This is a genomic window from uncultured Methanobrevibacter sp., assembly GCF_902788255.1.
Lineage (GTDB): Archaea > Methanobacteriota > Methanobacteria > Methanobacteriales > Methanobacteriaceae > Methanocatella.
In genome coordinates this window covers 57,672-108,532 of the sequence record NZ_CADAJR010000002.1, presented here as the reverse complement: position 1 = coordinate 108,532, position 50,861 = coordinate 57,672, and the positions used below count along the sequence as shown (strand labels likewise).

Annotated in this window: 46 protein-coding genes (1 of these 46 only partly in view); 18 read left to right on the top strand and 28 right to left on the bottom strand. The window is 36.0% G+C overall.

Annotated elements, in window-relative coordinates; translation table 11 throughout:
• Together QZV03_RS01095 and QZV03_RS01090 are read right to left on the bottom strand one after the other, a co-directional pair.
• Positions 1-589: hypothetical protein (locus QZV03_RS01095; protein ID WP_296873862.1), on the bottom strand; the 589-nt coding region annotated here is incomplete at its 3' end.
• 214 nt (positions 590-803) lie between these two features.
• Positions 804-1,754, bottom strand: coding sequence for a hypothetical protein (locus QZV03_RS01090; protein ID WP_296873861.1), 951 nt, complete (start codon positions 1,752-1,754; stop codon positions 804-806).
• A 374-nt stretch (positions 1,755-2,128) separates the two neighbouring features.
• Here QZV03_RS01090 and QZV03_RS01085 point away from each other — a divergent pair, with 374 nt between their 5' ends.
• The 5 genes from QZV03_RS01085 (at position 2,129) to QZV03_RS01065 (ending at position 9,457) form a co-directional block, all read left to right on the top strand.
• A complete protein-coding gene (locus QZV03_RS01085) occupies positions 2,129-4,174 on the top strand; it encodes a hypothetical protein (RefSeq protein WP_296873860.1) in 2,046 nt (681 codons plus the stop codon).
• A gap of 272 nt (positions 4,175-4,446) precedes the next feature.
• Complete coding sequence (locus QZV03_RS01080) at positions 4,447-6,276, top strand: hypothetical protein (RefSeq protein WP_296873859.1); 1,830 nt, start codon at positions 4,447-4,449, stop codon at positions 6,274-6,276.
• A 67-nt stretch (positions 6,277-6,343) separates the two neighbouring features.
• Entirely contained in the window at positions 6,344-8,581 is a 2,238-nt protein-coding gene (locus tag QZV03_RS01075; protein ID WP_296873858.1) for a hypothetical protein, read from the top strand.
• A gap of 110 nt (positions 8,582-8,691) precedes the next feature.
• Positions 8,692-8,931: a hypothetical protein gene (locus tag QZV03_RS01070; RefSeq protein WP_295600114.1), complete on the top strand. Its 240-nt coding sequence runs from the start codon at positions 8,692-8,694 to the stop codon at positions 8,929-8,931.
• Positions 8,932-9,109: 178 nt separating this feature from the next.
• Entirely contained in the window at positions 9,110-9,457 is a 348-nt protein-coding gene (locus QZV03_RS01065; RefSeq protein WP_296873857.1) for a hypothetical protein, read from the top strand.
• A gap of 470 nt (positions 9,458-9,927) precedes the next feature.
• Here the strand turns inward: QZV03_RS01065 and QZV03_RS01060 are convergent, their stop codons facing one another.
• From QZV03_RS01060 to QZV03_RS01010, 11 genes are all read right to left on the bottom strand, one after another.
• Positions 9,928-10,887 (bottom strand): hypothetical protein, encoded by a 960-nt coding sequence (locus tag QZV03_RS01060; RefSeq protein WP_296873856.1) that lies wholly within the window; start codon positions 10,885-10,887, stop codon positions 9,928-9,930.
• 63 nt (positions 10,888-10,950) lie between these two features.
• Positions 10,951-12,252, bottom strand: coding sequence for a hypothetical protein (locus tag QZV03_RS01055; RefSeq protein WP_296873855.1), 1,302 nt, complete (start codon positions 12,250-12,252; stop codon positions 10,951-10,953).
• 336 nt (positions 12,253-12,588) lie between these two features.
• The gene (locus QZV03_RS01050) at positions 12,589-12,909 is read right to left on the bottom strand and encodes a hypothetical protein (RefSeq protein ID WP_296873854.1); all 321 of its coding nucleotides are present in this window, start codon (positions 12,907-12,909) and stop codon (positions 12,589-12,591) included.
• Between the two features lie 212 nt (positions 12,910-13,121).
• Positions 13,122-13,793: a phosphate signaling complex protein PhoU gene (phoU, locus tag QZV03_RS01045; protein WP_295600128.1), complete on the bottom strand. Its 672-nt coding sequence runs from the start codon at positions 13,791-13,793 to the stop codon at positions 13,122-13,124.
• Between the two features lie 25 nt (positions 13,794-13,818).
• Positions 13,819-14,571 carry a phosphate ABC transporter ATP-binding protein PstB gene (gene pstB / locus QZV03_RS01040; protein WP_294005164.1) on the bottom strand — a complete coding sequence of 251 codons (753 nt, stop codon included), beginning with the start codon at positions 14,569-14,571 and terminating at the stop codon, positions 13,819-13,821.
• 21 nt (positions 14,572-14,592) lie between these two features.
• Positions 14,593-15,444 (bottom strand): phosphate ABC transporter permease PstA, encoded by an 852-nt coding sequence (gene pstA, locus QZV03_RS01035; protein ID WP_296873853.1) that lies wholly within the window; start codon positions 15,442-15,444, stop codon positions 14,593-14,595.
• Positions 15,445-15,465: 21 nt separating this feature from the next.
• The gene (pstC, locus tag QZV03_RS01030) at positions 15,466-16,341 is read right to left on the bottom strand and encodes a phosphate ABC transporter permease subunit PstC (protein ID WP_295600136.1); all 876 of its coding nucleotides are present in this window, start codon (positions 16,339-16,341) and stop codon (positions 15,466-15,468) included.
• Positions 16,342-16,436: 95 nt separating this feature from the next.
• The gene (locus QZV03_RS01025; RefSeq protein ID WP_296873852.1) at positions 16,437-17,252 is read right to left on the bottom strand and encodes a phosphate ABC transporter substrate-binding protein; all 816 of its coding nucleotides are present in this window, start codon (positions 17,250-17,252) and stop codon (positions 16,437-16,439) included.
• 477 nt (positions 17,253-17,729) lie between these two features.
• Positions 17,730-18,047: a hypothetical protein gene (locus tag QZV03_RS01020; RefSeq protein WP_295600142.1), complete on the bottom strand. Its 318-nt coding sequence runs from the start codon at positions 18,045-18,047 to the stop codon at positions 17,730-17,732.
• Positions 18,048-18,055: 8 nt separating this feature from the next.
• A complete protein-coding gene (locus QZV03_RS01015) occupies positions 18,056-18,193 on the bottom strand; it encodes a hypothetical protein (protein ID WP_295600144.1) in 138 nt (45 codons plus the stop codon).
• Positions 18,194-18,946: a DUF3100 domain-containing protein gene (locus QZV03_RS01010; RefSeq protein WP_296873851.1), complete on the bottom strand. Its 753-nt coding sequence runs from the start codon at positions 18,944-18,946 to the stop codon at positions 18,194-18,196.
• Positions 18,947-19,523: 577 nt separating this feature from the next.
• On the opposite strand from QZV03_RS01010, the gene QZV03_RS01005 reads away from it, so the two are divergent.
• From QZV03_RS01005 to QZV03_RS00995, 3 genes are all read left to right on the top strand, one after another.
• Positions 19,524-20,411 (top strand): phosphate uptake regulator PhoU, encoded by an 888-nt coding sequence (locus QZV03_RS01005; RefSeq protein WP_295600153.1) that lies wholly within the window; start codon positions 19,524-19,526, stop codon positions 20,409-20,411.
• Positions 20,412-20,976: 565 nt separating this feature from the next.
• Positions 20,977-21,264 (top strand): hypothetical protein, encoded by a 288-nt coding sequence (locus QZV03_RS01000; RefSeq protein ID WP_296873850.1) that lies wholly within the window; start codon positions 20,977-20,979, stop codon positions 21,262-21,264.
• A 1-nt stretch (position 21,265) separates the two neighbouring features.
• Positions 21,266-21,535: a hypothetical protein gene (locus QZV03_RS00995; protein WP_296873849.1), complete on the top strand. Its 270-nt coding sequence runs from the start codon at positions 21,266-21,268 to the stop codon at positions 21,533-21,535.
• 23 nt (positions 21,536-21,558) lie between these two features.
• On the opposite strand, the gene QZV03_RS00990 is transcribed toward QZV03_RS00995, so the two are convergent.
• Positions 21,559-21,954 carry a nuclear transport factor 2 family protein gene (locus QZV03_RS00990; RefSeq protein ID WP_296873848.1) on the bottom strand — a complete coding sequence of 132 codons (396 nt, stop codon included), beginning with the start codon at positions 21,952-21,954 and terminating at the stop codon, positions 21,559-21,561.
• A gap of 69 nt (positions 21,955-22,023) precedes the next feature.
• On the opposite strand from QZV03_RS00990, the gene QZV03_RS00985 reads away from it, so the two are divergent.
• The gene (locus tag QZV03_RS00985) at positions 22,024-22,812 is read left to right on the top strand and encodes an NAD+ synthase (RefSeq protein ID WP_296873865.1); all 789 of its coding nucleotides are present in this window, start codon (positions 22,024-22,026) and stop codon (positions 22,810-22,812) included.
• Between the two features lie 11 nt (positions 22,813-22,823).
• Positions 22,824-25,679: a leucine--tRNA ligase gene (gene leuS / locus QZV03_RS00980; RefSeq protein WP_296873847.1), complete on the top strand. Its 2,856-nt coding sequence runs from the start codon at positions 22,824-22,826 to the stop codon at positions 25,677-25,679.
• A gap of 214 nt (positions 25,680-25,893) precedes the next feature.
• On the opposite strand, the gene QZV03_RS00975 is transcribed toward leuS, so the two are convergent.
• A complete protein-coding gene (locus QZV03_RS00975) occupies positions 25,894-26,625 on the bottom strand; it encodes a tRNA (adenine-N1)-methyltransferase (RefSeq protein ID WP_296873846.1) in 732 nt (243 codons plus the stop codon).
• Positions 26,622-27,581, bottom strand: a complete 960-nt coding sequence (locus QZV03_RS00970) for a zinc metalloprotease HtpX (protein ID WP_296873845.1) — start codon at positions 27,579-27,581, stop codon at positions 26,622-26,624. Before QZV03_RS00970 ends, QZV03_RS00975 begins: the two co-directional genes overlap by 4 nt.
• Positions 27,582-27,728: 147 nt before the next feature.
• Between QZV03_RS00970 and QZV03_RS00965 the strand changes: the two genes are divergently transcribed.
• Positions 27,729-28,676: a replication factor C small subunit gene (locus QZV03_RS00965; RefSeq protein WP_296873844.1), complete on the top strand. Its 948-nt coding sequence runs from the start codon at positions 27,729-27,731 to the stop codon at positions 28,674-28,676.
• Between the two features lie 9 nt (positions 28,677-28,685).
• Positions 28,686-30,206, top strand: coding sequence for a replication factor C large subunit (locus QZV03_RS00960; RefSeq protein ID WP_296873843.1), 1,521 nt, complete (start codon positions 28,686-28,688; stop codon positions 30,204-30,206).
• A 72-nt stretch (positions 30,207-30,278) separates the two neighbouring features.
• Here the strand turns inward: QZV03_RS00960 and QZV03_RS00955 are convergent, their stop codons facing one another.
• On the bottom strand, positions 30,279-30,968 hold the full coding sequence (locus tag QZV03_RS00955) for an ATPase (RefSeq protein ID WP_296873842.1): 690 nt from the start codon (positions 30,966-30,968) through the stop codon (positions 30,279-30,281).
• Positions 30,969-30,975: 7 nt separating this feature from the next.
• A complete protein-coding gene (gene aroE, locus QZV03_RS00950; RefSeq protein WP_296873841.1) occupies positions 30,976-31,821 on the bottom strand; it encodes a shikimate dehydrogenase in 846 nt (281 codons plus the stop codon).
• A 748-nt stretch (positions 31,822-32,569) separates the two neighbouring features.
• Here aroE and hisS point away from each other — a divergent pair.
• The 4 genes from hisS to QZV03_RS00930 are packed head-to-tail and all read left to right on the top strand — an operon-like array spanning position 32,570 to position 36,875.
• Positions 32,570-33,865 (top strand): histidine--tRNA ligase, encoded by a 1,296-nt coding sequence (hisS, locus tag QZV03_RS00945; protein WP_296873840.1) that lies wholly within the window; start codon positions 32,570-32,572, stop codon positions 33,863-33,865.
• Positions 33,866-33,867: 2 nt separating this feature from the next.
• A complete protein-coding gene (gene hisI / locus QZV03_RS00940) occupies positions 33,868-34,275 on the top strand; it encodes a phosphoribosyl-AMP cyclohydrolase (RefSeq protein WP_296873864.1) in 408 nt (135 codons plus the stop codon).
• A gap of 1 nt (position 34,276) precedes the next feature.
• Positions 34,277-36,121 carry a PINc/VapC family ATPase gene (locus tag QZV03_RS00935; protein WP_296873839.1) on the top strand — a complete coding sequence of 615 codons (1,845 nt, stop codon included), beginning with the start codon at positions 34,277-34,279 and terminating at the stop codon, positions 36,119-36,121.
• Positions 36,122-36,125: 4 nt separating this feature from the next.
• Positions 36,126-36,875, top strand: coding sequence for a sugar phosphate isomerase/epimerase (locus tag QZV03_RS00930; protein WP_296873838.1), 750 nt, complete (start codon positions 36,126-36,128; stop codon positions 36,873-36,875).
• Here QZV03_RS00930 and QZV03_RS00925 read toward each other — a convergent pair.
• The 8 genes from QZV03_RS00925 to QZV03_RS00890 all read right to left on the bottom strand — a co-directional run bounded on the left by QZV03_RS00925 (position 36,872) and on the right by QZV03_RS00890 (position 48,166).
• Positions 36,872-39,190 carry a DEAD/DEAH box helicase gene (locus QZV03_RS00925; protein ID WP_296873837.1) on the bottom strand — a complete coding sequence of 773 codons (2,319 nt, stop codon included), beginning with the start codon at positions 39,188-39,190 and terminating at the stop codon, positions 36,872-36,874. The two genes, QZV03_RS00930 and QZV03_RS00925, sit on opposite strands and share 4 nt — an antisense overlap.
• A 228-nt stretch (positions 39,191-39,418) precedes the next feature.
• Complete coding sequence (locus QZV03_RS00920) at positions 39,419-40,927, bottom strand: Mur ligase family protein (protein ID WP_296873836.1); 1,509 nt, start codon at positions 40,925-40,927, stop codon at positions 39,419-39,421.
• Positions 40,920-42,305 (bottom strand): Mur ligase family protein, encoded by a 1,386-nt coding sequence (locus tag QZV03_RS00915; RefSeq protein WP_296873835.1) that lies wholly within the window; start codon positions 42,303-42,305, stop codon positions 40,920-40,922. The genes QZV03_RS00920 and QZV03_RS00915 overlap by 8 nt, the downstream gene beginning before the upstream one ends.
• A gap of 109 nt (positions 42,306-42,414) precedes the next feature.
• Positions 42,415-43,602, bottom strand: a complete 1,188-nt coding sequence (locus QZV03_RS00910; RefSeq protein WP_296873834.1) for an aconitase X catalytic domain-containing protein — start codon at positions 43,600-43,602, stop codon at positions 42,415-42,417.
• Position 43,603: 1 nt separating this feature from the next.
• Positions 43,604-44,938: a DHH family phosphoesterase gene (locus QZV03_RS00905; protein WP_296873833.1), complete on the bottom strand. Its 1,335-nt coding sequence runs from the start codon at positions 44,936-44,938 to the stop codon at positions 43,604-43,606.
• Entirely contained in the window at positions 44,928-45,326 is a 399-nt protein-coding gene (locus QZV03_RS00900; RefSeq protein WP_296873832.1) for a 30S ribosomal protein S15, read from the bottom strand. The genes QZV03_RS00905 and QZV03_RS00900 overlap by 11 nt, the downstream gene beginning before the upstream one ends.
• Before the next feature lie 60 nt (positions 45,327-45,386).
• Positions 45,387-45,938, bottom strand: a complete 552-nt coding sequence (locus QZV03_RS00895) for an XTP/dITP diphosphatase (RefSeq protein WP_296873831.1) — start codon at positions 45,936-45,938, stop codon at positions 45,387-45,389.
• Positions 45,939-46,567: 629 nt separating this feature from the next.
• Positions 46,568-48,166, bottom strand: a complete 1,599-nt coding sequence (locus QZV03_RS00890; RefSeq protein WP_296873830.1) for a bifunctional N(6)-L-threonylcarbamoyladenine synthase/serine/threonine protein kinase — start codon at positions 48,164-48,166, stop codon at positions 46,568-46,570.
• A 103-nt stretch (positions 48,167-48,269) separates the two neighbouring features.
• Between QZV03_RS00890 and QZV03_RS00885 the strand changes: the two genes are divergently transcribed.
• Positions 48,270-48,743 (top strand): hypothetical protein, encoded by a 474-nt coding sequence (locus QZV03_RS00885; RefSeq protein ID WP_296873829.1) that lies wholly within the window; start codon positions 48,270-48,272, stop codon positions 48,741-48,743.
• Entirely contained in the window at positions 48,736-49,800 is a 1,065-nt protein-coding gene (gene cobT, locus QZV03_RS00880; protein ID WP_296873828.1) for a nicotinate mononucleotide-dependent phosphoribosyltransferase CobT, read from the top strand. Before QZV03_RS00885 ends, cobT begins: the two co-directional genes overlap by 8 nt.
• A gap of 107 nt (positions 49,801-49,907) precedes the next feature.
• Here cobT and QZV03_RS00875 read toward each other — a convergent pair whose 3' ends face one another.
• Entirely contained in the window at positions 49,908-50,741 is an 834-nt protein-coding gene (locus QZV03_RS00875) for an undecaprenyl-diphosphate phosphatase (protein ID WP_296873827.1), read from the bottom strand.
• Between the two features lie 8 nt (positions 50,742-50,749).
• On the bottom strand, positions 50,750-50,861 hold the 3' end of the coding sequence (locus tag QZV03_RS00870; RefSeq protein WP_296873826.1) for a branched-chain amino acid transaminase. It continues 812 nt past the right edge of the window; the window shows 112 of its 924 coding nt (coding positions 813-924); the start codon falls outside the window, past its right edge — the gene reads right to left on this strand; it ends in the stop codon at positions 50,750-50,752.

The following is a 50,861-nucleotide window of genomic DNA, read 5'->3' as shown; positions in this document are numbered from 1 at the left end:
GATATGTTGCATTATCATTAACATCAACACAACCGGTAATTCTTTTAAATCTTGCTATAACAACACGATTGTTTGATAATGATTGGCTTGAAGCAACTGTTGTGAATAATGATGTTGGAGAGCTACCATCAAGGCTTGGAACGAATTTAGCTCTTAAAAATCTACCGTTATCTGTTGAGTCATTGTTGATACTTAAACCTGAGTAGTTCATGAAAAAGTTTGAGTATGTATCAGAGTTTGCATCAAACATTAACACTTCACTTCCAGTTGTTAAAGTGCTTGAGAATGTTGTTGATGTATCATAAACTTCAATGATCAACTTTGTTGTTTGTGAAATCTTACCAACAGGAATTCTTGAAAGCATTGCTGCAGCTTGAGATCCATAACTGGGCAAGTAAAGTAATGGACATGAAGTTCCATCTTTTGTTCTGATCTTCAGGTTTTTCAAATCACTTCTGAATAAACTGGCATAAGAACTGTTAGCTAGTGAATCCAAGTATATATAATCATAGTTGGATGAATAGCTACTGCTCCTTTGGTTGTAATTACTCATTGTGATATTAATCTGCAATTCTTTTATCAATGTCATAAATATATTTTATTACTTTATTTATATAAATAATATAATAAAAAAAGTAATATTAACATTAATGATTCAATATTTGAAATTTACTTTTTGTAAAACAAAGATAAAAACATGTGAGTTGTAATTATACACATTAACAACAAATAGGCCACTCTTAAATCCACCCAAAATTACAACTATGAAATTTTTCATTTACAAAATACAACATTAACCTGTATCAGTCAATTAAACCTAATATTTTTAAGGTTGAAAAACTTGAAACAACCATATAATAAATTACATATATTGATAAACTGACTAAAAATATCAAAGCTATTGCGTAAATATTTATAAAAATAAAATCTATTATGGTTAATCTAAATATATTCGTTAAATTAATCACGTGACTCATCAATGAAAAAATATAAATAACTATTAATGAAATCATCGATAGAATTGTTGAAATAAAAAAACCTTCACCATTCTTTTTCATTTTACAATAATTCTTATTATCATTATTTTTAATTGTACTGCAATATGTGAAAGATAAAGCAGATAATGTAGCACATAAAACAACAAATGCAATTGCAATATTAGTTAATGTTCCCATTTCTGATAAGTTTAAATTAAGTGTATTTGTTAGAGAGATGATTATTTGAGGAGATGCTAAAATGAAAATAGACATTAATATCCCTATAAGAAGTAATGATTGCAATATTTTTTCATTGATATTATTTGGATATTTAATTAGTAATCTATATTTTAATTGAGTATTACATACCAACGAAGCAAAAAATGAATATGAAATTAAAATCACAAAATAATAAAAAGTTAAATCCGGATTAAAGTTATTAAATGTATGAAAACCTAATAATAATGGCAAACATATCATTGATGAATATCCTATTATAAAATAAATTATCGAGAATTTTTTTTTGAATTCCTCATCACTATTTTGAAAGAAGTAATCATATATCACTTGTAAAAAGAAACAAGTATAGGGCAATACAACAAATATTAATGGATAGATATAGGAATTTAAATATAATCCTTTAGGATATAATGATGAAACGATAAATCCAATATTAACTAAAATATAAACTAAAGGAAGATAATATCTACGTTTTGTTAATATTATTTTGATAGTTTTGTGAGAAAAATGTTTTTTTACTCTCTGTTTAATTTCCATATATACTATTTAATTTATTAGTAGATGTCAAATTATCTGATACTTACACAATCTTTGAAACTTTTTTCATATTAGATTTATTTTAGATGTTAGTAATTAATCTTTTGGTACTTTTACTCTTTGGCATTCTGTTTTTTGGAATATGTGTAGTGTTTGATGAGAATGGTGTGATTGGAGTTTATGTATTTGACTAATTTATCAATCTTTAAAAAAATAAGTTTTATTTTATTAGTAACATTTATTAGTCATATAAACTCTAATATAATATTAATAAAGTGGATTGGACACACATGTCATAAGTTTCACTTTATTGAATTTAGTATATTCGTAGAATATACAAAATTTTTGAATTTAGAATAGGAATGGGATTTAAATTGAAAATTAATAGATTACTGTTATTGTTTTCAATATTTTTAGTTTTATTATGTTGTGTTAGTCTTGTTTCTGCCTCAGATAATAGTCAAATTGATTTAATTAATTCGGACAATACAACAGAAACAACTCTTGAAAGTGTTGAAGATGATACTGATGAACCCTATTCTTCTTCTAATATCGATACCGAAGAATTAAGATCAACAGATAACATTATTGTCAATCAAAGAAATTTTAAAATGTATTTTGATGATGATGGTGTGTTGAAAAAAGAGTATGGTGGAAAAACATTAACCTTTGACGGTTCATTTAAAGATAAAGGCACAATCACCATTGACTCACCAAACACTATAATAACTGGTAGAAATGCAGTATTTTATGATACCGTATTTGGCCTTAAAGCTGACGGAGTTATTTTGTCAAATCTAAACTTCGTTTTAAAAAAGACATATCCAACTAACGAATATTCGGGAATATTCATCAAAGCAGACAACGTAACTGTTAGCAATGTGCATATAGACTACAAAGTTCCAACTCAAGGTACGGGATTTGCAATAACCTGCAATAATGACTATGATGACATCACTGATGTTAAATTAATTAACAATACCATTAATTTCGTTGGAAATTACGGTTCAACTGGATATAATTATGGGGTTGTTTTATTTCATGTGGAAAATGCTAAAGTTTCCGGAAATAAAATTAACTGCCAATTACCTTTAAGGGATGTTGATTGGAGTGGTGAAATATTTATTGGAAGTAGTATGGATTCTGTTGCAGGGTTCGTAGCAGATAACTGCCCATATTTATTATTGTCCAATAATGATATTAATATTGTTGCAAATAAAAGAACTGGTTCACTTCCTACTTTAGATGGTTGCTTAATCTATAAATGTGACAATGCTATCATTGAATATAATAATATTTATGAAGAGGATAAAGTCACACCAAAAGGATCTGCAAGCTATTTGTATGGTATGGATTTGTACTTGTCTGAAGAGGTAGTTGTTTATAAAAACAATATCTCTCTTTACAGCACAGGAGGTAATGACGGTAATGGTGCCGCTTATCCAATACAAGTGTCTGGAACATCAAATGTGCAAATAGCCTTCAATAGGATAACTAGTTATAGTAACGGTCCTAATCTTGGAATATATTCCAATAATTTCTATGGTCCTACAAGAATTGATATAATGAGCAATTTCATTAATATTACTGGTTATGCTTCATCAAATTCATGGGCTTTAGTTGCCGGAATTGAAGTGCAGGACTCAGATGACAAGATAATGAACAATACCATAATCGTCAATACCGTAAATAAATTTAAAAAAGGAGATAATGTTTATGGTATTAGCTATTCACAAAAAACAGGCGGGACACATAAATATAACATTCAATACAATAATGTGACTACCAATGGTCAGCATGCGGTGGCTCTTAAAGGTGGGAATACTAAAGTTTCAGATTCCATTATTGCGAATAATATCTTAAAAACCGCATATTCTGGCGGAGATAAAGCCGCAATTATCATGACAGACAAAGGTAAAGGAAACATTATTGTTAATAATACTGATGGTTCGACTTTACCTAAGCAGATGAGTGATGATGAGTATAATGGATTGTTGAGGAATTATTTGACTCCACCAAGTAAAGGTGAAGGACAAGGATTTAGTGGTGAAGGACAATCATTCATTGGAACTGGTGAAGGAACTGGTCTGAATGGATTGAATAAAGGAAATGGAATAAAAAATAATGGTTTCAATGGCTTCAATCCAAATCCTAGCAAATCACAAGCACACAATGGGGATGTTAACTCTACCAGGTATACTTATGGTTCTTCAGGTGTTGATATTGCAAGTGCTTCTTCATCTTCTGGTGCTGGAGGAAGACAGTCACAGCAATCAGATAATCCAAAAGCCTATGAAGTAACCAAACAGATTGAAGAACTTGATGAAATGGCCAATATCCAAACAATTGTCCTTATATTATTGGCAATCGGTTTATTAATTGTTGGTTATAGGCAAAAACGTGAACAAGAAGAATACTAAATTTAATTATTTAAATGAAAAATGGTTATTTTAAACTATTTTTCAAACTCTATTTTTTTAAAATAATTATATTTATATAATGTATTTTACATATTTTAATTTGAGTAAAATTAAGTTTATTAAATTAATAATATACTTTATTCAAGTATTTAAATTATTTAATAAGATATATTTTATTCATGGTTTAGAAAATTTATAAAATTAAACTTCAAAATTGAAGTATAATAGTATATTCTACAAATATACTAAATTTTTTTGCAAAAAAATTTAAAATGGAGGAAATAAATTTGAAACTAAGTAAAAAAATAATGATTTTATCATTATTTTTAGTTATAGTATGTTGTATTGGTTCTGCTAGTGCAACAGAAGACTTATCTGATAATATTGAAATATCAGATGATGATGTTAGTCTTGAAGAAGTCAATTCTGAAGAAATTGATGTTGAGGAAAATTTAAATGAAGATACAAATGATAACTTGGGAGCCTCTGATAATGAAAAATTGGGAGATTCTGAAGTTTATGTAAATCCTGGAGACGACATTGGAACTGCGATTACTAATGTTGATGAAAATGGTATAATTCATGTTGCTGAAGGTACTTATAGTATTGGAAGAGGTACATTAAGACAATGCGATAAGAATATGACAATTATTGGAGATAATTCTAATGTAATTTTTCAATCTGAAAAAAATGTAAATATTTATGGAAAATTTAATGAAAAAGTTTCATATGTTACATTTAAAAATATTGTTTTCAAGTTTAATATTAATAAAATTGCAACATTCTATGATAATATAAATTTTGAAAATTGTACTTTTGAAAGTTTAACTTTTGAGACATCAACTGGTTTATCACAATGGGATCCTCTTCCTAATAGAATAGCTTATTTGAACTTTAATAATTGTATTTTTAACAATTATGATGTTCAAGAATCTTGTTTTAAAATTACTGATTTTTTCCAATGTAATATAAATAATTGTAACTTCACTAATATTATTTCAGATTCTATTGTATTGTCTAGTTGTTCAGCCGGAAATGGCGGAATAAATATTTCTAATTCTAAATTTTCTAATGTAACTACTAATGGAGTAATTGATGTTGAAAAAGAAAATTGTTCAACATTTGAAAATAACATTGGTGATGTTAATCCATACAGAGTACTTCCAGAAAATTCAAAAATTACCATTACAGCTAATCGAGACTCTTTAACTCTTATTTTAGAAGATCATGAAGGAAATATAATTAAAAATGCACCAATTATTATAACTGCACCTTCACATGACCCAAACTTCAAAAGAATTGTCAATACAAATGATGAGGGTATTGCTGTGTATGATTTAGCAGGTTCAGATTGGAATGTATGGTGTGCAGAATATGAAGGTTTAAAATCTCGTGCTCAATCTTATGGTGTTGCTGAAGCTAGTGTAAATTTAAGAACATTAGCCAAAACTCTTAATGTTCAATTTACTAATGTTACTGATGTAACTGGCAAAACCATGCTTGTTGTTACTGTCAAAAATAATTTAAGTGAGGCTGTAGCGAACACTAACTTTACTTTCACTTTAAATGGTAAAGATTATAATGCAACTACTGATGCTAATGGTCAGTTTATTGCTTCTGGTTTAACTGGTGATGTATCTGTTGGAGTAAAATACAACGGTACTGAATATGATGCATTAGATGCAAATAGTAACTTTACTTTCCCAAAAACTGAAAGTGAAGACAATACTCCTAGTGGAAACACTACTCCAACCAATACTACTCCAAGTGATGATAAAAAACCAAGCCAACCAAATACTCCTGCTAAAAAAGTAACTCCGGTTGCTACTAAAATTACAGCTAAAAAAGCAACATTCAAAGCTAAGAAAAAAGCTAAAAAATACTCAATTACTTTAAAAGCAGGTAAAAAAGCAGTTGCTAAAGTTAAAGTTACCCTTAAAGTAGGTAAAAAAACCTACAAAGCAACAACTAATAAAAAAGGTAAAGCTATATTTAACCTTAAAAAGTTAACCAAAAAAGGCAAATACACAGCAGTAATCAAATTCAAAGGTAACAAAAACTATAAAGCAACCAGTAAAAAAGTTAAAATTGTTGTTAAATAAGTGAACTTCTTTTTTCACTTATTTTTCATTTCTATTTTTTTTAAATTTACTTAGGAGGTGATGAATATTGAAGTTTAACAATAAATTATTTTTCATTTCCATTTTTCTAATATTCTTATGCTGCATCATGTCTGTTAGCGCTAATGAAAATGTTTTTGATGATGCACAAAATGTAACTTTAGAAAATGATGAAAATAATGAAGTTATCAGTGTTTCACAAGATTCCACACTCGAAGATACAAATCGTGGCATGGATAAAATCTATGTTAATGCTAGTTCGGATAATGATGATTTTTCATCCGCCAGTCAAGGTTGGGAATATGCAGTTAATAGATTGGATCAATCCATTATGCAAATTAGTAACAATGGAGTGATTTATGTTGCAGATGGCAACTATACCAATTTTATCGGAGCTGATGTTTCTAAAAATTTTAAAGTGTTAGGCTGTGGAGACAATGTTGTTGTTCAACCTCAATGGTTTTTCCAGTTAGGTTCCCACCAAGGGGAGTCCTCAATCACTTTTGAAAACATTATTTTTAAACCTCATCCTGATGGTACTAAAGCCCAATTCAGCAGTAATTTTAATTTTATTAATTGTACTTTTATTAATCTTCCTTTGGAAACCCAAACTCTAATTGTTGACAACCAATGGTGCATACCTAGCAGAGGTTATTTTGAAGATAATTTTTTTAATTGCACATTCAGAGATTATCATCAGGACAATACATGTATCAATGCTTTAATTGCTTCTAAATTAACTTTTAACAATTGTATTTTTGAAAATATTACTGCAGATTCCATTGTAACCATTGATTTATCTAAATGGTCTGGTGGAGCAGATATCAGGAATTCTGTTTTCAGTGATGTTTTTATTAATGGAGTATTCGACACATCAAAGAAAGGATTTTGTAGTTTTGTAAATAATACTGGCGACGTCACAGTGTTTAGACAAGACCCTCCTAAAACCAATATTGTTTTAGAGATTATTGATAGGTATAGTTTTAGGTCTGTTTTGACTGATGAATCTGGAAGACCCATCAAAGGTGCTGAGATTATCTGGTCATTTTGGGGAAGCCTAGTAGATAGATTAATCACGGATGATGAGGGTGTAACAGTTTTAACCCATAATGACACCCATGAAAATATTCACGTTGAAGCCAAATATGAGGGAATCAAATCTCTTAATTTGAATTATGAAGGGGATGTTGACAGTATTGATGTGGATTATCCTCAATTTGAGAAAGATACAATATTTATATATGTAACCGATGAAAGCTCAGTGACATTTACTTTAAAAAACAAACTAAACACAGTTATTGGTAATTCCAATGTTACTTATATTGTTGATGGTGTTGAAGGTACTGCAGTCACTGACGGTAATGGTTCATTTATTTTAAGCAATCTCATTGGCGAAGTTGATGTTTATGTAAGCTATAACGGAAGCGACAATTACTCTGCATCAAGTGATTTCTTTTATTTGGACTTTCCAAAAATCAAAACACAAATCATATCAGATAACATTACTGTAGGCTATAAAAAAGGAAAACTGTCATTGATATTGAAAGGCAATGGAAATCCACTTTCAAATCAAACTTTATATGTAGTTTTAAACGGTAAAGAATATTTCCCTATAACTAATAGTAATGGAGAAGCAACTATTGATTTGTCTTTAACCCCAAATGTTTATATTGCTCAAATTTATTATGCAGAGGATGCCAAGCACAATGCAAGTGAAGTAAAATCACTCATAACTGTTGTTGATGATAGAATCAAAACAAGTTTAACTGCCAAAGACATTACAATTGCTTATGGCTCCGATAACAAGTTAATCATTAGTTTAAAAGCGAATGGCAAACCTCTCAGTAATGTTAAGGTCAATGTCAATGGTCAAAATAAGTTAACTGATAAAAATGGTCAAATTATAATGGTTTTATCATCATTAACTCCAAAAAGTTATAATTTCAAGTTTTCATTTGAAGGCAATGATATGTATGCTCCTTCATCTGGAAGTGCTAAAGTCACAGTTAACAAAGCGCCTTCAAAAATAACTGCAAAGAAAGCTACCTTTAAAAAAGCTAAAAAATACAGTATTACTTTGAAAGCTGGTAAAAAGGCGGTGAATAAAGTTAAGGTTACCATTAAAGTAGGTAAAAAGACTTATACTGCTAAAACCAATGCCAAAGGTAAAGCAACTTTCAACCTTAAAAAGTTAACCAAAAAAGGCAAGTATACAGCAGTTATTAAATTCAAAGGAAATAAACTTTACAAGGCATCAAGTAAAAAAGTAAAAATTGTTGTTAAATAAGTGATTTAATATCACTTTATTCTTTTTTTTATCGATTAGGTATAATCTTTTCTTGTCATTAACATTTTAGAAAAAAATGTTTTTTTGAAATTGATGAGGGGAGATTATTAATGTATAGTGAGGATTTAGAAATTATTGCTGATTTTCATAAGTTGGCAGGTCATTCAAAAGGTTCAATCAAGTCATACAACACTGCTTTTAGCAAGTACAGGAATTTCCATAATATGAGTTTAAATCAGCTCCTGAATGAAGCAATTGATGAACAGGAAAATCATGTTCCATTAACTCAACTTAAATTATTTGATAGGTTAAATTCATTTAAGCAACACCTAGTTGAAAATCATATCTGAAACACAATCGCATCTACATTAACCAAAATAAAAACTTTCTATAAATACAATCGGGTGGATGTTCCGTTCATACCTCCAGTAAACACTAAAATCATTAGCCAAAATGATTGCATATGCTATGAAGATTTGCTGAGAAAAGAAGAAATCAGAAAAAGCTTTTAATCTTGCTGATGATGATTTGAAAGCATGGATTCTTGTCATGGCCAGTAGTGGGGCTTCAAGATGTGAAGCAAAATCAATGACTAATGAAATGTTATACAATGGCACATATTCTTATCATAATAAAAGCACTGTTGAGGATGCTTTCAAGTTTTTGGCAAATGCTGACAATGTGGTCTGTACATGCAAACTCAAAAGAAAAAAGACAAACAAGCCATATTGCACTTTTCTAAATCCGGAAACAGTTCAGTATATTGCCAAGTTAAAAATCAAACAAGGAGATTTCAATCCCAATAGTTCGTTTCTAAAATATGATGTTAACTATATAATTAATAGTCATTATAATATTTTTCACATCATGTTATAAGCGAACCAATTCGCCAGGCCGGAACCACGCCGACCAGCGGGAGGCGTGTGTGTAGGCCTGGTGTAAAGAATTGGTGAGCATATACTATAGTGAGGAACCGGCCCTCGCCGGCCGGTTCCGTATATAGGGAGTGTATTAAAAATAAGCTGTCCATCTCTGATGGACAGGTTGCGACGAATGAAATGAGTCGCAATAGGTATATGAAGGAATAATTAATTTTGTCAGATTTAAGAACCGACCCTTTAGCGGTCGGTTCGAGGTTAAGTTTTGATAAACTTGATTTTATTTTGCATTGGCATTCTTGGGTAATTATATGGGGGGCTTGTCCCCCATTAATTAGGCATTAAGGGTTACAATGCAAATAGGGGATGGGAAGTGAAACACCATAAACACTTCCCGCCTTATTTCAATAACGAGCGTTCAATGAAAAAATCTAGCTCCGGTGGAAAAAGCATAAAACACCATAATAGCTATATTCTAGTTCTATTGAAACCCATATCCTTTAAGATTTTATTATATTCCTCACGAGTGGTAAATGAAGGAGCGTTTTCATCATCGCTTCGGCCAGTTGATCCGGTTTCACCGGTTTCACCAGAGTTTCCGGGATTTCTACCACCGGGAGTGGAACCGTCATTAGCTGCTTCAATTTTTATTCTTCTTTCAGCAAGTTTTTCCATCAGTTCCATATCAACGTCACCGGACAATAGCTTATCTATAATTTCTTTATCCTGAGCATTCTCATTATAGTTGAAGTTGTATTTAGCTTCGTACTCTTTAATTTTTCTTTCATTTTCAGCTTTTCTAAGTTCAGATAATTCTTTCAGGATATCATCTTTACTGTCGATGAATTCCTTATTCTCTTCAATAGCTTTTTTAATCTCATCGTACTTTTTGGATTCTTCTTTTAGATTATTTATTTCATCCTGAAGCTTTCCGATTTCAGCATCCTTTCCTTGCAGTTTTTCCAATAATAAAGAAGTGGCTACATTTGTATCTTTAGATGGTGCTGGTTGTGGCTGTGGTGCAGGAGGTTCCGGATTTCCACTAGCTCCAGTTTCACCTGTTATTTCAGAATTCAACAATCTAATTTTTCTAGGGTTTTTAGTAACTCCAACGTCTATTAAACTCATAGTATCAATTCCAAATGAATCTCCGTTATCTTTTAATAAGACATCAACTTTAGGAGACAACCCTTTTCCTTCCATGTCCAGTTCATCAGGAATTTCAAGGAATAGCTTTCCTTCCTCGTATTCAATATTGTTTCCGATGCCGACATAGATATTGTCATGTTCAGAAGTTAAAGGAATTCCTCCACGGTAGTTTTCAGCTATTAGTTTAAGATCATCTTCTGTCCACTCAACTGGTTTGTCGAGTCTTTCATCCAAGTCCGAATAGTCGTATGATCCAACTTCAAAAAGTTCATGCCTCATGGTTATCACATTTTATTATATTAATTATTATATATTTTATTACTTATTTTATATAAATCTTTATTATATTTCTACACCACTATCTGTTAAAATCCTTTCACCTACAGGCTGTTCCTCTTCAAAGTTACTTAGATAATTCTTATAGATTTCATCACCTTCAGCTGAAAGTTCCATAATGTATCTTAACACGTCATCTCTTGAATAACTGAAGTAAACATCTAAAGTTTCACTAATGCCCATCAATTCCAATTGCCTATTTAATAATTCATTGCAGTACTTTAACACCCACTTCTGGTCATTAGCCACATTAACGATAAATCCTGTAATAGCTGAATCGTTAATGTATTCAGCAACGTTCTGGTTGGATTTTTCATTACCTGCCTGAGACTGGGGAGTAACGAAAGTCCTTAAAATATTATTTCTAAAGATTTCAGTCTGTCTTGTATAATCGGATTGGTAGTTGTTACCACCTAATATTTTAGATTCAATTCCCGGAGGTACAATGGCCACGTTTGAATCAGCAGTTGTTCCATAATCAGCGTAAAGATTTTCTTTTGCAGTAGCTGAAAGTTCTGTAACAATAGGCTGACCGTTACTATCCAAAGAAGGTTTTACTTCAATAATATTATCTTTATTAATTCTTTCCACCTGATTACGTTCTAAATTGCACTTGTGATATATATCATCAAGGCAATTCAGGATAATGCTTTGAGCTTCACAGTATATTTCATTGTACATAAAGTTAATGACCTCATCAGGTTCATACTTTACCGTTAATGTTCCCTCTTCAACACTAACATAATTATCGAACTCTTCTGGAGATCCGTTAACAATATCTTTAGGCATCTCATGCAAGTATAGCTGCACTTCATTATCATCATTGAACTCTTTTTTTAATCCATAGCCGTGAGCACCAATTTCTAAAAATACTGGTTTAATGTATTTACCTATGGATTTGTCCCAACGCTGAACTGGTTTTATTAAACCTTCACCATCAACCATTCCACCTTGCAGAATATTTTTAGCAACCTGGCTGATGTCAATTTTCCTTGCCCATAAGATTAAAGTAAATTTCTGTTCTGCAGATAGTTTGTTTTCCTTATCCACAAGAACAATATTAACATTAGCTTTATCAATTCTGTTTTTCAAAACACCTGAAGTGTAACCGTCAAGTTTAACAGCATATCTGGCATTAGCTATTGTCTTATTGATTACTGGTGGAAGTGCATCAACAAGATCAAGACCTGTATTTATTCCGTCAGTTCTAGGCTGTCTTTCATCCTCGCCCCAATAGCTGCGTTTAGTGTTATATTGCTCCACACGATTATTCAATAATCTAGTTTTAATAAAATCAGTAACACCCATATTATCATTTCCATAAATAATATTTATTATATTTTTTATTATATTATTTATATAAATTAAATAATAAAAGTTACGAGTGCCATCCAAAAATTTTATAATTACTAAAAAATAAATTTTTTATTAGAATTTTTGTTTTGTCATAAGTATGACAACTTTATCATATGTTTTATACGAATTGTTTTAAAGTTCGTAACCTCTTGCCTGCATAATACTCGATGTTAATGTTGAGAAATTCAATAGCTACTTTTTTTGTTTTCATTTCCTTAGATGATATTGACTTAACGGCAGTGATTTTGGAAATCAAATATGATTTTGGACTGAGATATATGAAGCGTTTCAGAATGTGAGTTTTGAATAGCTAATGGCATCTGTCTTTCTTTTTGCAGTTTTTGTTATTTCTTCATGATAGAAATAATTTACAACAATTGGAAGTTCATCAAAAGGTTGTATGATAGAGTCATTATCCCTAAGATACAGCAATCCTTGATTTTCGCAGTATTCCTTAATTTCATTATTCAGGCTCTTCCAATAGCTCCTATCTTTTTTATTATATGTCAAATCATATAATGGAAATAAATCAGGGTACTTTTCTTTAATATAATTTAAGATGGTTGATTTATACTCGCCCTTCAAGTTTAAATTTTCAAGCCAAATCAAATTGCAATAATCTTTTGTCTTGTTAATAATGGATGGAACATTGGTAATTTCGGGAATCGCAATAATTTTAATATTTATATCAAACTTATATGCATTCCTAATTGGAATCTTGATTATAACTGTTGGCAGTTTTGAAATTTTAGTAATGAAATATAAAAAAAATTTAAGTGAATGAAAGATTTATACTCACTAGAAATAAAATTATTCAAAATTCAATCATCAATACTTGGTCTTCTCAATGTTAACATGAATATTGTTCTAGATCCTATGCTAACTGATTTATCTGCAATTCTCTCAAAGTATCTGGCCAGAAAAATAACATCAACAAAATAGGGAATCAACTCATTATTTTTAATCATATTTTCGGTAACTTCATTTAAAATTGAGTCATACATCTCATCGATTCTATCATCATCAATAGGTAATTCTTTTGCTTTATCCAAATCCTGATTTGAAAATACAAAGAACGATTTTTTTAATATAATCAAGGTATAATCTCCCATACACTCCAATTCTTTAAGAATTTTTTCAGGAATGTCTGCACATTGAATGTTTTTAATTAATTTAGCAATTTTTAAACATAAATGAGAAATTCTTTTAAAATGGCTTATTACCCGAAGTGTTGATTCGATAAACATCAAATCCTTAGCTAAAGGCTGTTCTGTAGCCATGAATTTAATACATTCTCTTTCTAAATCAATTGTTTTAATATCTATTGTAGTAGAACATTCTTCAATATTTTCAAAATCTGTTTCATCATAGTTTTCAAGCAATCTGACAACAGTTCCAGTTAATTTAATGGTTAAATTTCCTAATTCTTCATAACCTTCTTTAATATTGTTAATTCTATTTTGAAATGTGATGCTTGGAGATTTTTCATTCATTATTATACCTCCTTAATTTAATTTATTATCCGAACCTTCCGGTTATATATTCTTCTGTTTTTTGTTCTTTTGGACTTACAAATATCTGTTCTGTCCTTCCACTTTCAATAATCTCTCCATTTAAGAAAAAGGAAGTGTAATCTGAAACTCTTGATGCCTGTTGCATATTATGCGTTACAATAATGATTGTATAACCTTTTTTAAGTTCATGAATCAAATCCTCAATTTTTAATGTTGAAATTGGATCTAGAGCAGAACAGGGTTCATCCATTAAAATAACTTCAGGATTATTGGCTATCGTCCTTGCAATACATAATCTTTGTTGTTGACCTCCAGATAATCCCATTGCGGATTTATCAAGTTTATCTTTAACTTCATCCCAAATTGCTGCTGATTTTAAACTTTCCTCAACTCTTTGTTTTATAAAATCTTCATCTTCTTCTCCATGAATTCTTAAACCATAAGCTACATTTTCAAAAATGGATTTTGGAAAAGGATTGGGTTTTTGAAAAACCATTCCTACTTTTCTTCTCAAATCCACAACATCCATTTCAGGAGCATAAACATCTTCATCATCAAGAAGGAGAGTTCCATCACATTTAAATGCTGGTATTAAATCATTCATCCTATTAATTGACCTTAAAAAAGTTGATTTGCCACAACCTGATGGACCGATTAATGCAGTGACTGTGTTTTCAGCTACTTTAAAATTTATGTCTTTAAGAATATGAGCATCTCCGAAATAAGTATTTAAATGCTCAACAGTAATTTTTTCCATAATTAAATCTCCTTACTTTATTTATTTTCCCATCATTTTATTTTGATATCTTTCTGTGAAATAATTAGTTAAAAATGTAATAATCAATACAATAATCACTAGAACGGCTGCAGTTCCAAAGGCATTAGGTAAAGAAATGCCTTCAGTTGCCAAAATATACAAATGAAGCGGCAATGGCCTACCCGGATCGAGTATTGAAATTGGCATGGTAATGGATGAGCCTACAGCATACATTACAGCGGCTGCTTCAGAAATTGCTCTTGTCATTCCCAATATTATTCCAGTGACAATTCCGGAAAGTGCTGCAGGCAGGACAACTTTATAAATGGTCTGCCATTTTGTAGCGCCCAATCCATAACTTCCTTCTACATATATGCTTGGCACTGAGCGTATAGATACTTCTGAAACTTGAAATATTGTTGGAATCCCCATAATAGCTAAAACTAAACTGGCTGAAAATATGGACCATCCCAAATTTAAAAATATGACAAAAAAAGATAATCCAAACAAACCATACACTATTGAAGGAATTGAAGCTAATATTTCGGCTCCAAAACGTATTATCCTAGTTAATTTTCCATCATTTGCATATTCCGCCATATAAATAGCAGCACCTACTCCCAATGGAGTGGATATTAAAACTGAAAGCAAAGTTACATATAAACTTGATACGATTATTGGAAATATCCCGCCTGATGCACCCTGATTTTCAACTTGACCGAAAATAAATTCTAAATTTATTACCGGAAGGCCCTTAATTAAAATATATGCTAAAATAATTACCAGAATTGTTAAGGTAATAATTCCTGAAAGTAGAAATATTGAATTCATTATTTTTTGAGAAATTTTTGCAGATATAAAATTAAAATTCATTTTTCATACCTCCTTTTGTATTCATAATGTTCCTCCACCAATATCCATACTGTATTTCCTTTGAATATGATTTGCAATAATTAACAATGAAATAATTACTATAAACAGCACGACTGCAGTAGCAAATAAAGCATTATAATGAATGCCGATTGCATAATTCATTTCCAATGCGATATTTGAGGTCAAAGTTCTAGCAGGACTTAAAATCGATGCTGGTATTTTTGCAACATTGCCTATGACCATTAGTACAGCCAATGTTTCACCCACAGCCCTGCCCATTCCTAAAATAATTGAGGTAATAATGCCCGGCAGTGCTGATGGAAAAACAACTCTACGAATTGTTTGCCAGTTTGTTGCTCCTAAACCTAAAGATGCTTCTTTGTAATCCTGCGGAACTGCTCTTAATGAATCATAAGAAACCGAAATTATAGTCGGCAAAATCATGATGGACAATATGATTGCTGCAGTAAGTATGCCGAAGCCAGTTCCCCCAAATTGAGATCTTATAAATGGGACTAATAAAATTAGACCAAAAAATCCAAAAACAACAGAAGGGATTCCAGATAATGTTTGAATAACGGGTTTTAAAAACTTTCTAACTTTACTGCTTGCAACTTCTGCCATAAATATTGCACATGAAAGAGATAAAGGAACTGACATTAAAAGTGCAATGAATGTAACATATAATGATCCAATTATCATTGCAAATACACCAAATTGCCCTTCATTTGGCGCCCAGATATTTCCAAATAAAAATTGGGCGATTCCATATTCCTGTATTGCAGGGAAAGCCTCGATAAATATAAAACTTATTATAAGTAAAATCACCAAACAAGAGAATAATGCAATAATAAACAATGATTTCTCCATTATTGTTTCAGATGTAAGTTTAGACATGTTAAATCCCTCCAGTATAAAAAAATTAAGAATAAAAAATATAATGAAAACATTAGTTATCATATTTATTTTTTAAATTCCTGTTGTCGGGTTATTTATTTTGATTTGATAATTTTTTCTCCTTTTAAAACATTATCTGCTTCAGTGCTATTTATCCAGTCGATAAAGTCTTTTAGATCACCTGATGGTTCTCCTTTAACAAGGAATAAAAATGGTCTTTTTAATTCATAAGAACCGTCTGCGATACTTTCAGTGCTTGGAGCTACTCCTTCGATACTTAAAGATTTCACATCATCAGACATGTGTGCGAATGAAACAAAACCAATAGCGTTTTCATCTTGTTTGACAGATTGTTTTACAGCTTCAGTTGAACTTTGAACAATGGCATCACTTTTGATTTTTGTATTTCCCATTACAATACTTTTAAATGCATCTAAAGTACCTGATCCCTCTTCACGGACTATAACATGGATTTTACTATCATTTCCACCAACTTCTTTCCAGTTGGTGATTTTTCCGGAAAATATGTCTTTTAATTGGGTACTAGTTAAATCTGATACATCATTATTTCTGTTAACAGCTAATACAATTCCATCCTGACCAAGTTCATATTCTTTTAATCCTTCTTTTTCATTATCGTCCAATTCTTTTGAACTTGTACCAATTTCTGCGCTTCCTTCATGGACACTTTTAATGCCTACGCTAGATCCTCCACCTTGAACATTAATGTTTGCATTGGGGTGAGTAATTTTATATTCTTCTACTAGTTTTTCAGCTACTGGTTGTACAGATGTGGAACCTACTATATCAATTCTTTCGGAGCTTCCAAATCCTGAAAATAGTAAAATTCCACTCATAATGATTAACACGGTTGCAATAACAATAACTGCAATTCTATGGTTCTTTTTCATTTATTTTGCCTCTTTGTAATTGATTAAATGTAGGATCTGATTTTCTCCTACAATTTGAAAGTCTTTTTTTACATTATTTAAGTGTTACTATTTAGTGAAATAAAATTCCTATAATGTGAATAATAAATGATGGGGCATTTAATAAAAAAATAAAAAAATACCTAAAAAATGAACAGATTTTTTGCTGAAGAAAAAATAAGCATCATTTGAAAAGTAACTTCGCGGTAATTTTCTTTTTTCCAAAATTAACATGATTTGTAATTTATCAATTGTATACTCAACATGAATGTGAACATTAAATTTCCCAGGTATTCTGCGATATTAATTAACCTGAACAATTTCAGCTTATGATGGATGACTCCTCAATGCTAACAGCAAAATGGATGATGATACCAAACATCACAATCCAAAGCCAATTGAGTTTTAGAGTTGTTTTCATATATTAAAAATGAATGCCAGACTGAAACACACCGCTCACTAAACTAACATATCTACCATTGCATATCCCATATAAGAAGATAAAATAACTAATATTGTAAATATAATCACGCGCAATCTGTCTTCTTTAAACTCAGTTTCATTTCCGATCAGGCCAATTCCAACATACCCTATAAAAACTGTACCTATTGATAAAATTTCAATTTGAGACACATAATATAAAACAAAATGTGAAGTAGGCATTGCGGGAAATGCTACAATAATGCCTATTATAATAATAAAGATAATTGATGGAATTTTAATTGGTAATTTTCGTTCTAAAAAAACGCTTAAAAGGACAATAGATGATAAAATCACTATTCCACCTAAAGAATCTGATATGGATGTTTATAACCCGCACAATTACCAATTACTGTGATAATTGAAAATATGGTTAAAAGCAAAATCCAATTTAAAATGCCCTCTGATGTCATTTCAGTTATTTCATCGATTAAATCAGACATTCATTCTTCCTCATTTTTGGTTATATCTTTTCTTCCGATTTTTGGTTCTAAAATTGTATATAATTTTTCAGTGAATGGCAGAGCCAAAAACATGACGATATATATTCCCGCAGAAAAGGACAACAAATTACTGAATCCTGCAAATGCTTCAATTTGAGTTTCTAAACCGGGAAATGCCGCAAGTGTGGGTCCAAGAGAAGCAGCATTCATACTTGCACTGCCTACTCCACTTGCCATTGCAAATGCAAAAGGATGTAATGGTAGAATTGAAACACTAATACTTGTTAAAAAACTAATGAATACAGTTCCAATTATTGTTCCGACTATGAATAGTGCAAATATCCCTCTTGCTTCAGGAGAATTAAATCCATACTTGTCAACAACAACTGCAACTTCAGGTTCACGGCAAATGGAATTTGTCAAGCCAATTGATTCTCGTTTAAATCCTAAAAGTAAGGCTACAGGAAGTGCGATTAAAATTGTTGCAAGGTGCCCTAACTCCTGTAACATTAATGCAGGCCCCATTTCCAATAATAAATGTATTGATTGACCGCTGGATATTGCTAATTTTGCGATTAAAATTCCAATGAAAAGCATTATGGCACCTTCAGCAATTCTGGATTGTTTTCTTTGGATCCATTTTATTGGTTTTGCAAGGTAGCATATTAAGCCTAAAATCATTGTGTATAACAAGGGCATTACTGAAACTGTAACCCCTTTTGTAGGGGTTATTTCAATTGGACCGATATACATTGCAACAATTGTCAAAAAAAGCACAGTTAAATGGGTGGAAATTTCCTTTTGAATATTATATATTGTGATATAAATATTAATTAATAGCAATTTTTTTATCTTAACATTAATGGACGTTTTTGAATAGTGGTCTGATTTTAAACTAAGATATAATAAAGTATTTTTTTTGAGAATGATTTTAAGGAGTATTTGTGATGAATATTGCCTATGATTCTTCCTATTTCTTATTCAAGACATATTAAAACTCTTACATTTTTTTTGTTTCATTTAAATATATTTTTCATTATTTTCTATTCTCATTATTGGAATTGTTAAGTTTATTAATATTTTTTTCAATTAATTTGATTCACTTTTTATGAATGAAAATTCACATTTTAGCAAAGTTTAAATAAGTCTAAAATCATTGTTTTAATTAAGTGAATATGAAAATATTTGCATTCAAAAAATCTGGATTATCCTAAAGATGAATAATGCATATTAATTAAATTAAATGAGGAATGGATATTGAGTATATAAAATACAGATAAAACAGTCACTGTTTATTTAATTTTTTATTTTAAATATTGGAGAGGATTTTATGGCACGGAGTGATAAAACATTAGAAGATATCTTGGATGTTATTTTTTATGATAAACCTTCTACTCAAGATGAAATTGCAGATAAATTAAGAATTAGCCGTAGATATGTTACTCAGTTACTTAAACCATTGATTGAAGAAGACATTGTCAAAAGGGCATATGTCATTGATTTAAATAAATATGATGAAAAATATGGTTCTTCAAATCCAATTTTTAACATCAAACAGCATTCCGCCTTTTTCTTAATTGAAAACATGTTAGGCAGCATGAGCGGACATGTTAAGGAACAGGTCCAAATGTCTTTTGATGCTATTTTAAATAATGATAAGAAATTAGCGGAAGAAGCTTTAAAATTAGATTTTACAACAAATAACATGTTTGAAAAAGTTCGTTCCTCTGTTGAAACTGTTGTTGATGTTGATCCTCATTCCAAACTTTCTAAAATCTTGTTATTCAGCGAGGCAGCATACAATTACGAGCGCATTGGGGATTATTCCGGCCATATTGCAAAATTTGTTATCAATGAGAAGTCCCCCGTTGATGATGAACTTTTAAAGATATTAAAAAAAATGCATAAATATTCACAAAGGTCTATTTCATATGCAACTGATGCTTTTATTAAAGGTAGTATAGAATTACGTGGAGATTTGATGGATACGGAAGAAAAAATTCATGAAAACCAACAGAAAGCCATGAATCTCATAGCTAATCAGATGGTTGAAACTTCTTTTGATGATGTTGAAATGTCGAATTATTATATTTACATATCACGTGTTGTGAAATCATTCGAAAGAATGGGGGATATCTCAGTGGAAATCATGGATTTGGCTCTTGAATTCCATAAGGATATTCCAAGATCAACTACTCCACGTTCATTCAGGGAATAATTTATTTCATTGAATCATTCTGGGAAAAGTGTTGAATTAATAACTCTCATATTTTCAAAATATGATTAATTGGAAATAGAGATTAAATTAAAGTTTCAGTGCTGGAAATCGATAAGTATAGGAACTTTTTTATAAGTTTTATACGAACAAAAGTTAATTTTATTATTGATGGTGAAGATATAGTATTTTATAAATTGTCCACGGAAAAGTGGTAAGTAATCGAAAATCCGATTTCTTACTTTTAGTTACTAAATGTAATTTTAATATTTTATAGTATATAAAGTTAGTTATTGCCCCATATTGTAAACATCAAAAACATTCCATTACACATGAATCCCCATGAGTCCACTGATTTTATAAAAATACTTTCTAAATATGGATTAATTTCATCTTTTTAATCAAATTTCTCATTGAATTCCACTTTGTGAACTACCTCAATTATAAATTCAAAGTATAATTTTCATACATAATGAAAATCAACGATACTTTTTTAACTATAATAATACATATTAATATTGAAAACAGTTAATCATTAAAAATAAATTAAATTAATGGTGGTAAAAAAATGTTGGAAGAATTTTTGCCCTTTGTGGGCCTGATTATTTTTGGAAATATAGAAAACCTGATTCTGGCATCCCAGGGTGTTGTTGAGGGAGTAAACCCTAAGATTTTAGGTTTGTTAAGTATTATAGTAGTTATCATATGGTTATTCATTGGTTTCGTAGCAACAGATGTGGCAATGCAATACTCCCAGTACATATCATTCATCGGAGGACTTGCAATCGTGATATTAGGTATCAAATCCGTTCGTGACGCCGTGCGCCACATAAAAGAAACAGAAGGAGATGCATAAAATGGTTGAGTGGAAAGATTATGCTCCATTTTCAGGATTACTGATTTTTGGAAACATAGAAAACCTGGTTCTTGCATCACAGGGTGCAGTGGCCCATGTAGACCCATACATATTATCTGTATTGAGCCTGATTACAGTTGTAGCATGGTTCCTTCTTGGAACATACGGAACAAAAGTCGCTATCAAATACGCCGACTACATTGAAATATTCGGTGGTGTGGCAATCATCATTTTAGGTGTTCAATCAATGCTTGAAGCCATGGGATTATAGATTAATCCCATTAATTACTTTTTTTAGTTATCCCAATCACCAATTATCCAGACGCCATCTATTTTTCTAAAATTGATTACAGTATCCAATGTCCATTTGCCGTTTATACCATAGACTTTGGCGGTGAGAGTAACATCCCCCACCAGTGACGCATTGTTTTCATCATCATGAAGAATTGTGGGGTCCTGAATTTCTGATTTGTAATAATTCAATGTGCCATCCAACACCTCATCGATGAACTCCCTTTTGGACTGCCTTTTTCCGGACATATGAACCAAAACATAATCATCCGACAACATTTCATCAAGCTTGTCCTCATCCTTGTCAATTATTGCCTGCTGGAATTCAACGAACCTGTTGATAATTTCACTGTCAATTTCACTGAATGATTTTTCACATATAATTTCCACATCGCTCATACTATACTATTATATTATAAAAAATACATATTGTTTACTGTATAAATGGTTTAAAAGGTTGGTGAGAATATCAGTAACATTCCAAAATTAGATGTTGAAACTACAAAAAACGATATCATAAACTTTATTCAAACAAAAGTGGCCGAAGCCAAAAGCAGCGGAATCGTTGTTGGTTTGAGTGGAGGAATTGACTCAACACTAGCCGCATATCTGGCATGTGAAGCATTGGGCAGTGATAATGTATTTGGAATTGTTATGCCGTCCGTTACCACACCAACAGAGGACAATATCCATGGAATCGAAATTGCAAAAAGATTGGGAATAAACTATACGCAAATATCAATCGACAGCATTCTAAAGGAATATCTGTCCGTGACAGATCTTGATGAAAACACCCTAGCAGTGGGAAATCTCAAGGCAAGAATCAGAATGTCAATCATTTATTATTATGCAAACGCAAAGAATTACCTTGTCAGCGGTACAGGTAACAAAAGCGAAATTCTTATCGGTTACTTTACCAAACATGGAGACGGAGCCTGTGATATAGAACCGATAGGAGACTTATATAAAACTGACGTGTATGAATTGGCCAGACACATGGAAGTTCCAGCCGAAATCATTGACAAGCCTCCAAGGGCAGGACTGTGGAACAACCAGACCGACGAGGATGAAATCGGAATGGACTATGATACACTTGACCGAATCCTTTATTTATACACTGAAAAAAACAATGGAAATGCCGAAATCAGTGCAAAATTAGGCATTTCAGAAGATGACGTTGATATGATCATTACAAAAGTTATCAGGAGCAGGCACAAAAGCGAAGTTCCTGAAAGCCCTCAAAAAACAATCTTATGAATGGTGATTTAGTGAGCGAAAATATTGAAAAGAAATGGCAGAAAAAATGGGCTGATGCAAAACTATTTGAATCAAACCCAGATGAGCGAGAAAAACTATTCCTAACCGTGGCTTTCCCATACCCAAGTGGAGCTATGCATATCGGACACGGACGTACATATACCGTACCTGACGTATACGCAAGATTCAAAAGGATGGAAGGATACAACGTGCTCTTCCCTATGGCATGGCACGTGACCGGAGCACCAGTTATCGGTATTGCAGACAGGATCCAGAGAAAAGACCCTTGGACCCTTGATTTGTACCACAGAGTACACGGCGTTCCAAAGGAAACCCTACCGAAACTTGAAGATCCGGAATTCATCGTGAAATACTTCTCCACAGAATACCACGAGGTTATGGAGGAGATGGGTTACTCCATTGATTGGAGAAGGGAATTCAGAACAATCGACCCAACCTATAAGAAGTTCATAGAATGGCAGATAACCACATTGTACGAAAAGGGACTTGTCCAGAAAGGAGAACACCCTGTAAAATACTGTCCGAACTGTGACAACCCCGTTGGAGACCACGACCTTCTTGAAGGTGAAGGTATTGGAGTAAACGAGTTGACCCTTTTAAAATTCACTATTGACGATAAGGTTCTCGTGACTGCAACCCTAAGGCCTGAAACCATCGTCGGAGCAACAAACATCTGGCTGAACCCTGATGTGGAATATGTTCTGGTGGATGCGGAAGGTGAAAACTGGGTAATCACAAAAGAAGCTCACTACAACCTGCAGCACCAAATCAAGGATTTGAAAATCATTGAGGAAATTGACCCTAATGACTTGATTGGAAAAATGGCAACAAATCCGTTTACCGGTGCAGAATTACCGATTTTCCCTGCAAGCTTTGTCAGCGCATCATACGGTAGTGGAGTCGTTTTCTCAGAACCTGCAGATGCACCTGCAGACTACATTGCACTACAGGACTTGAAAAACAATGATGAGATGATTGCAAAATACAATCTGGAAGGAATCATTGAAAATGTGGAACCTATTCCAGTATGCACACTCAAGGGATACGGCGAAATTCCAGCCGCAGACATCATCGAAAGGTTAGGAATTACAGACCAAAACGATGAAAAACTGCATGAGGCCACAAACGAACTGTACAAACAGCAGCACAGTAAGGGTAAAATCATCGATTCAATACCTGAATTTGGAGGCATGAAAGTTCGTTTTGCACGTGAAGAGCTCAAGGAAAAGCTGATCAATGACAATATCGCAACCGTAATGTATGACTTTGCCGAAAGGCCTGTTGTGTGCAGATGCGGAAACAACTGTGTCGTCAAAATCATGGATGACCAGTGGTTCATGAAATACGGCAATGAAGAGTGGACCGAAAAGACCCTTGAGGTTCTTGAAGGCGAAACAGTCATTCCAAAGGAAATCAAGAACAATTTCGAATACTACCTTAACTGGCTTGACGACTGGGCATGCTCAAGAAAGGTAGGACTTGGAACAAGACTCCCATGGGATGACCAATGGCTGATTGAACCTTTAACCGATTCAACAATCTACATGTCCTACTATTCAATAGCAAAATACCTTCGCGACATGAACCCTGATGATTTGAACCGCGCATTCTTTGACAAGGTGCTCTTAAACAAGGATTCAGGTGAAATCACTGTGCCTGCAGACAAAGTCAAAGAGATCCAGGATGAATTCAACTACTGGTACCCTCTTGACTGGAGACTGTCCGCAAAGGACCTTGTCGGAAACCACCTGAGCTTTTTAATGTTCCACCACAGTGCGATTTATCCTAAGGACAAATGGCCAAGGGGAACTGTCGTATTCGGAATGGGTCTTTTGGAAGGAAACAAGATGTCCTCCTCCAAAGGTAACGTTATCCTATTGAAAGACGCTATCAAAGACTATACAGCTGACGTTGTAAGGCTGTTCCTGATGGCTTCAGCCGAACCATGGCAGGACTTCGACTGGAGGGAAAAAGAGGTTCTTGGAACCAAAAGAAGACTTGAATGGTTCAGGGAATTTGCAGCAAGAGTCGAAGAAATCAAAGGCTCACCACTTGACCTAAGCAATATTGAACCTGTTGAACTGACACGTACAATCGACCTATGGATGATGAGCCAGCTCAACCAGCATATCAAGAATGCAACCGAAGCCCTTGAAGTATTCCAGACAAGACAGGCACTGCAGGATTCACTATTCCTTCTTAAAAAGGATGTTGACCACTACATCTACCGTGTAAAACACATAATTGACGATAAGGACCCTGCAGTAATCTATGTGCTGTCAACTGTTCTTGAAAGCTGGATCAAGCTTTTAGCACCGTTCACACCTCACACCTCAGAAGAGTTATGGAGCGCATATGGTGGAGAGGGCTTTGTAAGCCAGGCAGCATGGCCTGAAGCTGACGAGTCACTAATCAGTCCGGTCATTGAAAAATCAGAGGGCCTTGTGGAAAACATCATCAAGGACATTGCACACATCAAGCAGATGGTAAAGGACGATGTGGAAAAAATCCATATCTATCTTGCCCCTGACTGGAAATGGGACCTTTACAAAATAGCTGATGAGGTTGGAAAACCTGATATCGGTCAGATTATGGGAAGAGCAATCGGCGCCAAAATCTATGACGACAAAAAGGAAATTGCAATGGTTGCTAAAAAAATCGGTAAGGAGATTACCAAAACACGCTACATCGGCAAAATCAACGAGGCAGAAATCCTAACCGATGCACTTGACTACATCAAGGAAGAATGCGGAAACGAAGTAGTTATTCACACCGATGACTCATATGACCCACAAAACAAGGCTAAAAACGCAATGCCTTACAAACCTGCAATTTTCATGGAATAATTAACATTATTCCTTATCTTTTTTATTTTTGAATAACCATCCAAAAAAATACATTTATCAAATCCTTTACTTATTTTTTATTCTACCTACATGTACATATGGATTTCGGTCGTACTCGTTTTAAAAATTACGTAAAAAGAAATTATGATTGAAAATATTAAATGAATTAAAAAAAATAGTAAAATAATTATAGCTGAAATCGATTAAATGACAACTATAATTTCCTTGCAAATACCAGATATCCGCTGTGACCAACCATACGGGTCTTTGGCCTGACACCCTGAGGCCTGACTTCAAGTCCCCTTTCCATGGTCTCAAATATTTCAATGTCGAAAAAGCCCAGCTTCTTGGCAATCCTGTATGAAATTTCAGCCTGGTCAATGTAAGGTGCATAGACACAAAGCCATCCGCCGACATTCAGGGACTCCATCACATCCTCAAATATCTCAAAGGGCTTTGGCAAGTCCAAAAAGATCAAGTCGATATTGTCCTCATCGATTCCGTCCTTGATGTTCTTGTTTTTTACATGGATATTGGTTATGCCGAAGTTTTCAATGTTCTTTTGGGCAACCTTTGCGAAATCCTCACGGATTTCATAGGTGAACACTTCCCCTTCAGGCCCGACGACATTACCGAAGTTCAATGCAATGGCTCCCGCACCGGTTCCAGCATCAACCACACGTGAACCTGCACCCAAACCTGAATGCGCCAGGACCTGTCCGATGTCCTTTTTGATAAGAATTGAACATCTTCTGTCCATGATGTCAATGAAATCATTGATGTTTGGTTTCATGATTTTAAAGGTGTGATCAAGATGGCTTTTTACCTCATCCCCTATTTCGGCCTCATCCAGGACCTCCGCCTTGATTATTCCAAGGTCGCTTTGAAATTCCTCACCAGGCTTCAGGACATACTTCTTTCCACGTTCATCCAAAATCATTCTCATTCTAATAACTCCGCCAATCTTTTAACTCTTTTAAGTGAATCAGGGTGAGTTGAAAGCAGTTCCATGATTCCGTTCTTTCTTGAAATCTTAACATCAGAGTTCAGAAGTCTTTTAAGTTCCTCTTCGGATATTTTGCCGTCACCGTCAAAGTCGATTTGCTGGAAATCTGTGATATCATTTCTTGCGTTGTTGACGTCATTTACAAAGAATGCCCTGTTGGTATTTACCTCATCGATTGTTTCCTTGCTGCATCTTGCAGCACCATAGGACAATTTGTAGAGCGCCGATACCAATGATGCAGGATGGTTTCCATACTCGACACTGGCCTGGTCCGCATAGTACTCACGGGTTCTTGAAATGAACAGCACCAGCACCTGACCGATGAGATAGAAGAGATAACCCAAAATGCCTATTATGATTCCTCCGCCGTTACGGCTGTCTCCGGAAAACATGAATGACAGTGCAATGTAGTAGCAAATCATTGGAATTACGCTAACAGCAGCGGTTACGATCATGTCATTGTGTTTGATGTGACCCATTTCGTGGCCAAGTACCGCCCTTAGCTCGTCACGGTCAAGAAGACCCAATATCGGACGGGTTATTGCAATGTGTCCGCTTCTGCTTGATCTTCCATAAGCAAATGCATTTGGAATGTTGATTTCTGACAATCCGAGTTCCGGTTTTGGAACACCCGCCTCATCAGCCAATTCCTGAATCATTTGATGAATGTGTGGAGCTTCCGCCTCGGACAGTGGCCTTACATTCATTGAACGTTTGACAATGCTCGGTCCAAACCAATACTGTAAAAATACTATAACTATACTTGCTGCGAAGTACAGTCTCCAACTGCTTATTCCCAAATACCATCCGGCAAGGGAAATCAGGAAATAAACGATTGTAAACATTATTACGGAAGTTAAAATCATCCGCAGTTTAAGTCTCCATGCTCCTTTCATTTTTAACACCTTAAATTTTTTGCATTGATTACCAAATGCTCACACTTTAACTATTTATAAATTGGATTTCATACATTAAAAAAGTTAATCCAAAAAATAATTTAACAACATAGTACATAAATTTTATCATAAATAAATGGTGATTAAATGAGCGGACCATGGGTAGAAAAATATAGACCACAAAAATTAGAAGACATCGTTGGACAAAAGCAAATCGTAGCAAGACTTCAAAAGTATGTAGGCGAAAACAGCATGCCTAACCTAATGTTTACAGGTCCGGCAGGTGTCGGTAAAACAACCACAGCCTTGGCACTGGCCAAATCAATATTGGGAGAATACTGGAGAAACAACTTTTTGGAATTAAACGCTTCAGATGCAAGGGGAATCGATACAGTCAGAAATGACATCAAGAACTTCTGCAGACTGAAACCGGTCGGCGCCCCATTCAGAATAATCTTTTTAGACGAAGTCGACAACATGACCAAGGATGCGCAGCACGCACTTCGTCGTGAAATGGAAATGTATACCAAAACCGCTTCATTTATACTTTCATGTAACTATTCATCAAAAATCATTGACCCTATTCAATCAAGATGCGCAATATTCAGATTCGCTCCGATAAAGGCGGAAGAGATTACTGAAAGGCTTAAATTCATCTGTGAAACTGAAGGATTCAACTATGATGACAAAGGCCTTGAAGCAATAGTCTACTTTGCGGAAGGAGACATGCGTAAGGCAGTTAATGTCCTTCAATCTGCCGCTTCAGAAGGAGAGGCAATTACAGAGGATTCAGTGTACGAAGTCGTCTCAAAGGCAAAGCCACAGGACATCGGAAACATGATAACCAAGGCACTGATGGGAGACTTCATGGGAGCCCGTACAATATTGAGGGAAACAATGGTACTGCAGGGAACCAGCGGAGAGGACATGGTTACCCAAATCTATCAGGACGTTTCCAGAAGGGTGCTCGATGGAAAGATGGAAGCAGGCATTTACATGGATTTAATTGAAGCAATTGCAGAATGCGACTTTAGAATAAGGGAAGGAGCAAATCCAAGAATACAGCTTGAAGCGTTACTCACTCAATTCTTATAAGGTATTCAAATGTTATGGACTGACAAATACCGACCACAGGAACTCTCCCAGATGGTAGGTAATAAAAAAGAGATTAAAATAATCCAGGAATGGGTTAAAAACTGGAAAGAAGGTAACCCACAGATACCATTGCTGTTAGTAGGTCCACCAGGCATTGGAAAGACAACTTTAGCTCTGATTATCGCTAAAGAGTTTTCAGAACACATTGAGTTGAATGCAAGTGACAAACGTTCACAGGATGCCATCAAGGCGACAATCGGAGAGTCATCCTCCTCAAGATCCCTTTTCGGGGACGAGTACAAACTTATTATCCTTGATGAGATTGACGGTATTCACGGAACAAACGACAGGGGCGGAGTAAAGGCGATTGGTGAAATAATTAAAAAATCACACCATCCGATGATTTTTACTGCAAATGACTTCTATTCAAAACGTCTTCAGTCAATAAAACCGAAATGCCAAGTCATCAAAATGAAAAAGTCAAGATGGAACTCAATTTCTGCACTTTTAAGAAAAATAGCTCAGGCAGAAGGTGTGGAAGTTGAACCCGCAGCGCTCAAGGAGATAGCTACAAAATCCCAGGGAGACGTTCGCTCAGCAATAAATACCCTGCAGGCATTGAGTGACAAGGACAAAAAACTGGAAGTGAGTGATGTGGAAAACATTGTCACCAAAGACTCACGTTCAGACATATTCAATGCGATAACAGGTGTTTTGAAAAGTAAAACTCCCGCACATGTGAAAGAGGCAATGTGGATTGAAGAGGATCCCACACTTGTAATGGAATACATAGCAGAAAACATTCCTCGCGAATACAAAAAAACAGATGAAATTAAAAAGGCTTATGATTACATTTCAAAGGCAGACATATTCTTCGGAAGAACCCAAAGAAGCAGAAACTACGGCTACTGGAAATACGCAAGTGATTTCATGGGAATTGGAGTGAGCAACTCAAAACATGAAACCTACAAGAAGTTCACAAAAATCCAGACACCAAGCATTTTTGGCCTGATGGGCCGCAATCGTGGAAAGCGTAATTTACGTGACAAAATCTGTGAAAGAATGTTTGAAAAAATGCATGTTTCAAGTGGAGTGGCCGTTTCAATGTTTCCATATCTTGAAATAATGTTTCAGAACGATGAGCTTGCATGGGAAATTTCCGACTTTTTAGGTTTTTTCAATGAACCGGACGAAAAAGAAACTGATAAGCTAATCAAAGTATTTAGAAAGAAAAAAATACCTAAAAAAGTTATAACAAAAATGGAAAAACGCAAGGCGGAAATGCATGTTGAAGAGCGTGACAGACGTGCAGAAGAGCTTAAAAATCAGATGATGAATTTCATTCCAGAAGAAGTTCCTTCAGATGAGGAAATTGAACCTGAAACCGAAGAAATTATCGAACCTGTAGAAGAAATCATTGAAGAGGAACCTGCTGTTGAGGAAATTGAATCTGAAACCGAAGAAATTATTGAAGAGGAAAAGGTTGAAAAGAAAGATAAAACCAAACAAACAACACTTTTCAGCTTTTAGTAGCGAAACATCCAATTGATGGAATATCATATATTTTTGGAAAGCCAATCCTACCAATTTAAAATTGGAGCATTACTGTATCTCAGAAAGCTTTTCACTAATATACTCGCTAGCGTTTACAACATTATCCTTATACTGAGGTGCCACATCCTCAAGAAATTCGCTGAAGGAAATTGCCAATTCATTATTATTTTCCCTTTTGATTGATTCCTTACCATCCATTTTTAAAAATGAGTTGATCCAGTCTAGTGAAACGTTGGCAAGAGGATATATTTCATCATCCCTTTTAGAATAGTTTAAACCTTCACCCTTGAAAAAACCCTCAAAGATATTGTTGACCTCATCGTCCAATATGATCGGATTTACCTTCAAATCATATTCACCATCATAAACCAGTCTTATGCCGTACTTACGAGTGTAGGGCTCAAGAAGCAGCTCCACAATATAATTGTCCTCGGGCATCAGAACCCTTGAATTGGGTTTGGCTTCAAGTGCAAGGTGCTTTGATGACTTTGCACAGATTTTCTGGAAGAGTTTGTTTCTTACAACCTCAATTTCCGGATACTGCCTGTTGAATGTGGCCTCACGGGTTCTTGAAAACTTGGAAAACCTTAAATTGTTTATATAGATTTTTTCAGGAGTGTATGAGATATACCTGGTATCCACTCCAATGATTTTTAAGTATTTCAGCACATCCTTTTTTGATGATGAAAACTCGTCATCATCAGATGTCAAATTTGATATGTCAAACATTAAATCCATATTATCACTATAAGTCGAGAGTTTGTCTCAATGCCCTTTCCATCTCATCAACGGGAGCCTTTTTGCCTGTCCAAATCTCAAAGCTTTCGGCACCCTGGTAGAGCAGCATCTTAATTCCATAAACCGGTTTGGCACCTGCCTTCAAGGCTTCCTTTATCAACACGGTTTCATTTGGGTTGTATACAGCATCAAATACCACAAGATCCTCATGCATCTGACCGGCTTCAACAATGGCCGCATCGTTTACATGGGGATGCATTCCGATCGGGGTTGTATCCACAAGAATGTCAGCCTCATCCACATAATCACCGATTTTGGATATGGAATCCGATTTGACCTCACCAATCAAGCCTGAGTCCATGACATCGCCGGCCAGATTCTGTGCCTTTTCGACATTCCGGTTAAGTATTGTCAGTGATTCGGCACCGTATTTTGCAATGTAAAATGATATTGCCCTTGAGGCTCCGCCCGCACCGGCAACAACAACATTCCTGTTTTTGATTGGTGTTACCTCTTCGATTGCCTTGACGGCACCGATTCCATCGGTGTTGTATCCTTTCATGCTCTTGAAATCTATTGTATTGACTGCACCTATTAAATCAGCCACTTCATCGATTTCATCCAGAAATTCCATAACATCAATCTTGTGTGGAATTGTTACATTGAATCCCTTGATGTTTAATGCCTTCGCCCCTTCAACTGCGGATTTCAGGTTATTTGGATTTACATCAAAAGCAACATATGCCCAATCCATATCCAGTTTTTGAAAGGCTGCATTGTGCATTGGCGGTGAGAAACTATGTTCCACGGGATGTCCGATTAAAGCAACTATATTTGTACTACCAGTAATCATATAATTATAGTTGACTGAGAAAATATAAATAATTTCGTTTTGAAAATGAAAAAAAAAACAGTAGAAAATCATTGAAAAAAATTTAATGTCTATATTGCAAGGATTAGCTTACAATATCACCCATTAGACATTAAATTCAACCAATCATTTTGAGGTTACTAATTGAGTAACGCTCTTACTACATTATTTATGGAATGTCATATATAAATCTGATTATTAAATACAGTAATTGATAAGTGTCTTCTCCAGAAAAAGGCCTCCTCGAAAACAATAGGGTGAAGTTTTCAAAAGTCCATCATTGAAATTGTTATTAATCAATTACTAAAAATGTGAGATGAATAAGGAGACCCTATAATCCTTCATTATGAAGTAAAATCTTCAATGTTGACACAACATTAAAGAAATATGTCACAATAAGAAATATTAGAATCTCCATGATTCACCTCCGATGATTGGTTAACCGGAAAATCAAATCTTTTAAAAGAAATGATGATGATTAATGTTAAAGTATTTAATGAATAATTATTCACAATAATCACCTCCTTATGATAGAGGCCTTTAACATATCATATATTGTATTTAAAATAATATAAAGTTGTTTGAAACGAGTTTAAAAAATTGCAGCGAAAAAAACAAACAATATAAACTTTTCTGTTGATTTAATCATGATTTAAAAAAAATCGAATATACAAAGATTATATAACTTCGCAAAAACATATTTATTATATCATATATTAGGAGTTCAAAAATGGAATTTACAAGACCAAGAGGTACAAGAGACTTTTTATTTGAAGAAATGAGAGAACGTAAACGTGCAGAAAGTACCTTAAGAAGAATATTTGAAGGTTATGGTTACCAGGAAATCAAAACACCATTATTTGAAGAATTAAGCTTATTTACAACTAAATCAGGAGAAGAAATTGTTGATCAGCTCTACAACTTTAAGGACAAATCAGACAGGGACCTTACCCTAAGGCCTGAAATCACAGCTCCGGTTGCAAGGCTATACCTGAACGAGCTTGAAAAGACAGCGGTAAAGCCTATAAAACTATATTACTATGGAAGCTGCTTCAGGTATGAAAGACCTCAAAAGGGAAGGTTCAGACAGTTCTGGCAGTTCGGATGTGAGCTTATTGGAGCCAAAACACCTCAGGGCGAAGCTGAAGTCATTGCACTTTGTTCAGATGCAATCCAGTCACTTGGAATCACAACCGCTGATGTGAACATCAACCACCTTGGAATAATCAGGGGACTGTTCAGACACTTTGACATTTCAACCGAAACACAAAGGGAAATCATGGTTGTAATCGATAAGGGAGACAAGGACCTTCTAATCGAGTCATTAAGCGGAGACGAACCTGTAATCGACAATGACGAATTAAACCAAATTTTATTAAAGCTCATTGACCTTGTTGGAGACAAGTCAATAATAGGCGAAGTGGAGGAATTGATTGCACCATACGACGAGCCTAAGGATGCACTCAATGAACTCAAGGAACTGATTGAGCTTTTAGAATCATTCAAGGTTGAAAACTATACCTTAAACCTTGGTGTTGCAAGGGGACTTGACTACTACACCGGAATCGTGTTTGAAATCTACGTTCCCGAACTCGGTGCCCAAAAGCAGATCTGCGGCGGAGGATCATACTCACTTGTAAAGGTCTTTGGAGGCCAGGAAGTGGAATCCACAGGTTTCGCACTAGGATTTGACAGACTCATGAATGCGATTGAGGAGCTGACCGACAAGGAGGAACTTCCTTCACACCTTGACGTTTATGTGGCTCCTATTTCAAAGGACATGCAGACAAAGGCATTTGAGATAACACAGATGTTAAGAGCAAACGGCATTAAAACAGATGTTGATTTAAACGGCAAGAAATTCAAGAAACTCATGAACTATGCCGATAAAATCAAAGTGCCAAAAATCATTATTGTCGGTGCAAAGGACCTTGAGGAAGGTAAAGTCACCGTAAAGGACATGGTAAGCGGTGATCAGGAACTTGTAGAACTCGACAACTTAATTACATTCTTAAAAGAGGAATGAACATGAACATTAACTTCAGACATGAAATCAACGGAATTCCGGTCATAACAGCAATTGCACAGGACGCAGAGACCAATGAGATATTGATGCTTGCAAACATGAACAAGGAAGCGCTAATCAAGACAATCCAGACAGGAAAAGCCCATTACTGGAGTACCTCTAGAAACAAGTTATGGCTCAAGGGAGAATCATCAGGACATTTTCAGGACGTGAAGGATATCCTTGTTGACTGTGACATGGATGCAATCGTTTTAAAAATTTCACAGACCGGTGCAGCATGCCACGAAGGATACCGTTCCTGCTTTTTCAGACGTTTGAACACTGAAAACGAAATTGACATTGATGATGTGAAAGAAGAAGACGTGGAAATTATTTTAGAAAGATTAGTTAATCCAGCAGACGTGTATTAAAATGAAATGCATTATACCGGACACCAGCGCCGTCATCATAGGTGCGGTAAGCAAGATTGTAGAGGAAAGCGATTTGGACTATCCGGAAATCGTTGTACCCGAAGCGGTGGTCTGTGAACTTGAACACCAGGCAAACGCAAACCGCTCTGAAGGCCACAAGGGCCTTAAGGAACTTCAGAAATTGCAGAGGATGCAGGACGAAGGCGAACTGGCAGTCAGCTTTAAGGGAAAAAGGCCAACCAATTACGACATCAAGTATGCCAAAAGCGGAGAAATCGACAGCATCATACGCGATGTTGCAAGAAGTGAAATGGGAACACTTCTCACCAACGACAAGGTCCAGGCGGAAACCGCAAAGGCACAGGGAATACCGGTTTACTTTTACAAACAGGAATTTGAATTGAAACCATTGTCAATAGAGAAATACTTCGATGATGAGACAATGTCAATACATTTAAAGGAAAATGTTGTTCCGATGGCCAAAAAGGGAACACCAGGCCACATCAGCTTTGAAGTATTGAACGAAAAGGTCTACACCTACAATGAGCTAAAAGAGATTATGGACGAAATCCTTGACAAGGCAAAAAGCGATCCGAAAACCTACCTTGAATCCCAGAAGGAAGGCTCATTCGTTGTCCAGTCAAGGGAATTCAGAATTTCAATAGCCTATCCCCCATTTTCAGAGGCGCTGGAAATCACAATCGTAAGGCCTGTTGCAAACATCAGCCTCGACGAATATCACCTTTCAGAAAAACTTCTTGAAAGGATAAGAACCAATGCCGAAGGAATACTCATTTCAGGTTCACCGGGTGCCGGTAAGTCAACATTCGTACAGGCAATAGCGAAATACTACTCATCAAAACTGAACAAGGTCGTAAAGACAATGGAATCCCCTAGGGATTTACAGCTGCCTGATGAGATAACACAATATGCTCCGCTGGAAGGAAGCATGGAAAATACCGCTGACGTTCTGTTGCTTGTAAGGCCGGACTATACCATATATGACGAGCTGAGAAAAAACACCGATTTCAACATCTTTGCAGACATGAGGCTTGCGGGGGTCGGAATGATCGGGGTCGTGCATGCAACCCGTCCGATTGATGCAGTCCAGAGAATAGCCTCAAGGGTGGAGCTTGGTGTAATCCCGTCAATCGTCGATACAAGCATATATATCGAGAACGGTAAGGTTACAAGTGTCTATGACACCAAGATGACCGTGAAGGTTCCGACAGGAATGAAGGAGGCGGACCTTGCAAGGCCGGTCATTGAAGTGCGCGACTTTGAAACAGGAGAGCTCAAAAACGAGATTTACACCTACGGGGAACAGACAATTGTAATGGACATCGATTTGGTTAACGGATCCGGTGATGAGGGAAGACACAAGTCCTCAGTCGAAAGGATTGCAGAACAGGAGATTTTAAGAAAGGTCAAAAAGCTTGTGCCGAAAAAGGCCAAGGTTGATGTTGAGGTAATCTCTCCTGAAAGGGCAAACATCTACATTCCAGAGGATTTCATACCAAAAATCATAGGTAAAAACGGTAAAAGAATTGCTGAAATCGAGGAAAGCATCGGCATAAGCCTGGGCGTTGAGGTCATTGAATCAAAGCCTATCAGCAAGACCCCATTTGAAGTTGACATCCTCCACACCAAAAAGCAGCTGATTCTGGAACTTGGACGTGACAACGGCCGGAAAAACTTCGACATACAGATTGACGGACAGTATCTGCTGACCGCAACCACCTCCAAAAAGGGAGAAATCAAAATCAAAAGAGGAATAGAATTATCCGACATCATCATAGAAGCGATTGAGATGGGATTGGAGATTACAGCCATACAAAAGAGGTGATATTATGAAGATTGGAGCATCCGCACTTGCAGGACTTGAAAACGGATTGGAAAATACATTGGAATTTATTGAAAATTTAGGACTGGAATATGCTGAACTGGTGCATCAGTTCCCATCAGAGTATGTGACAGCAGACTTGCTTGAAAGCTATAATCTCAAATACTCAATTCATGCCCCCTTCATGGATGTAAATATAGCCTCACTTCAGGAAAAAAGCAGACTGAATTCAATCGAGCAGATTAAAGATTCAATCAATCTGGCAAACAAAATCAATGCGGAAGCTGTCGTTGTCCATCCTGGACTTGCCTCATTTTTGGCCAACAAATACTTCCTGGACGATGTATATGAATGCGCAAGGGAATCAATAAAAGAGATTGGCGAATACTCAGATGATTTGGGCATCATGACCACCATTGAAAATATGCCCGCCTTTGAAACAATGATTTATCAAGACATCAATGATTTGAACGACTTGCTGGTTTCACTTGATATGGGAATGACCCTTGACATCGGTCATGCACACCATGCGAGATATTCCGCAAACGAGATGATTTTTGATTCGATTAAACACATACATGCCCATGATAATTTTGGTGATGATGACTCACACCTGGCATTTGGTGAGGGCAATATTGAATTAAAACATATCCTCAATACTTTAGAGAAAAATAATTATGATGGCATCTACATCATTGAAGTGAATGACTACGATTCCATTAAAAAAAGTTATGAATATATGAAAGAAAACTTCTAGAGAAGTTTCTTTTCCTTAATTTCTTTTTCAAAATAGAGGTATTTGGACTCAATTACCTTTCTTATATCCTTGGCTGTTTTTTTACCGATACCTTCAACATCCTGAAGCTGGGCTTCGCTAGCATTCAAAACCTTTTCAACACTTCCAAAATGCTTCAGGAGATTTTTTGCATTTACCGGTCCGATATTAGGCAATGATTCTACGATAAACAATTGCTGTTCCATTAAAGTGACCGGTTTTTTATCTGTCCTAATAGAAATTGGGATTTTTTCACCATTCTGCTCCCTTATCGCAATTCTTTTAATCATTGCAGCAGTATCCTGAGCATTTCTAGTTGGAATAATACTGATTCTGAAATCGATTGCCAAAGCTGCAATTGTACCTCTGATTGCATTAGGGTTGATCATACCGTTATAAATATCGTCACCTTCAAGGATTATTATCGGTTTTTTAAACTCTTCGGTAAGTTCACGAGCCTGCTTGAACAACCTTTTATCGATGATTGAACTTACAAAATCACTAGCTGTTTTTCTCTCAATTACAACCTCATCACTTACCTGATAATCTCCAACAGCCATTGAACGTATTTTAACGTCAATCTCCATTTCGGTGAGATGTCGGATAACCTTGGAATTTCCTTCACGTGAATCGGCATAAACCACTGGAAAATCATTGTCCTCTTTAGGCCTTTCAAGGACTTTGACCTTCTTTTGATTTTCCATTCTCTCAACGGCCGAAGCATTCAATTCATTAATTACCTCAGGATCAATCAGCTGATTTTTCATATTGTCTTCTTTCCGGATACTGGACCAGTAATAAGCTTCATCCCTTGTTCCTTCAGTAACCAAGACTTTAACCTTACCTGTCCTTTTACGACCGGTACGTCCACGTCTTTGAATCATACGAACCTCAGACGGTACGGGTTCATACAACACAACCAAATCAACGGCAGGAATGTCAATACCCTCTTCAGCAACACTGGTTGACAGCAAGACATCATACTCACCCATTCTGAATGCTTTTATTATAGCTTTCTGCTCTTTCTGGGTCAATCCCTTTTCGCCATCTTTTGATGCCTGACCAAAGAATTTGACTGATTTGATTCCTTCCTTTTCAAGTTTTTGATGAATCATTTCAAGTGTATCACGATATTGAGTAAATACCATGATTTTTGAAGCGTTTTCATCACTTTTATCTTCAAAACGTGAAGTTGTGAGTTTGGACTGTCCATCATCACCCAGTTCCTTTTTTAAGATTTTGGTTATTTCACGTAGCTTAGGATGTTCCCATCCATGTCTTTCAGCCCTTTTAGCAAGTTTGATTGCCCTTGAAAAGTTATCATCCCACATCAATGATTTTGCAGCCTTGGTCTTTTTTTTACGCAAGCGGTCAACATATTTGTTGAATGTCTGAACCCCTTGAGTCTCAATCAACTCCTGAGCATGCTGGACATTGATGACTGCGCTCAATATTGAAACTGCTCGGAACAGTTCCTTGTCGGGATTTGCTGAACGTGCAATCTCACCCTGAACCCTTCCACGGGCAGTCAGAATATCCTTTTTACCGACAGAAACCGTTTTGATAATGCCCATATTCTTCAATGCCTTGAGCCGTATTTTTAAAGCCTTGTCAACATTTTCCTTTATCTTTGCAAGCTCATCACTCATCTTTATTTTAACCCAATCAATATCAACAGGGTTGAAATATGGCTTTACATCGGCATCATCTTCAGTCTTGACAACAATGTTTTGGATATAGAGGTTTTCACATACCTCCTTGATTTTGAACTTGTCGGAACCCGGAGAAGCTGTCAGTCCCAAAATCAGATTATAATTTGATTCCTGAGCGTAACGGGATGCCAGGTATACATATGAATATGATCCCACACCGTGGTGGCATTCGTCAAAGACTATCAGTGATACATTACTTAAATCATATCTGCCATTCAATAAATCAGATTCAACCGTTTGAGGAGTTGCGGATATTATTCTTGACTCCTCCCATCTTTTTACACGCTCTTCAGGTTTAATTGCTCCAGTGATGGATGTGCATGGAAGGGTTATGAAATCCTTAAAGCTTTCCTCATGCTGAATAGCCAACGGTTTTGACGGTGCAAGAACCAATACCTTGGAATTTTTAACCTTATCCAGCCTATCTGCAGCTACAAGAATCGCAACAATGGTCTTACCAAGAGCTGTAGGTGCAACAACCATTGTATTTCCCTTTTTCAATACATCTCCAGCAAGAATCTGCTGGTACAGCCTTGATTCGATTGCATCTTTTTTGAGTAGCGGATGATTAATGTAACTTACCATACTATCATATTAATCAAACATCACTTAAAAAGATTAAGAGAGCATTTGAAAACTAAAAAACAAATAAATTTTAGAATGTAGCCAAAACTTAAATAAAAAAAAATGAATTATTAACACATAAAAATAAAAAAAAATTAAGTAAAAATTACATTTAACGTAAATAGGCCTAGCAATTCATCCCCTACCCAAATAGGATATGGCAAGCATTATTAAAATAAAACTCCCCACTCATAACTCGAAAACGAGAGATTTGAATTTGGTTGCAGCCTCACCTATTGCAATAACCATTTCACAGTCAAGGTTCAAGGCCTTTCTTAGACCATCACGAACTTCCTCTTTTGAAGCACCCAATGTACCTTTCTTTTCAAAATCATCAACATGGTTTAAAAAGATTCTATCGTTCAGCTTAGGATTTGCCTTAAGCTTTTCAACTGCAATCTTTTGTGAGGCAACGGATGCCGGAACGATGAATTTAGAGAACTTGAGCACACTGTTGAATATGTCGATGTCTCCCCTGTAACCGGATTCGGAGGATACTGTAATTACTGTTGTAAAGTCTCCGAACAGCTTTTTGAATTCTTTTAAGACAGTTTCCACACCGGCAGGATTGTGTGCATAATCAACGAATATGTCCTTGCCCTTGACCTTTCCGACCTCTTCCATTCTTCCGCTTACACCGGAAAAGCTTGCAATTGTCGGTAGAATCTTATCATAAGGAAGATCCAGGAATTTGTGAGCGGCGATTATTACACCGGTCAGGTTATAAACGTTATGAAGACCGTCAATACCCATCTTTACTGTCAGTTTCTCGGTTGGAGTGTGAAGATCGAATGTGCGGTTTGCCAAGTCGACATTTGTTGCGATATAGTCCACCTGAGGGGTTGTTATTCCACACTGGCAGAAATAGTATCCGCATCCGGAAATGATTTCCTTAACTGCAATTTCACGTCCGCATACGCATTCTTTCATTCCGATTGAATCAGGCATTTCATCCACACCGAATGTGATTACTTCGCCCTTGAAATCAAGTTCCCTTAAAAGACCCATGATTGTAGGGTCATGGCCGTTGACTATTAGCTGTCCCAGTCCGAGTTCCTTGATGAATTCGCCCTTGACGTTTGCATAGTCGATGAAGCTTCCAAGGTCGTTCAGGTGGTCAGGTGTGATGTTTGTTATAAGTCCCGCTGACATCTCAGTATTTTTGACTATCCTTCCAACGGTTCCGGGAACCCCGAAGGTTCCAACTTCAAGAATACCCACATCCCCATTTAGTCTTGACTGCAAAATCGGAATGAACTCGGCATTTCCCTGCATTCCCTCAAGGTCATGTTCGCACGGTTTTATTCCATTGTCATATGCGATCTTTTTGAGAAGTGTTGTTGAGGTTGTCTTTCCGTTGGTACCGGTTATTCCGAATACCGGCTTTTCAGGCTTTATCAGGTCTATCACTTCATGTACGGTCAAAATAGGTTTGTCGCATTTTTTAAGAATTTCAGCATCTTCGGGAAGACTTAAAGGAGGAATTATATAATCTACCTTATTGAAAAATCCTTCAGGAGTCTGGCCATAGTACACTTCAATGTCATAGCCTTCCAGTGCTTTTGCAAATCGGCAATCTTTTTTAAAGGTCACATCGGTTCCTATAACATTATAACCTCTCTGTTTAAGTATTCTTGCGATTAAATTACCGTTTGCTCCGCAAACTCCTATAACTCCAAAGGTCTTATTCTTATACATATTTCTTACTCCCCTTTTCAAGTCCTTTCATAATCTTGTCAACAGTGGTCAGCCTGTCGTAAGCTATAAGAGGTCCCATATGCAGTATTATATCTCCAGGTTCGGAATACTTGAATGTTTCTTGTGCTGCAATTTCTATATCGTTGACTGCCACTTTTATGATGTCAGGATTTGTTATTGCATCAAGTATCTCCTGGGCAGCCTCTATTTCAACTTCCTGGGTAACCTCATTAAATCCGCTTGCTATTACACATTTGAGATTGTAGTTGCTTATGAGCTCACCAACCTCTGCCTTATCCCTTACGGACAGTGTATCAAAATGATCAAGGAACAGCACCACACTTTCATCCTTGAAGTAATCGAGTGTGATTTTCATTCCATCGTATAAAAATGCTGAATCCAAAATGACCTTCCTTCCGTTGTAGTCACCCACATCATCCATGTGCGCTGGAAGTCCCTTAAACTCTGTCAGTGCATCGATTATATCTTCCTTCTTTACTCCATATGTCAATGCGGCGGCACTTGCAGCCACTGAATTTTCAAAAAAGTAGCTCATCATGTAGAAGGGAGTGGTAAAGGAATCATTTCCATATTCAACAGTTAAGGATTCATCACCAACAATACCTTTAAAATCAACGTCCTCATCCAAAGCATAATATAACGCATCATCCCTTATAGGATTTATGATATCGAAACAGGAGTGATTTGAGATGAATGTTTCGCTCATGCTTTCAAGAATAAGTTTCCTTTGCTGGTACAGTTCCAGAGATCCTCCAAATTCGGAAAGGTGGTCCTCTGCAATATTGGTCAAAAGACCTATCTTAATATCCAAACTGTTCAATAAACCAATTGTACCGTGAGGAAGTTCAAAAATAGCAATATCACAATCCTGAGCCCTTCCCTTGACGATACCATCAATGATGGCTTCAGATACAAGATTGTTTACAAGGGATGAACAGGACCATACATTGTATCCCGCCTGCTTGAAAAGGCTGGTTGTAATGAAGGTTGTGGTGGTCTTTCCCATAGTTCCGGTAATTCCGATGATGTCTACGGGAATCAAGTCGTTGACTATTTTGGAAAACTCTTCATTGGATAGAACCTTCAAATCAGAATCTTTGATTAGTTTAGCGATTGGAGCGGTTTCAGGTAAGGTAGGTGGCATGTAAACCGCATCAAATCCATCGACAGAGGGATTCTTATTTGCCATGTCAAGGGTTACGCCTTCCTTTTCCATTTCAATTAGACTTCGCTGGAACTCGATTTTAAATTCAGAAATATCCTTCAAATCAGTTATTACAACATCATGGCCCAAATGATTAAGCAATCTTGCAACAGGCCTACTAGCATTTCCAGCACCAACAACTAAATAATTCATAAAAAGTCAACCTATAAATTTATCATTATAATTTATTGATTTTATCAAATTTAAAGTTTAACTAGAAAAAAAGTTAATTAAAAAATTTTAAAAAAAAAGAATTGAAACCTTATTCGAAACGAATAAGATTTTCTACATCATTATATACAACATCAAGTCCACACATTGATGGAACATAGTTTGCCGCCTTTGCGGAGTTGACACCGATGACCTCAAAGCCCATCTCCTCGATTGGAGCCACTACCATACATGTGTCACATACGATGTTTCCGCCTGCAGCTTCGATTGTCTTAGTGTAGCCCATCCTGTCGGCTGTTGCCTTAACGCTTACTGAAGTACAAATCCATAGCTTGTTTTTGATGGTTTTGCCCCTTACGATTTCAGCGACTTCCTTAATCTCTTCAAGTGAAGCGTGAGGACAGCCCAGACATACAAGATCAATTTCCCTGTCTGTAGTTGTGAGATTCTCTCTTGTCTCGGAAATCTCCTTTTCGGAGATAAACATTATGTCCTCGATTTCCTCAACATTGTTTGAATCAAACTCGGGAGTCACGTCTTCAATATGGTAAAGCGCTACTGAACCTGAGGATGCAAGTGCAGCACCCAAAGTCTTCAGGTTATTGTTGTTTGGAGTGTTCTGGAGCTTGAAGTATGGAACTCCACCTCCCACAACCTTACCGATGATGTAGCCCAAAGCACCGAAATCGGCACCTTTCAACTCACAGCTGACGTTTACAACAAGGTTTGCGCCACGATTTTCATCCAAGTGGAATCCGTAAAGAGGAGTTTTTCCAACAATGGCCGCCGCCAAAGCAGCAGGTCCTCCCTCACGATTTGTACGTGCACCGATTACGGAGTTCACATAAGCCACAGCAGATGATTCTGACCATGAGACATGGTCCCTGAACCTTGGCACATTTCCAACAAGATAAGGAGTGCATGTACATGTCTTGGAAATTCCCAAATCCGCATAGGCATCGACAATTTCATTCTGCTTTATTGCAAAGTATTCAGGAAAACCGAGTTCCTTCCAATTGTCCAAATCGGTTCCAGGAGGATTCAGTGATGCATTTATTGTTGCCTTTCCTGAACCGTCACGAGCCAAATCCTGAAGATATTCAAGACCTGCCTCACCGATTGTCTTGTAGGAAACACCTGATACCTGTGCTGAAGTGATGTCCACAAGCTTGGATGCGCCGTAGATATCACCGAGTGCAACCAGGATGTCCATGCTTTTACGGATGGTTTCACCATATTCCCCATCACACATTTCCTGTTCTTTTTTTGTCAAATACATATTAATCATTACTTAACTGATATTCAACCATCTCATCCACTAAGTGTAGGAATTGATCTTTAGCCTCATACGGTATCATCGCACCAGCTGCAATGTCATGTCCTCCACCATTTCCCATGAAGTTGTTTGAAGAGTCCCTAAGAGCCTTGCCCAAATCCACACCACTGTCCACCATAGGGCGTGTGGTACGTCCGGAAACCTTGATGTCATTGTGCAGACGGGACATTCCTATGACCGGTTTTGAATTGTCCAGCAATTGGACGGACAAACCGATACTTGCAATTGTACCCATCACTGCCTTGAGGACCTTGTCTTCGGAATACAGATATTGGATAGCATTCAATTGCTGGGCACCTTCACGCTTGATCCATTCAAGACCCTTGACTATCTGGTCACGGTACTGGCGCTGGAGCCTTAAAGCTGTATCCAAAGCCTGATCACGCTCTCCAAGTGCAATGCTTAATCCCAATCCTTGTTTTTTGTTCTTACCACATGCATCAAGAATATATGAGTATTCCTCCAAGTCCTGCAACACTGCAGTTTCCTTAGGCAATGTATAACAGTCTCCGAATATATCGGGGTTAATGCTGATAAGAGCTTCCTTTAAAAGATCCTTTTCCTCATCCTCAAGGTCTGTGAACTTAATGCCGTAGGACAGGTTCATCTTTTCAAGAAACTCCTGGGCACCTTCCAAATCTCCGCTGATACCAGGGAGTGGAGGTGAGAAAGTATATGCAAGTGACTTGAATATAGGTTCTGATGCCTTTGACACTATTTTCAATCCTTCATGAATTTCAACAGTGCCGCTTTCAAGGGCATCATCCAAAATAAGTTTGTTTACACCTGTAAAACCATCCTGACCTTGCATGTCACCAAATGCACCGGTAAGCGCAAAATAAGCGAAATGTTTTTTGTCCAGGTCACGAACGGCGAGATATGCAGTACCTGCACCGCACAAATCACGACTTCCGTCAATTCCAAACAAATGAGGGTTGATATGGATGACATTGCTTTCGGATTCAGTGCCATCCACCTGGTGGTGGTCAGCAACTATAACATCATGCTTATAGGTGTTGAATTCCTTAATGAATGGACTTCCCATGTCAGAAAATATAAATAAATCATATTTTTCACTTCTGAGCTGATTTACCATATCTTCCTTTAGACGTGGTACTATTGAAGTGTGGAATTGAACTCCTTCCTCTTTGAGAGCATTAGCTATAACTGCTGCAGCTGATATACCATCAGCATCGTTATGAGAAATTAATCTTATAACGCTATCATTGTCAATATGCTCCTTAAGCATATTGCTAGCTTCACTAGCCCTATTTAACAAGGAGTGCTGCTTCTTTTGGATTATATCTCCAACCTTCAGGAAGTGCACCTTCACCTACATAGTAAGATGCTAATTTTCTGATTCTAGCTTCAATGATAGTTAATCCTCTTCTGGAGTGTAAATCTTTTGGGTTTTCTTCTAAGTGATCTCTGATGTTAACTGCTCTTCTGATTAAGTTCATTAAGTCTTCTGGGTATTCACCAGCTTGACCGTTTCTTTTTAAGATTTGGGTGATTCTTTCACCGGTTACATCTTTAACTGAAGGGATTCCGTATTGGTCTCTTAAGATAATACCGATTTCGGAAGTACTTTTACCTTCTCTGTTAAATTTTAAAATCATTTCTTCAATTTCTTCATCACTGTAAGTTACCCATTCTGGTCTTGCCATAATATAAACCTCTTTAAATTTATTAAATATTAAATAAGCCCAATTAAACAGAAAATAATGTTACTCTTGACTAGAATACCATTCGATAAATTTCTTTAATGAATTTTTTCTATGTGAAAACTGGTTTTTCTCTTCAGTTGTGAGTTCGCCGAAAGTCTTGTCGAGACTTGGAACATAAAAGAGCGGATCAAAAGCAAAACCTAAATCTCCTCTTTCTTCAACTGCGATTTCTCCTTCGACCTTGCCTAAAAAAGTCTTGGGCTCAGAATTGGGGGCACAGTACCCAATAACTGACCTGAATTCGGCATAACGGTCTTCAGTATCGGTTAATAACTTTAAAATTCCCTGGTTTCCAATAGTATCTTGAACATAATGTGAATATGTTCCAGGAAATCCATTCAAAGCCTTAATGAATAAACCAGCATCTTCTACAATCACAGGTTTGTCAAGCTTACGACTAGCATATTTTGCGCCTGATAAGGCCACTTCCTCAAGAGTTCCTTGGGGTTCTTCGTAACCTAAATCAATATGCTCAAGTTCAATGCCGTAATCTTTGAAAATATTCTCTGCTTCTTTTACTTTATGTTCGTTACCAGTTATAAATGTTATCATAAATTTAGTTATGATGATGATTTTTATTAAAGGTTAGTATATAAAAAAATTAACATATCCTCTAAATTTAGATTATCTGAATCATGATGTTAACTATTATCAAGATTATTTGTAGTAACAATAACCCCATATTTAATTTATCCTTCTTTAAATTTGGATTTTTATAGGTTTTGATGATTAATATTGATACAAGCATTACATTAATCAAAATTAGTGACCATAAAAATAGTTTTAACATTACAAACCCCCAATTCAAAAAATATGGAAAGTTTTATTAATGTCTAAAACATAGATAAGCATAATGGAAGTGATGAAAATGTTCATCACTTCTTGTTCTTATCGTTTAGGAATTTCAATATATTTATAATCAAATTGATTATAGCAATGATTATTCCTAATTCAGTTTTATCCATCGATAAAACCTCCTATTTTTTATGAAATTACCATTTTGATAACTTCATACAGTATAATTATATTTTAGAGTATTTAAAGTTTTATAAGTTGCTTTTAGACTGAAAAATTGCATTTAATTCGTAAAATTGCCCTCAATTTGTAAAATTGACTTCATTTAGAAAAATTGTTCCGACTTCGTAATTATCAATATTTATCGGTTAAAATTAAAAAAAAGATTAATGAGTATATCTTCCACGGGATTCTATATCAGATATGGCATTTAAAATTGACCCATCACCATATCCGTCCAGAACACAGTCAAAATATTTTACTGCAAGGTTATAGTCGATGCTTTGCAATGATTTTTTCAATACAAGCAAATCTACAGCCTTATCTTCCTTAACAGTGGAATATCTTCCAAGTCCGAAGTCTATGAACACAAGATTGTCATCCTCAAGCATTATATTTGATGTGGTGATGTCACCATGTATGATATTTGCACTATGAAGTTTTGAAATGTCCCCACCTATCCTGTATGAGAGATCCTCATCAATGATGTCCTTAACCATTACACCATCAATTTCCTCCATGACGATGGCCTTGCGGTTTAAATCAACATCATATAAAACTGGAGTTTTAACTCCCGCCCTTTTGGCATCGGACAATAGTTTAGCTTCCTCTTTGGTTCTTGCCCTTCTGATTTTATTATCTATTTCGGGAATCCTGTAGCTTTTAGGAATTCTGTCCTTGATTACCGCTTTTTCACCCAAATAATTGCTTTTAACGATATTGGATTCGGCGCCCTTTGCAATCAGTTCATCGGGAAGGGTCAGATAGGTTTTGCTATTGTCGATCCATGGAATGTCCACTTCATCTGTCCTGAACTTCTGAATGATTCCGGTATCCTTCAAATCCATCGGCCCGAACTCGTTGCACATCAGAAGCCCCAGCCATGCAATCATGACACCATTGTCACCGCAGAGCTTCATCTCAGGCATGTAGAATTTTGCACCGTGCTCCTCTGACATTGTCCTAAGCATTTCACGCAGTCTTGAGTTTGCAGAGACTCCGCCGCACAGCATCACCTCATCCTTTTGGGTGTGGGACAGTGCACGTTCGGTTACCTCAACAAGCATCGCAAATGCGGTTTCCTGAAGTGAAAAGCAGACGTCCTCCATAGGGGTCCCTTTTTCAGCCTCCCTCAATGCCGCAGACAAAAGTCCTGAAAATGAAAAGTCCATTCCCTTAACTATGTATGGCAAATCAATGTATGAGCCCTGTTTTGCAAGTTTTTCAATGACCGGACCTCCTGGATGGCCCAAACCCGTTTCACGGCCGAAATGATCAAGGCAGTTACCTACCGCAATGTCTAAAGTTTCACCGAAAATCCTGTATCTTCCGCTTTCATATGCAATAACCTGACTGTTTCCTCCACTGACATAAAGAGATACAGGATTGACCGCACCGGTGTCAAGCTTTCCAACCTCAACATGGCCGATACAGTGGTTTACACCGATTATAGGTTTTTTAAGTGATAATGCCAGACTTCTTGCGGAAGTCGCAACAATCCTCAATGCCGGGCCCAGACCGGGACCCTGTGAAAATGATATCAGGTCAATGTCGTCATAGGACAAACCTGACTCCTCAATGGCCTGCGGTATCAGTTTAGGAATCCATTCGGCATGATGTTCGGCTGCAATTCTCGGATGAATTCCACCTTCTTCCGGAAATAGCTGTTTTCCGGCCATAGCCAGAATATTTCCATCACTGTCAACGATGCCCACACCTGTCTTTTCTGCTGTTCCTTCAATTCCCAAACTTATCAAAATAATCAACTGAAAAAATTAATTAATTAGTATATTATTCTTAAGAATATAAAAATATTTTTTAATTTCAAAAAACAAAGGTTAAGTTATGGGATTTTATAGCGCGAATACTTTGGAACAAAAAAGAGTAAAACAACTGACTGGAGATATCAACATCTCCGAGAACTTCAAAAACGAATGCAACACTCGTGGAATACCGATTTACAATGCATACAATATACAGAAAAGGCTGATACATGAAGTGGAACAGGAAATGCTTGTTGGTGTCGATAAAGTAGATGAAAGACTTATGGAACTTTTGGACGAGAGAGGAAAAAACAAGGTGACACACAGGTATGTTGATTTTGTCTCAAGGGAAGACAGCGCCTCAAGAGGAGTCATACCCCCAAAAGCAGAAAGTTCACTTCCGCCAAAAGAAGAAATTAAAATCCCTCCAAGAGCAAGAGACGGTAAGACATTCAAGACTGACAATGAACTGTCACAGGATGAAATGTTAAAGAAAATCATGCTTCAAAACAAAAAGATTATTAATCAGAACAAGATTATTATTGATTTATTGAAAAAACAAGGTGAAAACAATGATTGATGGTGTGACAACTTATGGTTCAACCGAATTAATTGAAAAATTACAGGAAGCGGAAGATGATGCTGTATTTCTGCTTACAATAGGAACCACTGAAACCTCAAAAATCGAGGGAATATCCGGTGCAGGAGCAAGTGCTGAACTGACCCCATTTACCCCTGCAGCAGACGTGGAATTCATGGTATTGGGCGAGGTAAGATGCACCGATACCGCAGCGGAAACAGTGGTTGACGGAGCTGCAGCTCCAACCCCCGCAAGACTTACAAAGGCTGCGCTTCAGCTTGCTAATATCCCATTTGTCATAATCGATGCTGGAAGTGAAGTCAAGCCCGATGTTGACTATGTCAGTTTCGGAAATGAATACGGAAGAGATATAAGAACAGGTAAAGGCGTTTTAAACCCACTGGAAATATTCGAAAACGCAAAGGATTTGGGTGCGGAACTATCCCAAAGACATGAAATGCTAATCATAGGAGAAAGCATACCTGCAGGAACAACAACAGCACTGGGCGTTCTTAAGGCTTTAGGTTACAAGGCGAACGAAAAGGTGAGCGGAAGCATGCCTCACAACCCTCACGATTTAAAGTCAAAAACCGTTGATGAAGGATTGAAAAATGCTGGAATAACCCCTGGTGAAGCTGATGCAATGCAGGCAATCGGTGCGGTAGGAGATCCGACCCTTGCGGCAGTTTCAGGACTTGTCCTTGGTTCAGATGTGCCGATAATACTGGCCGGAGGAACACAGATGGCTGCATCATGTGCAATAATAAAATCAATCCAGCCAAGCTTTGACTTTTCAAGATTGAATCTGGCAACAACAGTGTTTGTTGCAGCGGATGAAACTGCAGACCTGTTTGGAATTCTAGAGCAAATTGACGACAACATTACAGTAAATGTCGTTGATCCAAGATTTGAAGAGTCCGAACATGAGGGACTTAAAAACTACAATGTCGGATTTGTAAAGGAAGGTGCAGGTGCCGGAGGAGCAATGTTTACCGCATTGGTACTTGGAAATTCCGTTGAAAAGCTAAGAAGAAAAATAGAAAAAGTTTGCAAATAGAGATTATTTTAATCTCTAACATTATTTTTTTATCTGACCGTTACCAAATATCTTTTTTAAAATCTAATTTTCAAAAAAAAAAAGTTAAAAGATGTAATGAATTACATCTAAAAAATATGAGCGATTGAGCCCATGAACACTATTATACCAACCAGCCAGCAGTAATAGGAAAATATGTCCAGATTTCTGTTTTGTATCAAATCAAGCATCCATTTGATAGCCATATAACCTGCAACGATAGATGCAAGGAATCCTAAAAATATAGGCAGGAAATTAGCACCCATTGCAGCACCTATTTCATCGACCTGAAGAAGGAATGCTCCAAAAATTGCCGGAATTGACAATATGAAACTGAATTTTGCTGCAAACTGCTTGTCAAGTCCTATTGTTAAACCAGCTGCGATTGTTGTACCTGACCTTGAAAGACCCGGCAGGATTGCACATGCCTGACCCAATCCCATGAACAGTGCTTCCTTTTTGGTAATGTTATCGTAATTGACATTTCCGCTTGGCATCCTTTGGGACAGGTACAGTATTGTTCCTGTGACAAACAGGAAGAATGCCGGAACGTACAGTGCGCCTGCAAAGAGTGCATCAACGGAATCTTCAAAGAGCACCCCGACAATACCGACAGGAATTGTTGCAAGAATAACATACCATGCAAGCCTTTTGTATGGATCCTCATAGAATCCTTCCTTGAATCTTCCCTGTACGATATCAAGAACACTTAAAATCCAGGACTGAATCATCTTGTATATGTCATATCTGAAGAACCACACTACAGCAATCAGTGTTCCCAGGTGAAGGAATGTGTCAAAAGCAAGAGAGCTTTCAACACCCAAAATGTTTTGAATGAACACCAAATGTGCTGAACTACTAACCGGCAGGAATTCTGTCAATCCCTGAACTATACCGATTATAATTGCCTGAAGTATATCCATAAACACACCTAGATGTATGATAACCAGTCGTATTTGTCTTCAGTTTTTGCTTCTACGATATCAAAGAATGCTTTTTGGATTTTTTCTGAAACCGGTCCTCTTTTACCGATTCCGATAGTT

What these genes read in the sequence shown, in the direction of transcription:
- QZV03_RS00875 (WP_296873827.1), bottom strand. Translation starts at nt 50,741, where the DNA reads ATGGATATACTTCAGGCAATTATAATCGGTATAGTTCAGGGATTGACA.
- QZV03_RS01010 (WP_296873851.1), bottom strand. Translation starts at nt 18,946, where the DNA reads ATGTATATCGGTCCAATTGAAATAACCCCTACAAAAGGGGTTACAGTT.
- QZV03_RS00965 (WP_296873844.1), top strand. Translation starts at nt 27,729, where the DNA reads ATGAGCGGACCATGGGTAGAAAAATATAGACCACAAAAATTAGAAGAC.
- QZV03_RS01005 (WP_295600153.1), top strand. Translation starts at nt 19,524, where the DNA reads ATGGCACGGAGTGATAAAACATTAGAAGATATCTTGGATGTTATTTTT.
- pstB (WP_294005164.1), bottom strand. Translation starts at nt 14,571, where the DNA reads ATGGAAAAAATTACTGTTGAGCATTTAAATACTTATTTCGGAGATGCT.
- QZV03_RS00915 (WP_296873835.1), bottom strand. Translation starts at nt 42,305, where the DNA reads ATGAATTATTTAGTTGTTGGTGCTGGAAATGCTAGTAGGCCTGTTGCA.
- QZV03_RS00930 (WP_296873838.1), top strand. Translation starts at nt 36,126, where the DNA reads ATGAAGATTGGAGCATCCGCACTTGCAGGACTTGAAAACGGATTGGAA.
- QZV03_RS00910 (WP_296873834.1), bottom strand. Translation starts at nt 43,602, where the DNA reads ATGTATTTGACAAAAAAAGAACAGGAAATGTGTGATGGGGAATATGGT.
- hisS (WP_296873840.1), top strand. Translation starts at nt 32,570, where the DNA reads ATGGAATTTACAAGACCAAGAGGTACAAGAGACTTTTTATTTGAAGAA.
- phoU (WP_295600128.1), bottom strand. Translation starts at nt 13,793, where the DNA reads ATGAATGAAAAATCTCCAAGCATCACATTTCAAAATAGAATTAACAAT.
- QZV03_RS00935 (WP_296873839.1), top strand. Translation starts at nt 34,277, where the DNA reads ATGAAATGCATTATACCGGACACCAGCGCCGTCATCATAGGTGCGGTA.
- QZV03_RS01055 (WP_296873855.1), bottom strand. Translation starts at nt 12,252, where the DNA reads ATGGGTGTTACTGATTTTATTAAAACTAGATTATTGAATAATCGTGTG.
- QZV03_RS00990 (WP_296873848.1), bottom strand. Translation starts at nt 21,954, where the DNA reads ATGAGCGATGTGGAAATTATATGTGAAAAATCATTCAGTGAAATTGAC.
- QZV03_RS01000 (WP_296873850.1), top strand. Translation starts at nt 20,977, where the DNA reads ATGTTGGAAGAATTTTTGCCCTTTGTGGGCCTGATTATTTTTGGAAAT.
- QZV03_RS00925 (WP_296873837.1), bottom strand. Translation starts at nt 39,190, where the DNA reads ATGGTAAGTTACATTAATCATCCGCTACTCAAAAAAGATGCAATCGAA.
- QZV03_RS01060 (WP_296873856.1), bottom strand. Translation starts at nt 10,887, where the DNA reads ATGAGGCATGAACTTTTTGAAGTTGGATCATACGACTATTCGGACTTG.
- QZV03_RS00995 (WP_296873849.1), top strand. Translation starts at nt 21,266, where the DNA reads ATGGTTGAGTGGAAAGATTATGCTCCATTTTCAGGATTACTGATTTTT.
- QZV03_RS00895 (WP_296873831.1), bottom strand. Translation starts at nt 45,938, where the DNA reads ATGATAACATTTATAACTGGTAACGAACATAAAGTAAAAGAAGCAGAG.
- pstC (WP_295600136.1), bottom strand. Translation starts at nt 16,341, where the DNA reads ATGTCTAAACTTACATCTGAAACAATAATGGAGAAATCATTGTTTATT.
- QZV03_RS00920 (WP_296873836.1), bottom strand. Translation starts at nt 40,927, where the DNA reads ATGTATAAGAATAAGACCTTTGGAGTTATAGGAGTTTGCGGAGCAAAC.
- QZV03_RS01090 (WP_296873861.1), bottom strand. Translation starts at nt 1,754, where the DNA reads ATGGAAATTAAACAGAGAGTAAAAAAACATTTTTCTCACAAAACTATC.
- hisI (WP_296873864.1), top strand. Translation starts at nt 33,868, where the DNA reads ATGAACATTAACTTCAGACATGAAATCAACGGAATTCCGGTCATAACA.
- QZV03_RS01015 (WP_295600144.1), bottom strand. Translation starts at nt 18,193, where the DNA reads ATGTCTGATTTAATCGATGAAATAACTGAAATGACATCAGAGGGCATT.
- pstA (WP_296873853.1), bottom strand. Translation starts at nt 15,444, where the DNA reads ATGAATTTTAATTTTATATCTGCAAAAATTTCTCAAAAAATAATGAAT.
- QZV03_RS00970 (WP_296873845.1), bottom strand. Translation starts at nt 27,581, where the DNA reads ATGAAAGGAGCATGGAGACTTAAACTGCGGATGATTTTAACTTCCGTA.
- QZV03_RS00955 (WP_296873842.1), bottom strand. Translation starts at nt 30,968, where the DNA reads ATGGATTTAATGTTTGACATATCAAATTTGACATCTGATGATGACGAG.
- QZV03_RS00900 (WP_296873832.1), bottom strand. Translation starts at nt 45,326, where the DNA reads ATGGCAAGACCAGAATGGGTAACTTACAGTGATGAAGAAATTGAAGAA.
- QZV03_RS00960 (WP_296873843.1), top strand. Translation starts at nt 28,686, where the DNA reads ATGTTATGGACTGACAAATACCGACCACAGGAACTCTCCCAGATGGTA.
- aroE (WP_296873841.1), bottom strand. Translation starts at nt 31,821, where the DNA reads ATGATTACTGGTAGTACAAATATAGTTGCTTTAATCGGACATCCCGTG.
- QZV03_RS01025 (WP_296873852.1), bottom strand. Translation starts at nt 17,252, where the DNA reads ATGAAAAAGAACCATAGAATTGCAGTTATTGTTATTGCAACCGTGTTA.
- QZV03_RS01080 (WP_296873859.1), top strand. Translation starts at nt 4,447, where the DNA reads ATGGAGGAAATAAATTTGAAACTAAGTAAAAAAATAATGATTTTATCA.
- cobT (WP_296873828.1), top strand. Translation starts at nt 48,736, where the DNA reads ATGATTGATGGTGTGACAACTTATGGTTCAACCGAATTAATTGAAAAA.
- QZV03_RS01070 (WP_295600114.1), top strand. Translation starts at nt 8,692, where the DNA reads ATGTATAGTGAGGATTTAGAAATTATTGCTGATTTTCATAAGTTGGCA.
- QZV03_RS00975 (WP_296873846.1), bottom strand. Translation starts at nt 26,625, where the DNA reads ATGAGAATGATTTTGGATGAACGTGGAAAGAAGTATGTCCTGAAGCCT.